This is a genomic window from Aeromonas ichthyocola (genome assembly GCF_046087985.1).
Classification (GTDB): domain Bacteria; phylum Pseudomonadota; class Gammaproteobacteria; order Enterobacterales; family Aeromonadaceae; genus Aeromonas; species Aeromonas rivipollensis.
In genome coordinates this window covers 320,172-376,329 of sequence record NZ_JBJSWH010000005.1, presented here as the reverse complement: position 1 = coordinate 376,329, position 56,158 = coordinate 320,172, and the positions used below count along the sequence as shown (strand labels likewise).

General features: G+C 62.1%; 44 protein-coding genes, 14 tRNA genes and 13 pseudogenes (2 of these 71 only partly in view). 21 read left to right on the top strand and 50 right to left on the bottom strand.

Annotation, left to right across the window (positions count from 1 at the left end):
* The 3 genes from prfC to ACF2JD_RS16935 all read right to left on the bottom strand — a co-directional run.
* A protein-coding gene (prfC, locus tag ACF2JD_RS16945; protein WP_106887777.1) for a peptide chain release factor 3 crosses the window boundary here: on the bottom strand, window positions 1–453 show its 5' end (the start). It extends 1,137 nt beyond the left edge of the window; the window shows 453 of its 1,590 coding nt (coding positions 1–453); its start codon is at window positions 451–453; its stop codon lies off the left edge, out of view.
* Window positions 454–764: 311 nt separating this feature from the next.
* Entirely contained in the window at window positions 765–1,283 is a 519-nt protein-coding gene (locus ACF2JD_RS16940; RefSeq protein ID WP_440987828.1) for a diguanylate cyclase, read from the bottom strand.
* Window positions 1,284–1,715: 432 nt separating this feature from the next.
* Window positions 1,716–1,898, bottom strand: coding sequence for a hypothetical protein (locus ACF2JD_RS16935; RefSeq protein ID WP_440987827.1), 183 nt, complete (start codon window positions 1,896–1,898; stop codon window positions 1,716–1,718).
* A 310-nt stretch (window positions 1,899–2,208) separates the two neighbouring features.
* On the opposite strand from ACF2JD_RS16935, the gene ACF2JD_RS16930 reads away from it, so the two are divergent.
* Window positions 2,209–2,613 (top strand): hypothetical protein, encoded by a 405-nt coding sequence (locus tag ACF2JD_RS16930; RefSeq protein ID WP_440987826.1) that lies wholly within the window; start codon window positions 2,209–2,211, stop codon window positions 2,611–2,613.
* Window positions 2,614–2,731: 118 nt separating this feature from the next.
* Window positions 2,732–3,680 (top strand): annotated as a pseudogene (locus tag ACF2JD_RS16925) (diguanylate cyclase domain-containing protein).
* A 13-nt stretch (window positions 3,681–3,693) separates the two neighbouring features.
* Here the strand turns inward: ACF2JD_RS16925 and viaA are convergent.
* A pseudogene (viaA, locus tag ACF2JD_RS16920) lies at window positions 3,694–5,146 on the bottom strand (ATPase RavA stimulator ViaA).
* Between the two features lie 12 nt (window positions 5,147–5,158).
* A pseudogene (locus tag ACF2JD_RS16915) lies at window positions 5,159–6,769 on the bottom strand (ATPase RavA domain-containing protein).
* A gap of 312 nt (window positions 6,770–7,081) precedes the next feature.
* Between ACF2JD_RS16915 and ACF2JD_RS16910 the strand changes: the two are divergent.
* Window positions 7,082–7,516 (top strand): annotated as a pseudogene (locus ACF2JD_RS16910) (DNA polymerase III subunit psi).
* 110 nt (window positions 7,517–7,626) lie between these two features.
* Window positions 7,627–8,075: pseudogene (rimI, locus tag ACF2JD_RS16905) on the top strand (ribosomal protein S18-alanine N-acetyltransferase).
* 37 nt (window positions 8,076–8,112) lie between these two features.
* Here the strand turns inward: rimI and ACF2JD_RS16900 are convergent.
* Window positions 8,113–8,661: pseudogene (locus ACF2JD_RS16900) on the bottom strand (thioredoxin family protein).
* Window positions 8,662–8,843: 182 nt separating this feature from the next.
* Here ACF2JD_RS16900 and ACF2JD_RS16895 point away from each other — a divergent pair.
* Complete coding sequence (locus tag ACF2JD_RS16895; protein ID WP_440987825.1) at window positions 8,844–10,634, top strand: AMP-binding protein; 1,791 nt, start codon at window positions 8,844–8,846, stop codon at window positions 10,632–10,634.
* Window positions 10,635–10,709: 75 nt separating this feature from the next.
* On the opposite strand, the gene ACF2JD_RS16890 is transcribed toward ACF2JD_RS16895, so the two are convergent.
* The 4 genes from ACF2JD_RS16890 to ACF2JD_RS16875 all read right to left on the bottom strand — a co-directional run bounded on the left by ACF2JD_RS16890 (window position 10,710) and on the right by ACF2JD_RS16875 (window position 14,267).
* A complete protein-coding gene (locus tag ACF2JD_RS16890) occupies window positions 10,710–11,924 on the bottom strand; it encodes an aldose 1-epimerase family protein (protein ID WP_440987824.1) in 1,215 nt (404 codons plus the stop codon).
* 248 nt (window positions 11,925–12,172) lie between these two features.
* Window positions 12,173–12,865, bottom strand: coding sequence for an amino acid racemase (locus ACF2JD_RS16885; protein WP_440987823.1), 693 nt, complete (start codon window positions 12,863–12,865; stop codon window positions 12,173–12,175).
* Window positions 12,866–12,977: 112 nt separating this feature from the next.
* On the bottom strand, window positions 12,978–13,568 hold the full coding sequence (locus ACF2JD_RS16880) for a LysE family translocator (RefSeq protein WP_139743762.1): 591 nt from the start codon (window positions 13,566–13,568) through the stop codon (window positions 12,978–12,980).
* 102 nt (window positions 13,569–13,670) lie between these two features.
* Complete coding sequence (locus ACF2JD_RS16875) at window positions 13,671–14,267, bottom strand: LysE family translocator (RefSeq protein WP_106884898.1); 597 nt, start codon at window positions 14,265–14,267, stop codon at window positions 13,671–13,673.
* Between the two features lie 116 nt (window positions 14,268–14,383).
* Here ACF2JD_RS16875 and ACF2JD_RS16870 point away from each other — a divergent pair, with 116 nt between their 5' ends.
* Both ACF2JD_RS16870 and ACF2JD_RS16865 read left to right on the top strand, forming a co-directional pair.
* Complete coding sequence (locus ACF2JD_RS16870; protein ID WP_106884899.1) at window positions 14,384–15,757, top strand: aminotransferase-like domain-containing protein; 1,374 nt, start codon at window positions 14,384–14,386, stop codon at window positions 15,755–15,757.
* Window positions 15,758–15,790: 33 nt separating this feature from the next.
* Window positions 15,791–16,255, top strand: coding sequence for a hypothetical protein (locus tag ACF2JD_RS16865; protein ID WP_440987822.1), 465 nt, complete (start codon window positions 15,791–15,793; stop codon window positions 16,253–16,255).
* A gap of 98 nt (window positions 16,256–16,353) precedes the next feature.
* On the opposite strand, the gene ACF2JD_RS16860 is transcribed toward ACF2JD_RS16865, so the two are convergent.
* The 3 genes from ACF2JD_RS16860 to ACF2JD_RS16850 all read right to left on the bottom strand — a co-directional run bounded on the left by ACF2JD_RS16860 (window position 16,354) and on the right by ACF2JD_RS16850 (window position 20,453).
* A complete protein-coding gene (locus ACF2JD_RS16860) occupies window positions 16,354–17,667 on the bottom strand; it encodes a sodium-dependent transporter (RefSeq protein ID WP_106884901.1) in 1,314 nt (437 codons plus the stop codon).
* 420 nt (window positions 17,668–18,087) lie between these two features.
* Window positions 18,088–19,401: a sodium-dependent transporter gene (locus ACF2JD_RS16855; RefSeq protein ID WP_303810168.1), complete on the bottom strand. Its 1,314-nt coding sequence runs from the start codon at window positions 19,399–19,401 to the stop codon at window positions 18,088–18,090.
* A gap of 212 nt (window positions 19,402–19,613) precedes the next feature.
* The gene (locus tag ACF2JD_RS16850) at window positions 19,614–20,453 is read right to left on the bottom strand and encodes an isopenicillin N synthase family dioxygenase (protein ID WP_005324617.1); all 840 of its coding nucleotides are present in this window, start codon (window positions 20,451–20,453) and stop codon (window positions 19,614–19,616) included.
* A gap of 198 nt (window positions 20,454–20,651) precedes the next feature.
* Between ACF2JD_RS16850 and ACF2JD_RS16845 the strand changes: the two genes are divergently transcribed.
* Complete coding sequence (locus ACF2JD_RS16845) at window positions 20,652–21,215, top strand: DUF2799 domain-containing protein (RefSeq protein ID WP_440987821.1); 564 nt, start codon at window positions 20,652–20,654, stop codon at window positions 21,213–21,215.
* Window positions 21,216–21,252: 37 nt separating this feature from the next.
* Here ACF2JD_RS16845 and ACF2JD_RS16840 read toward each other — a convergent pair whose 3' ends face one another.
* Window positions 21,253–22,074: a Cof-type HAD-IIB family hydrolase gene (locus tag ACF2JD_RS16840; RefSeq protein ID WP_106884904.1), complete on the bottom strand. Its 822-nt coding sequence runs from the start codon at window positions 22,072–22,074 to the stop codon at window positions 21,253–21,255.
* A 166-nt stretch (window positions 22,075–22,240) separates the two neighbouring features.
* A complete protein-coding gene (locus ACF2JD_RS16835) occupies window positions 22,241–23,479 on the bottom strand; it encodes an MFS transporter (protein WP_213345234.1) in 1,239 nt (412 codons plus the stop codon).
* Between the two features lie 167 nt (window positions 23,480–23,646).
* Between ACF2JD_RS16835 and ACF2JD_RS16830 the strand changes: the two genes are divergently transcribed.
* Both ACF2JD_RS16830 and ACF2JD_RS16825 read left to right on the top strand, forming a co-directional pair.
* Entirely contained in the window at window positions 23,647–24,270 is a 624-nt protein-coding gene (locus tag ACF2JD_RS16830) for a helix-turn-helix transcriptional regulator (protein ID WP_440987820.1), read from the top strand.
* Between the two features lie 310 nt (window positions 24,271–24,580).
* A complete protein-coding gene (locus ACF2JD_RS16825) occupies window positions 24,581–25,057 on the top strand; it encodes an Lrp/AsnC family transcriptional regulator (RefSeq protein ID WP_025325819.1) in 477 nt (158 codons plus the stop codon).
* Between the two features lie 74 nt (window positions 25,058–25,131).
* Here ACF2JD_RS16825 and ACF2JD_RS16820 read toward each other — a convergent pair whose 3' ends face one another.
* The 3 genes and pseudogenes from ACF2JD_RS16820 to ACF2JD_RS16810 form a co-directional block, all read right to left on the bottom strand.
* On the bottom strand, window positions 25,132–25,449 hold the full coding sequence (locus tag ACF2JD_RS16820) for a single stranded DNA-binding domain-containing protein (protein ID WP_005324594.1): 318 nt from the start codon (window positions 25,447–25,449) through the stop codon (window positions 25,132–25,134).
* 144 nt (window positions 25,450–25,593) lie between these two features.
* Window positions 25,594–25,820, bottom strand: a pseudogene (locus ACF2JD_RS16815) (hypothetical protein).
* A gap of 12 nt (window positions 25,821–25,832) precedes the next feature.
* Window positions 25,833–26,255: pseudogene (locus ACF2JD_RS16810) on the bottom strand (MarR family winged helix-turn-helix transcriptional regulator); the annotation flags it as partial.
* Window positions 26,256–26,397: 142 nt separating this feature from the next.
* On the opposite strand from ACF2JD_RS16810, the gene ACF2JD_RS16805 reads away from it, so the two are divergent.
* From ACF2JD_RS16805 to chrA, 7 genes and pseudogenes are all read left to right on the top strand, one after another.
* The gene (locus ACF2JD_RS16805) at window positions 26,398–26,718 is read left to right on the top strand and encodes an Ohr family peroxiredoxin (RefSeq protein WP_440987819.1); all 321 of its coding nucleotides are present in this window, start codon (window positions 26,398–26,400) and stop codon (window positions 26,716–26,718) included.
* Complete coding sequence (locus ACF2JD_RS16800) at window positions 26,660–26,845, top strand: hypothetical protein (RefSeq protein ID WP_440987849.1); 186 nt, start codon at window positions 26,660–26,662, stop codon at window positions 26,843–26,845. Before ACF2JD_RS16805 ends, ACF2JD_RS16800 begins: the two co-directional genes overlap by 59 nt.
* Window positions 26,846–26,926: 81 nt before the next feature.
* On the top strand, window positions 26,927–27,091 hold the full coding sequence (locus ACF2JD_RS16795) for a hypothetical protein (RefSeq protein WP_440987818.1): 165 nt from the start codon (window positions 26,927–26,929) through the stop codon (window positions 27,089–27,091).
* Window positions 27,076–27,507 (top strand): hypothetical protein, encoded by a 432-nt coding sequence (locus ACF2JD_RS16790; protein ID WP_440987817.1) that lies wholly within the window; start codon window positions 27,076–27,078, stop codon window positions 27,505–27,507. The genes ACF2JD_RS16795 and ACF2JD_RS16790 overlap by 16 nt, the downstream gene beginning before the upstream one ends.
* Complete coding sequence (locus ACF2JD_RS16785) at window positions 27,470–27,919, top strand: zinc-binding dehydrogenase (RefSeq protein WP_440987816.1); 450 nt, start codon at window positions 27,470–27,472, stop codon at window positions 27,917–27,919. Before ACF2JD_RS16790 ends, ACF2JD_RS16785 begins: the two co-directional genes overlap by 38 nt.
* Before the next feature lie 140 nt (window positions 27,920–28,059).
* Window positions 28,060–28,480, top strand: a pseudogene (locus tag ACF2JD_RS16780) (nucleotide triphosphate diphosphatase NUDT15); the annotation flags it as partial.
* A gap of 142 nt (window positions 28,481–28,622) precedes the next feature.
* Window positions 28,623–29,763 (top strand): annotated as a pseudogene (gene chrA, locus ACF2JD_RS16775) (chromate efflux transporter).
* A 71-nt stretch (window positions 29,764–29,834) separates the two neighbouring features.
* Here chrA and msrB read toward each other — a convergent pair.
* The 4 genes from msrB to malQ all read right to left on the bottom strand — a co-directional run bounded on the left by msrB (window position 29,835) and on the right by malQ (window position 36,874).
* Window positions 29,835–30,227 (bottom strand): peptide-methionine (R)-S-oxide reductase MsrB, encoded by a 393-nt coding sequence (msrB, locus tag ACF2JD_RS16770; protein ID WP_111913281.1) that lies wholly within the window; start codon window positions 30,225–30,227, stop codon window positions 29,835–29,837.
* 56 nt (window positions 30,228–30,283) lie between these two features.
* Window positions 30,284–32,425 carry a glycogen debranching protein GlgX gene (gene glgX / locus ACF2JD_RS16765; RefSeq protein WP_440987815.1) on the bottom strand — a complete coding sequence of 714 codons (2,142 nt, stop codon included), beginning with the start codon at window positions 32,423–32,425 and terminating at the stop codon, window positions 30,284–30,286.
* Entirely contained in the window at window positions 32,425–34,602 is a 2,178-nt protein-coding gene (gene glgB, locus ACF2JD_RS16760) for a 1,4-alpha-glucan branching protein GlgB (RefSeq protein ID WP_440987814.1), read from the bottom strand. Before glgB ends, glgX begins: the two co-directional genes overlap by 1 nt.
* Window positions 34,603–34,684: 82 nt before the next feature.
* A complete protein-coding gene (gene malQ, locus ACF2JD_RS16755; RefSeq protein ID WP_440987813.1) occupies window positions 34,685–36,874 on the bottom strand; it encodes a 4-alpha-glucanotransferase in 2,190 nt (729 codons plus the stop codon).
* Between the two features lie 345 nt (window positions 36,875–37,219).
* Here malQ and gap point away from each other — a divergent pair, with 345 nt between their 5' ends.
* The gene (gene gap, locus ACF2JD_RS16750) at window positions 37,220–38,215 is read left to right on the top strand and encodes a type I glyceraldehyde-3-phosphate dehydrogenase (RefSeq protein ID WP_033129683.1); all 996 of its coding nucleotides are present in this window, start codon (window positions 37,220–37,222) and stop codon (window positions 38,213–38,215) included.
* Between the two features lie 84 nt (window positions 38,216–38,299).
* Window positions 38,300–39,190: pseudogene (locus tag ACF2JD_RS16745) on the top strand (D-hexose-6-phosphate mutarotase).
* Between the two features lie 88 nt (window positions 39,191–39,278).
* On the opposite strand, the gene nadA reads toward ACF2JD_RS16745, so the two are convergent.
* Window positions 39,279–40,352, bottom strand: a complete 1,074-nt coding sequence (gene nadA / locus ACF2JD_RS16740; RefSeq protein ID WP_440987812.1) for a quinolinate synthase NadA — start codon at window positions 40,350–40,352, stop codon at window positions 39,279–39,281.
* 140 nt (window positions 40,353–40,492) lie between these two features.
* Here nadA and ACF2JD_RS16735 point away from each other — a divergent pair.
* Window positions 40,493–42,586 (top strand): annotated as a pseudogene (locus tag ACF2JD_RS16735) (methyl-accepting chemotaxis protein).
* A 47-nt stretch (window positions 42,587–42,633) separates the two neighbouring features.
* Here the strand turns inward: ACF2JD_RS16735 and ACF2JD_RS16730 are convergent.
* The 27 genes and pseudogenes from ACF2JD_RS16730 to ruvA form a co-directional block, all read right to left on the bottom strand.
* Window positions 42,634–42,710, bottom strand: a tRNA-Val gene (locus ACF2JD_RS16730).
* Between the two features lie 17 nt (window positions 42,711–42,727).
* A tRNA-Lys gene (locus tag ACF2JD_RS16725) sits at window positions 42,728–42,803 on the bottom strand.
* A gap of 22 nt (window positions 42,804–42,825) precedes the next feature.
* Window positions 42,826–42,901: transfer RNA gene (locus tag ACF2JD_RS16720), tRNA-Val, on the bottom strand.
* An 18-nt stretch (window positions 42,902–42,919) separates the two neighbouring features.
* A tRNA-Lys gene (locus tag ACF2JD_RS16715) sits at window positions 42,920–42,995 on the bottom strand.
* 34 nt (window positions 42,996–43,029) lie between these two features.
* Window positions 43,030–43,105 (bottom strand) — tRNA-Val (locus ACF2JD_RS16710).
* A gap of 18 nt (window positions 43,106–43,123) precedes the next feature.
* Window positions 43,124–43,199 (bottom strand) — tRNA-Lys (locus ACF2JD_RS16705).
* 22 nt (window positions 43,200–43,221) lie between these two features.
* A tRNA-Val gene (locus ACF2JD_RS16700) sits at window positions 43,222–43,297 on the bottom strand.
* 18 nt (window positions 43,298–43,315) lie between these two features.
* A tRNA-Lys gene (locus tag ACF2JD_RS16695) sits at window positions 43,316–43,391 on the bottom strand.
* Window positions 43,392–43,414: 23 nt separating this feature from the next.
* Window positions 43,415–43,490: transfer RNA gene (locus ACF2JD_RS16690), tRNA-Val, on the bottom strand.
* 18 nt (window positions 43,491–43,508) lie between these two features.
* Window positions 43,509–43,584: transfer RNA gene (locus ACF2JD_RS16685), tRNA-Lys, on the bottom strand.
* A gap of 22 nt (window positions 43,585–43,606) precedes the next feature.
* Window positions 43,607–43,682, bottom strand: a tRNA-Val gene (locus ACF2JD_RS16680).
* Between the two features lie 23 nt (window positions 43,683–43,705).
* Window positions 43,706–43,781 (bottom strand) — tRNA-Lys (locus tag ACF2JD_RS16675).
* 58 nt (window positions 43,782–43,839) lie between these two features.
* A tRNA-Val gene (locus tag ACF2JD_RS16670) sits at window positions 43,840–43,915 on the bottom strand.
* Window positions 43,916–43,947: 32 nt separating this feature from the next.
* Window positions 43,948–44,023, bottom strand: a tRNA-Lys gene (locus ACF2JD_RS16665).
* Window positions 44,024–44,197: 174 nt separating this feature from the next.
* Window positions 44,198–45,004, bottom strand: a complete 807-nt coding sequence (gene ybgF, locus ACF2JD_RS16660) for a tol-pal system protein YbgF (RefSeq protein ID WP_162520034.1) — start codon at window positions 45,002–45,004, stop codon at window positions 44,198–44,200.
* Window positions 45,005–45,162: 158 nt separating this feature from the next.
* Window positions 45,163–45,687 carry a peptidoglycan-associated lipoprotein Pal gene (gene pal / locus ACF2JD_RS16655; protein ID WP_005331552.1) on the bottom strand — a complete coding sequence of 175 codons (525 nt, stop codon included), beginning with the start codon at window positions 45,685–45,687 and terminating at the stop codon, window positions 45,163–45,165.
* 50 nt (window positions 45,688–45,737) lie between these two features.
* Window positions 45,738–47,063 (bottom strand): Tol-Pal system beta propeller repeat protein TolB, encoded by a 1,326-nt coding sequence (gene tolB / locus ACF2JD_RS16650; protein ID WP_041206742.1) that lies wholly within the window; start codon window positions 47,061–47,063, stop codon window positions 45,738–45,740.
* A 93-nt stretch (window positions 47,064–47,156) separates the two neighbouring features.
* Window positions 47,157–48,290 carry a cell envelope integrity protein TolA gene (gene tolA, locus ACF2JD_RS16645; RefSeq protein ID WP_163157922.1) on the bottom strand — a complete coding sequence of 378 codons (1,134 nt, stop codon included), beginning with the start codon at window positions 48,288–48,290 and terminating at the stop codon, window positions 47,157–47,159.
* A 5-nt stretch (window positions 48,291–48,295) separates the two neighbouring features.
* A complete protein-coding gene (tolR, locus tag ACF2JD_RS16640) occupies window positions 48,296–48,742 on the bottom strand; it encodes a protein TolR (protein ID WP_042064656.1) in 447 nt (148 codons plus the stop codon).
* Window positions 48,743–49,432: a protein TolQ gene (tolQ, locus tag ACF2JD_RS16635; protein WP_025325802.1), complete on the bottom strand. Its 690-nt coding sequence runs from the start codon at window positions 49,430–49,432 to the stop codon at window positions 48,743–48,745.
* Window positions 49,422–49,829 (bottom strand): tol-pal system-associated acyl-CoA thioesterase, encoded by a 408-nt coding sequence (gene ybgC / locus ACF2JD_RS16630; RefSeq protein WP_005331541.1) that lies wholly within the window; start codon window positions 49,827–49,829, stop codon window positions 49,422–49,424. Before ybgC ends, tolQ begins: the two co-directional genes overlap by 11 nt.
* 208 nt (window positions 49,830–50,037) lie before the next feature.
* Window positions 50,038–50,349, bottom strand: a complete 312-nt coding sequence (locus ACF2JD_RS16625; protein ID WP_111913291.1) for a cyd operon YbgE family protein — start codon at window positions 50,347–50,349, stop codon at window positions 50,038–50,040.
* On the bottom strand, window positions 50,336–50,452 hold the full coding sequence (gene cydX, locus ACF2JD_RS16620) for a cytochrome bd-I oxidase subunit CydX (protein ID WP_005331536.1): 117 nt from the start codon (window positions 50,450–50,452) through the stop codon (window positions 50,336–50,338). The genes ACF2JD_RS16625 and cydX overlap by 14 nt, the downstream gene beginning before the upstream one ends.
* 14 nt (window positions 50,453–50,466) lie before the next feature.
* Window positions 50,467–51,604: pseudogene (cydB, locus tag ACF2JD_RS16615) on the bottom strand (cytochrome d ubiquinol oxidase subunit II).
* Between the two features lie 12 nt (window positions 51,605–51,616).
* Entirely contained in the window at window positions 51,617–53,173 is a 1,557-nt protein-coding gene (cydA, locus tag ACF2JD_RS16610) for a cytochrome ubiquinol oxidase subunit I (RefSeq protein WP_111913293.1), read from the bottom strand.
* Between the two features lie 938 nt (window positions 53,174–54,111).
* Entirely contained in the window at window positions 54,112–55,122 is a 1,011-nt protein-coding gene (gene ruvB / locus ACF2JD_RS16605) for a Holliday junction branch migration DNA helicase RuvB (protein WP_043128861.1), read from the bottom strand.
* Window positions 55,123–55,197: 75 nt separating this feature from the next.
* Window positions 55,198–55,812 carry a Holliday junction branch migration protein RuvA gene (gene ruvA / locus ACF2JD_RS16600; protein WP_043128860.1) on the bottom strand — a complete coding sequence of 205 codons (615 nt, stop codon included), beginning with the start codon at window positions 55,810–55,812 and terminating at the stop codon, window positions 55,198–55,200.
* A 258-nt stretch (window positions 55,813–56,070) separates the two neighbouring features.
* Here ruvA and ACF2JD_RS16595 point away from each other — a divergent pair, with 258 nt between their 5' ends.
* Window positions 56,071–56,158, top strand: the beginning of a protein-coding gene (locus ACF2JD_RS16595) for a proline--tRNA ligase (RefSeq protein WP_440987811.1). It continues 1,637 nt past the right edge of the window; the window shows 88 of its 1,725 coding nt (coding positions 1–88); the start codon lies at window positions 56,071–56,073; its stop codon lies off the right edge, out of view.

Below are 56,158 nucleotides of genomic sequence, written 5' to 3'. Positions count from 1 at the left end.
GGGATCGCGCACTTCGCGGTCCAGCTTGTTCATGAAGGTGAGGATGGGGGTGTCCCGCAGCCGGGTGACTTCCATCAGCTTGCGGGTCCGATCTTCGACACCCTTGGCGGCATCGATGACCATCAGGCAGCAGTCGACCGCGGTCAGGGTACGGTAGGTATCTTCGGAGAAGTCCTCGTGACCCGGGGTGTCGAGCAGGTTGACCAGACAGTCCGCATAAGGGAACTGCATCACCGAGGTGGTGATGGAGATACCACGCTGCTTCTCCATCTCCATCCAGTCGGATTTGGCGTGCTGGCCCGAGCCACGGCCCTTGACGGTACCGGCGCGCTGTATGGCCTGTCCGAACAGCAGGACTTTTTCGGTGATGGTGGTTTTACCCGCATCCGGGTGCGAGATGATCGCAAAAGTGCGTCTCTTGGAGACTTCACTCAGAAATTCAGCTGACATAATTCGACGTTCTTCTATTGAGCGGCGGCCTTGGCCCCCGTGGGAATAAATGCGGGACAGCACCTTGGCATCAGGGCCGGCATGTATACGCAACGAAAGCCACGCCAGCTGGCATCAGACCAACCTGGTGGAGAGAGGGAGGAGGGTTGCGTTACATGGGTCTTCTCGCCTGAGTCAAAGCAAAATTGCGCGACATTATACCCGCGCGGGTGAAAAATACCCAGTCCGGCTTTGCAGGGGGCAGGGGTCTGCGCCCACCCGGTCAGGCCCGCATCACCTGGCGGCCCGCCTGCTTGGCCCGGTACATGGCCTCGTCACGCCCGGCACCAGCTCCCCGAAGCTCTCGTCGAGGGGGCTGTACTGGGCACAGCCGATGCTGACGTGCACCGGCTGCCCCTCTGGCATCCCGTCGATGCGCAGCTGAGCGACCCGATGGCGGGATCCGCTCCGCCACCTCGACCGCCTCGTCGAGGCTCGGTGTCGGGCAGCAGCACCAGAAACTCCTCGCCACCGTTGCGTCCCACCCGATCGAGGGAGCGCAGCTGGGCGGCGACGCAGCTGGCCACCTCGGCCAGCACCTTGTCCCCCATGTGGTGGCCGAGGGTGTCGTTGACCTGCTTGAAGTGATCGATGTCCAGCAGCAGCACCGACAAGGTCTTGCCATGCTCTCGCGTGCCTGCTTGAACCAGGCGCCCCTTGGCCTGGATCTGGCGGCGGTTGTGCAGCCCGGTCAGCTCGTCCGTCATGGCGAGGTGCTGCATCTTGCGGGAACGGTTGAACTGATGCAGCGCCAGCATGCCCATCACCAGCAGCAACAGAACCACCACCAGCATATTGCCAGTAGCGCCGCTCCTGCAGCTGCTTGAGCTTGGCCTCCTGCAGCAACTGCTTGGTCTTGAGGGCCTGGTTCTCCAGCTCCTTGCGCGCCAGATCGAACTCGAAGCGCATCTGCAACGAGCCCGCTGCTCCCGCAGCCGCTGCTCCAGTGCATGACGGGTCTGCACGAAGGCCTTTTTTAAGGCTGGCCAGCTCCCGATCGTCCCTGCTGCTCCAGGATCCGGGCTCGCACCTCGTAGACCCGCGCCAGGAAGCGCTGGTTCTTCTCCCGGACGAAGATGGGCTCGGCCTGGGCCAGGTGCCGAGCGCCTTGGTCGGTTTGCCCATGGCCGCTTCCGCCATGCCCATCACCAGTTGCCAGTGGCCCAGGGTCACGCTGTCGGAGCTCTCGCCACTGCGCAGGATGGCATCCGCCTGCTCCAGCTTGCTCACCGCCTCGGCACCTTGTTCTGGTTGAGCAGGATGGTGGCCAGCTCGATCTGGATCCAGGCCAGCAACCCCTCCTTCTGCTGGGAGCGGTAGAGCTGCTCGGCCTGGACCATCAGGGGCAGGGCCTTGTCGTACTCCCCCATCTCGGCATAGAGCAGCCCCTGCTGGGAGCGGATGTCCACCAGCCGCTCCTGATCCCCCAGGGTGCCGTAGTCGTGTCCAGCTCCTTGAAGTAGCCCTCGGCCCGCTCGAGTAGACCCATCCGCCGGTAGGCGTTGGCGATCTGGGCCAGCACCTCCCGCGCCTTGCCGTCCTGCCAGCGTCTCGCAAAGAGGCACGCTCAAGCTGAAAGACCATAGGGCAGCTCCCCCGGGTAATACATGTCGCCCGAAAGCTGACAATGTCGGCCTCCTGCAGCCTATCACCGAGCCGGCGGGCCAGCACCAGCGCCTGCTGGTAGTCGGCCTTGGCCTGGTCCATGTTGCCGAGCAGTTGCTGGTGAAAGCCGCGACAGGTGAGCAGGCCGGTCTCGGTGATCCTGCCCTTGCGGGCCCGGGCGATGGCCAGCTGCTGATTGGCAAAGGCCACCACGGCGCGATACTCGCTGTCCCACTCAGCGGGCATGGCCCAGCACTGCAGACGCACGATGCGCCCCTGCACGTCGAGGGGATACTCATCCTTGCTCGCCACCAGCGCGGCGATGCGCAGCCGGAATATGCGGTCTGGCTGGAAGCCCTCTTCCAGCAGCTGCAGCTCGCGGGAGAGCTGGGGTTCGGTCAGCGGCGCCCTGGCCGCCCAGGCGAGGGGCGTGCACAATCCCGTCAGCAGGATCAGGGTCATGATCTTCATGCAGATTCAGTCTCCCGTTCGATGGCCCGGACGGTGTGTTCACTATGACCAATCATATCCCTGCCTTGTCAAGCACACAGCCACCAGGGATGCATTGCCGTGTCAGCGCTCACTCACACTGACCTCATTCTTTACAGAAGGAAAGTCTGCATCGACTATAAGCGAACTGAATGACAGCTGCAGGAGGCCTACACAGGTGTTACTGGAGAACGATCTCATCGCGCCGGATGACGGGATAAAGCTGGAAGCCGCCATGGACGCACAGGCCTGTGCATCTGGCAGAACCATGTTCCCACCGGCAAGCTCATCATCTTCAACCGCGAGAGCCCCCGGCCCACTTCGACGTCTGGCGCGAGCATCTGCATCCGGAAGACAGGGAGCGGGTGCTGCAGGCCTTCTTCGATCACCTAAGCGGCAAGAGCCCGTTTTATCAGGTGATGCACCGGATGATCGCCAAGGACGGCAAGACCACCTGGGTACTGGACCGGGGCCGGGTGGTGGAGCGGGACGCACAGGGCAATCCCATCCGGGTGATGGATCCACATCGACATCACCCATGAAAATTGAGTGCGAGAGCCCCCAGCCCCCACCGGGATCCCCTCACCGGCCTGCTCAACCGCACCGCGCTGCAGCGCCAGTTCCCCGGGGAGCACAGGGCCATCTGCTTCATCGATCTCGATGACTTCAAGCAGGTGAACGACAACCTGGGCCACCGCGCCGGGGACGAGCTGCTGGTGGCCCTCAGCCAGCGGCTGCGTCACTGCTGCGGTGAGGAGGTCAGGCTGGGTCGGCTCGGGGGGGATGAGTTCGTGCTGCTGCTGCCCTGGCCCAGCGAGGATCCCAGGACCAGCCACCTGGCCCGTCAATGCGTCGACACCATAGCCACCCCGTTCGAGCTGCCCAATGGGGAGGCGGCCGTGGGCATGAGCATGGGGATAGCGGCCATCCGGCCCCAGGATGATTTCAGCACGGCGCTGGCCCGGGCCGATCAGGCCATGTACAGGGTCAAGCGCAGCGGCAAACGGGGATTCTATATCGCCAGGCCGAGCGGCCAGCCGCTGCTGGATCAGGATCAGGTCAGCGAACGGGGCCTCTACCACAGGCAAGGCGGCTGACGCCGACCTGCCCCTAGCTGCGCTGCCAGCGCCGCAGTAGCCGACCGCGTAGGCCGCAATCGAGCAGCCAGCTGTTGTCGAACACCCGCAGCAGTGCCTGCTTGGCGTGACGGGACATGGCGACGGCGTGGAAGCGGGTCTGCTGCGCTCGCCGCCGGTTCATCCGATCGAGCAGGGCATGGGGCAGGCTCTGGGCGATGAAGTCGGAGATCACCAGCACGTCCGCCTTGGCAAAGTCCGGTTGCTCCAGCTGCACCAGCGCCTGCTCCAGGCAGGGCACCAGATCGGTGCCACCGTGGAAACTCATGGAGAGGAAGCGCTCAGCCTTGTCCAGCCCCGTGTCTGCGGTGATCTCCAGGGTCGCCACCTCGGTGGAAAACAGCATCAGATAGCAGCCCCGCTTCTCGTCCATCGCCAGCTTGAGCAGGGCGAGGAAGAGCGCCTTGGCGCACTCCTCCGGATAACCCCCCATGGAGCCCGAGGTATCGACGCAGACGATGAAGGGGCCCCGCGGTTGCACCTCCTGCCCGCCCTGCTCCGGGGATCGCAGCATCAGCCGCTGGCGCGGCAATGTGCCGCGAGACTGATAGCTCAGCAGGCGCCGCTCCAGATAGCGGCGATAGAACTCCAGCTCCAGCTCCGGCAGGGCCAGCATCACGGCCTCGCTCGGCAAGAGCCGCATCAGATCGCTGGCCGGGTGCACCCCCACCAGATCGTCAGGCACGTCGTCGGTCTGCACCTCTTCCAGCTCGTGCATGGGCCCAGGGGGCAGGGTCCGGGTGTCGGTCCGCCGATCTCGCTCGCTGCGTCCCAGCAGGGCCGCTATCTCCCCCAGCAGGGGCTCGCGCTGCAGCATGCGGGCATATTGCTGCACCAGCACCAGGCTGCGCTTGTGCCAGCTGCCCTGGGCCAGATCCCAGAGCCCTCCCGCCGAGATCTGGTGCGGGTCCAGGGCGTCGGCCAGGGTCCGGTTCGCCAGCAACTGATCCTCTATCTCCTGGCGCTGCTTCTCCCGCTCCGCTTCGGCGATCTGCTGCTGCAACTGCAGCAGGCTGCCCACCAGGCTGGCGCGCCACTTGTCGATAAAGAGCTGGCGCAGCCCCTCGGTGGGGTGGGCCGTCAGTTGGCGCACCAAGGATCGCGCCTCACCGGCGAAGGGGCTGTACTGCTCCAGCGATTCCAGCAGGCCGGGCAAGCGACCAATCAGCTCGGTCATCGCCAGTTGCCGTGCGCCTGATAGAGCAGGTACTCCTGCTCCAGCGCCACCGGCACCGGCTTGTGACGGATCTCCTCGCCAGCTGCTCACCCCAGCTCTGCAGGCGCTTTTTCAGCAGCTTGCCCTGCAGCGGGGAGCGTTTGATAAATTCGGAAATCTTGGGCGAGGCCGCCAGCAGCGCAGCCACCTCTCCCGCCAGCTCCCCCTCTCCCATGAGAAGGCCCAGATCCAGCATGCCGATTTCAAGCATGAGCGTGCCTCCTTACTCGTCCAGCCTTGGCAACCGCTCGCGCCATCGTGGGTCAGCTCGCTGCGCAGCAGTTCGAGATCCCGGTTCAGCACGAAGAAGCTGTCCTCCACCTGCTGCAGCCAGCGGCGACCGATAAAGAGGTGCTGCTGATGACGCTCGAACAGGCTGCGCTGCTGCTTGAGCTCCTGCATCACCCGGCCGACCTGCCAGCAGCTCATCAGCGGCCTGCCCAGGGCTCCAGCACCACCTCGGGGATGGCGTTGCGCTCCATCAGCACCAGGGGATCTGCTGGCGCTGGATATCCAGCACCTGCAGCCGCAGCTCATCGTCCAGCACCAGCTCGTAGTGCCCCTCCTTGGGGTTGCCGAACTGCCATAGCCCACCAGCGCCTCGCCGGTGGGGTGCCAGTGGGAGAGCAGGGTGCGATCGAACACCAGCGTGCTGGTGAGCCGCTCGGGATCGCTGCCATCCAGCGGCGCCGGGGTGAGCAGATGGAAGTGCACCTGTTTGCCAAAGGGCGGGCATTGGCCAGCGGGATTCGGATGCCCCGGGCCCGGCGGCCAAACCACTGCTTGCGTTGGCGGGCCTTTGTGCAGAGCCGTTGGGCCACGCTCTGTTTCAGCTGCTTGAAGCGCTCACGCAGGGCCAGCAGCTCGCGGGTCAGCACCAGCTGCTGGTAGCCGTAGAGGCGGGAGAACTCGCCGATCATCTCCAGCAAGGCGGTGCGGGAGGCCTCGTCGTGCCAGAGGCAATCCTTGAACAGCAGCAGATCCAGCGGGGCCACTTCGTCGCGTCCGTTGAAGAAGGCGCTCGCCTTGATGAGCCTGACCGCCTTCTTCCAGCGCCGATCCGACACATAGCAGCCGTGACCCAGCTGGCTGTCGAGCTGCTGGCGCAGCTGGTAGATGAGCTCGAAGCAGGCGTCGGGCAGGCGCACCTGCTCGATCTCCTCCTGCCAGGCGTCGTACTCCTCCCCCCGGATCTGCACCGAGGGGGGCAGGTTCTGGTGGGATTGACCATCGCTCGCCAGCATGGCCTGGAAGTTGGATTTCTCCTGCACCCTGTCCATCCAGATCCGCACCAGCATGCGATCGTAGAGCGCCTCCAGCCCGCTGTCCGGGGCGGGCAATTCGTTGGAGGCGGTCACCAGCAACCGCATGGGAATGGGGTGCTGGCTGTCGCCGTTGCGGAACTGCCGCTCGTTGATGGCGGTGAGCAGGGTGTTGAGGATGGCCGGGCCCGCCTTCCAGATCTCGTCGAGGAAGACCACCTCGGCCTCCGGCAGGTAGCCATGAGTCAGCCTCAGGTACTTGCCATCCTCCTTGAGCGCCTGGATGGAGAGGGGGCCGAACACCTCCTCCGGCGTGCTGAAGCGGGTCATCAGGTATTCGAAGTGGCGGGCATCGTGAAAGGCGAGCTTGAGGCGCCGCGCGATCAGGCTCTTGGCGATGCCGGGTGGGCCCAGCAGGAAGACGCTCTCGCCACTCAAGGCCGCCAGCAGGCCGAGCCGCAGGGCGTCCTGGCGCTCGGCAGCCCCTCGCCAAGGGCCGCCAGCAGTCGGGGCAGTCGCTCTTGGATGGGAATAAGACGTGCAGGGTTCTGGGCTTGAGCTAAAGACGGCATAAAGAGTGTTCCGAAGCTGGGATGATGATAGACCCAAGGCGCGATATCCATTTGTTCGCCCTTGGGTTTTGTCTTGTTATGATGTTTATTCTGGTATCTCTTGCCGCACAATACCCGACTCAGGCGAAAAAACGCAAGGTCGGCGTGATACCGTATCGGCAGCGTGCAGCGCCCATGCATAGCCAGTGCCGTACTGAGTGCCATACCCGCCTGCGCCAGATGATGCATTGCAAAGAGTGCAGCAAAAGCGGTTCGAGTGTACCCTGCGCAACACGATTTTTCCCAATGCAGATCAAGAGTGAGCCGCCCCAGATGCAAGATCCCGTTCGTCAGAGGATGTTGGCCCGCATGGGCATTCAAAGCTGGCAGTGCGTCGTCCAGGAATTGCTGGGCGCAGACCCAGCCCCCGAGTTTGCGCAACATGCCCGCTCAGCCCGGCCAGATGACTCACCGCCACCAGCGCCCCGCTGCCCAGCGGCAAACTCTGGCTGCTGGCGCCAAGTCTGCCAGCCCACCCTGCTGGCGGATATCTGCCAACTGCTCGGCATAACCCCTGATGAGGTCACCCTGCTCAGCGAGCTGCCACCCGCCGAGGCGCACACCGAGGGACTATCCCCCCTGCTCTGGCTGACGGAGGCCAACCCCGCGCGGCCTGATGCACTGATCTGCCCGCTCACCCCCAGCGCCGCGCAAAAGCGCGCCCTGTGGCAACAGCTGCGCCAGCACCTTGCGGTCAGCGCGGCGTGATCCTCCATCATGCCTGCAACGCCCTCGCGGAAGCCGCTCTATTTACCTGATGTTACACAAGCGTATCTGCCAACCTCGACATCCCACCCAGCCACCCATCCGGAGTCAACATGCCTGAGTTTCGCCCCCTGCTCGAGAGCGATTTCGACCTTGTCTACCCCATCGAACAAGCCGCTCACAAAGAGCCCTGGAGTCAGGCTAACTTTCTCTCCTGCTTCGGTCCTCGCTATCTCAACGGCTTGATGCTGGTCGATGGTCGCCCGGCGGGCTTCTACATCTCGGATTCGGTGGCCGGTGACAGCTCGCTGATGAACATCTGCGTGCATCCGACGTTTCAGGGCAAGGGGTTGGGCCGGGCATGCTGAAGGAATACCTGGCTCGCAGCAAACAAGCCGGGGCCGAGGCCTGGTTTCTCGAGGTACGGGCCGGTAATCAGACCGCCATCAACCTCTACGAGAGCGCCGGCTTTGCCGAGTATTGCCGCCGCGCCGACTACTACGGCACCGGCAATGACCGGGAAGATGCGGTGCTGATGTCACGACTGTTCGATTTCGGCTGATCCAGCCTGCTCGTCGCGCCCAAGCCTTTTGTCCCCCTCAATCGAGGGGGGCGTTATCCATCGCGGGATCCTGCAAGGCCAGGGTGGTATGCACCACCGCCTCGAATCCGGCGGCGGAGAGCGGCATATAGAAGCCCCGCTGCCAGGTTTTCCCCGGCATCCAGATCTGCTGTATATCCACCACTATCTTGATGGGCCTGAGGGGCTGCCCCGGCTGCTGGATATAGATGCCGGGCGGTGTGGCCACCTTGCGGAAAGCGGCGCAGGATCTGCTCGCTGCCATCCCCCTCCCCGGGTTGAGCCGCACCTTCACCAGCCGGGCCAGGGCGGACTGCCATCTCCTTGCTCTGCCAGAATTTCTTCTCCAGGGCCTTGCAGCGGCGGCACTTGGGGCTCTCCAGTACATAGAGCAGCGGATAGCCCAACGCCAGCGCCTGTTGCTGCGCCTGCTCATAGCCCTCGGCCCCGCTCAGCCAGGGATTGGCGGGCCCCTGTGATGACGTTCCGGCAAAGAACCAAAACGCAGCCCACCCCCACCACCATGAGCCCGACCGCAACCAACATGCCCTTTCACCCACAGATTCATATCGTTAACCCTCATCTCGCCTCCTAGCAGTATCGGCCAGTCTGCGCAAAGGGAGAGCTATTTGCGACTTTGTGATCCAAGACAAATGGCGAACACTTGTAAGCTGTAATGTTAGAGTTTAAACTCCAGCCCCGATTTTAGTGCCCCTGCGGGCGCACAACTGTTACTTGAGGATGATTTAGATGTCGCAGCTTCATCTGGTTAGAGTGATGCGTGAGCGTATTGCCCGCCTTGGCAACAAGGCCGCCCTGCGCGTCCAGCAGGATGGCCAATGGCGCGCCATCGGCTGGCGTACCCTGGGCCAGGCCATGGACTACTGTGCCCAGGCGCTGATCCGCGCCGGCCACCAGCCCACCGAGATGGTCGGCATCTATGCCCGCAACATGCCGGAATGGACCCAGGCCGATCTCGGCATCCTGGCCGCTCGCGGCGTCAGCGTGCCCATCTACCCCACCAGCACCCTGGATCAGCTGCGCTACATAGTGAAGGACGCCGGCATCAAGCTGCTGTTCGTGGGGGAGCAGCCCCAGTTCGATCAGGCGCTCCTGCTGCTCGAGAGCGGCGAGATCAACCAGATAGTCACCCTGGACGGCACGGTCGATCTGCGCGGCTGCGAGCAGGCGAGCCACTTCCAGACCTTCCTCTCCTCCGGCAACCATCAGCCGAGCGAGCTGGCACTGCGGGTGCGTGAGCAGCACTACCGCATGGATGATCTGCTGACCCTGATCTACACCTCGGGCACCACGGGTGAACCCAAGGGGGTCATGCTCGATTTTGCCAACATCGCCGCCTGCTTCGAGATGCACGACCGCCGCCTGGATCTTGGCGAGCAGGACGTGTCCCTCTGCATGCTGCCGCTCAGCCACGTGTTCGAGCGCGCCTGGAGCTACTACGTGCTCTATTGCGGCGCCGAGAACGTCTATATCCGCGATCCGCAGAAGGTGATGGAAGTGATTGGCGAGGTGCAGCCGACCGTGATGTGCGCCGTACCACGTCTCTACGAGAAGGCTTACGCCATGATCCAGGCCAAAGTTGCCCAGGCACCGCGCCTGCGCCGTGCCCTGTTCGGCTGGGCCACCGGGGTCGGCAAGCGGATGGTCGCCACCCGCCAGGCTGGCAAGTCCGCCTCCCCCCTGCTCTACCTGCAGCTGGCCCTGGCCGAGCGGCTGGTGTTTCGCAAGCTGCGTGCGCGCTTCGGCGGCCGAACCCGCTTCCTGCCGGTGGCAGGTGCTCGCCTCGCGGACGACGTCAACCTCTTCTTCCAGGCCATGGGGCTCAACCTCAAGTACGGCTACGGCATGACAGAGACCACGGCCACCGTCTGCTGCTACGAGGAGAGCCAGTTCAAGCTGGGTTCCATCGGCACCGTCATGGACGGCATAGAGGTCAAACTCGGCGAGAACAACGAGCTACTGGTGCGCTCACCGACCGTGATGCGCGGTTACTACAACAAGCCGGACGCCACCGCCGAGGTGATGACGGCCGATGGCTTCCTGCGTACCGGCGATGCCGGCGAGCTCGACGACCAAGGCAACATCTACTTCACCGAGCGCCTCAAGGAGCTGATGAAGACCTCCAACGGAAAGTACGTGGCGCCGCAGCTGGTGGAGGGGACCCTGGGCAAGGATCGCTTCATCGAGCAGATCGCCATAGTCGCCGACGCCCGCCACTTCGTCTCGGCACTGATAGTCCCCTGCTTCGAGTCCCTGGAGGAGTACGCTCGCTCCATCAACCTGCAGTACCAGTGCAAGACGGAGCTGCTGCGCCACTCCAAGGTGGTGGAGTTCTTCGAGGCTCGGATCGCGGATCTGCAACAGGAGCTGGCCAAGTTCGAGCAGGTGAAGAAGTTCACCCTGCTGCCGAGCGCCTTCTCCATGGAGCTCGGGGAGATCACCCCCACCATGAAGCTGCGCCGCAAGATCATCGAATCCAAGTACCAGAGCGAGATCGAGGCCATGTATAGCCATGTCTGAGCCCAGCCACGGCTGATCCCTCATATGGCATGAAAAAGCCGCTCATGGAGCGGCTTTTTGCTGTCTGCCTGCCACTCAGGGCAGCTTGACCAGGGGCTGCTCCCGCAGCTCTGTGGGGCGGCCGGCCTGGATCTTCTCCACCTGGGCCAGGGCCTGCTTCACCTCTTCCCCATTGCGCAGCAGGCGATAGGTCAGATCGAAGGTCTTGGTCTCGCCGGGCTGGATCCTGGGCACCAGCCCCAGCGGACGCTGGTACTTGGTGCTGTAGGCATAGCTGGTGCCGGGCTCTATGCCGGTCACATAACCCTGAGCCCGGGTGTCTGTGTTCTTCCACAGGGTCAGCACAGGCAGCTGGTGCGTGTTGTAACCCACAGCCACCCCGACGCTGCCCGCTTTGTTGTTGAGCACCGCCAGGGTATTGCCCTCGGCATCGCTGTAGGGCACCAGGTTGAACACCATCTCGTCGAAGCCCTTGGTCGGCCCCAGGTAGGTTTGCCAGCCCTTGAGCCCCGCCTTGGCGTAGTCGTTGAACGGGGAGATCTGCTTCACCGGGGTGCTGACCCGCGCCCCCTCCTCCAGGATGGGCGCCCCGAAGTTGCCGTGATAGATGATCTGGTACTCGTTCTCGTAGTCCGCGTGGTTGGTCAGCTTGTCCTGCAGGGCAAACTCCGCCTGACCGGGCACTACGCTCAGCTGGGTCCAGGTGACCAGCTCGCTCATCTTGAAGGTGCGCTCATCCACCCGTCCCCGCACATGAATGGCGTAGGGAGGCGCCTCATCCACGGTCACACTGACCACGGAGGCGGGAGTGTTCTGCACCCGGCCGTGCAGGCTCTTGAGACGGCCGTCGTCATCCACCCCGGGGTGGCCGGTCCACTCATAGCCGCAACGTACCAGCATCTCGTTGAAGCCATCGAGCCAGCCGAGACCGGCGCGGCTCTCCAGATCGATGAAGGCCGGGTTGACCACCTCCTTGACCGGAGAATCCCAGCCGAGGCGCACATCGGCCCCCTTGACCTCCTTGATCCCCATACCACGGGTCGGCACCAGGGTGATCTTCATCACCCCGTTGTCGACGATGAGCAGATCCACCCCCTCCTGACGCCCGCCGTGCAGGCGCTTCTTCTCGATGGAGAAGGGTACCGGGCTCTTGATCCCCAGCTTGTCGCTGGTGATCTTCCAGTCCCCCACATCCAGCCCCTGCTGGGAATCGGTCAGCAGGAATTCGGCGGCCTGAGCAGAGCTCGCCCCCAGGGCGAGCAGCACGGCAATGGAGAGTCTCTTCAACATGGCTTTATCCTCGTGTCTCTTGTTCTTGTGAGTGGTTTTCGTGAAAGCTGAATCGTTTCAGTGATCGAAAACTAGGCCCCTGACGCACCAGACTCAAGGGACAAAAGGGGGAAATGTGAGCCGTTTGACAATAAAAGCGTCAATCGGCTTGCTGAAGTGAAGGCTGACTCACAGTCAGGGTCGGGGGGATGACGGGCAGGAAGGAAGAGGGAGGCGCCGGAGCACCTCCACGGGATTCTCTCTCTGCCCTACTCCAGCGCCCACGCCACGGCGGCGTCGGCGTGAATGGCGGTGGTGTCATAGAGCGGCACTGCGGCCTGGCACTCCCCCACCAGCAGGGCGATCTCGGTGCAGCCGAGGATCACGGCCTGAGCCCCGGCCCGTGCCAGTTCGGCGATGATGGCCAGGTATTCGGCCCGGGACGACTCGCGAATGTCGCCGAGGCAGAGCTCGTCATAGATGATGCTGTGCACCCGCTCCCGCGCGGCGTCGCCGGGCACCAGCACCTCCAGCCCGAACAGCTCTTGCAGCCGCCCCTTGTAGAAATCCTGCTCCATGGTGAAGCGGGTACCGAGCAAGCCCACCCGGGTCACCCCGTCGGCCTGCAGACGGCGGGCGGTGGCGTCGGCGATGTGCAGCAGCGGGATCTCGATGGCGGCGGCGATCTCGGGGGCCACCTTGTGCATGGTGTTGGTGCCTATCAGCAGGAAATCGGCGCCACCGGCCTGGAGTGCGCGGGCCTCGGCCGCCAGCAGACGGGCGGTGGCGGGCCAGTCACCGGCATGTTGCAGCCGCTCTATCTCGGCAAAATCGACGCTATTGAGCAACACCCGCGCCGAATGCAGGCCGCCGAGCCGCGCACGCACACCCCGGTTGAGCGCCTGGTAGTAGCTGACGGTGGACTCCCAGCTCATGCCACCCAGCAGACCGATACATTTCATGAAACCTCCTTGCCACCATGCTGGCACTGGACGGCGCGAGCGTCATGCCGCGCCGCCGGGGAAACAAAAAAGGCCCCGAAGGGCCAACAAGACAGAAGGTAAGGCCAAGGGCCTAAATCCAGATCATCAGCACGCAGGCCGCCGTGGCGATCCCCATGCCGAGGTTAAAGCGACGCCAGCCTCTGGCGGTGCGGATGAGGCGGCGCACCTGGGCACCAAACAGCACCCAGAAGGCCCCGGTATAGAGGCCGGTTACGAAGAAGATACCGAGCACCCAGCCGGCGGATGGCCAGTAAGCCTCCCCCGCCAGGGTGAAACCGCTGATGGCGGAGAGCGCCATCATCCAGGCCTTGGGGTTGAGCAACTGCAACATGGCCCCCTGATGGGCCGGGATGAGCGGCCTACTGCCATCCGCCGGGCCGCTGGCGGTGGCCACCTTCCAGGCCAGCCAGAGCAGGTAGGCCGAGCCCACCAGCTTGAGGCCATCGTGCAGCAGCGGCACCTTCTCGAACACCACCCCCAGCCCCAGGGCCGTGGCCAGGATCATCAGGTTGATGCCTCCTACCACACCCACCAGCAGGGGGATGGAGCGGCGAAATCCCTGAGCGGCCCCGGCGCTGGTGAGCAGCATGTTGTTGGGGCCAGGGGTGCCACAGGTGATCAGGGCAAAGCCCGCCAGGGGAAACAACCAGTTCAGATCCATCTCAACCTCATTCAGATACGGCAAGCCTCCTAATATGCAGAGCCTCTGCCCTGACGACAAGGTCAGCAATGCATTTTCTTTGCATGAATAATCAGGCGGTCATTAATACCAGAGCATCACCACGCACAGGGCGGTGAGCGCGCCCAGGCTGCCATTGAGACGGCGCCAGCCTCTGTCCGAGTTGATCCAGCGGCTGAGCTGATGACCGAACAACACCCAGGCAAAGCAGACCGGCAGCCCCGCCATGGGGAAGACGGACATGATGCCCCACATACTCGCCCAGTAGTCGCTCCCCGGCAGGCTGAACAGACTGATGGCGGAGATCCCCATCATCCAGGCCTTGGGGTTGAGGAACTGAAAGCCCAGGCCTTCCAGCAGGGTCAGCGGGCGGGCGCGCCTCGCCGGATCGCCGGGGGCACCGGCCACGGCGATGCGCCAGGCCAGCCACAGCAGATAGAGGCTGCCCAGCACCTGCAGGCTCAGCTTGAGCAGGGGCCAGCGCTCGAACAGCGGATAGAAGCCGAGCGCCAGCACCAGTTGCAGCACCGGCTGGCCCACCACCACACCTATCAGGTGCGGCAGGGTGCGGCGCACCCCGAAGTTGGCGCCGGATGCCGTCAGCATCAGATTGTTGGGCCCCGGGGTGCCGCAGGTGAGCAGGGCGAAGCCAAACAGGGTGGCATACCATTCGATGGTCATGAGGTGACTCCTTTCTTGCCACATTGTATCGGTACAATGTGAGCTATCGGGTTGTTAACAGGCTGAATATCACGCTATATTGGGGACAATATTGGATCAATGGATTTATTGTCACCATGACAATCTGGACACCCGACCTCACCCCCTTCGAGGGCCCCCTCTACCTGAAACTGGTCAAGGCCATAGAGCAGGCCATTGCCGATGGCGCCCTGCCTCCCCAGACCCGGCTGCCCACCCACAGGGCGCTGGCGGACCGGCTGGGAGTGACTGTGGGTACCATCACCCGCGCCTACACCGAAGCCGAGCGGCGGGGTCTGCTGGCGGCCAGGGTGGGTCATGGCACCTGGGTCAGGGCCGCGGCGGATCCCGCCAACGAATGGGTGATCCGCAACGAGGACAACCAGCGCATCGAGCTGTGGCAGAACTTGCCGGTGCAGCTGGACAGGGCCGCCATCATCAAACCCATGCTGACCGAGCTGGCGGACGGGGATCTCAACGGCCTGCTCGGCTATGACAAGGAGGCCGGGCGTGCCCCGCAGCGCCAGCTATTCGTCGACTGGCTCGCCGAGCAGGGCATCCGGGGGAGCGAGGAGAGGCTGCTGTTCAGCCATGGCGCCCAGCACGGCATCATGCTGGCCCTGCTGGCCACCGGCTGCGTGGGGGAGACTCTCTTCTGCGAGGGGCTCAGCTACCCCGGCATGCTGGGCAATGCGCGCCAGCTGAAGAATCAGGTGATGGGGCTGGCGATGGACGAGGAGGGGCTGATCCCCGCCGCCCTGGAGGCCGCCTGCCGCCAGCGGCGAGCCAAGCTGCTCTACCTGACCCCCACCCTGCAGAACCCCACCACGGCCACCATGAGCCTGGCGCGGCGAGAGGAGATAGTCGCCATCGCACGCCGCCATGATCTGCTGATCGTCGAGGATGACGTCAACGGCCTGCTGCCCGAGGTCTCGCTCCCGCCCCTGGTCAACCTGGCGCCGGAGCGGGTCATCTACCTCGGCAGCCTGGCCAAGATCGCCTGCGGCGGCCTGCGGGTCGGCTTCGTGCTGGCTCCCCCCGCCCTTCGCAACGGCTTCGCCCAGGCGATGCGGCTGTCGAGCTGGATGGTGAGCCCCCTGCTCATCGAGCTGGCCTGCAAGCTGGTGAGCCAGCACCAGATCATGCCGCTCATCGAGCAGCAGAGACGGGTCCTGGCGCGTCGGGGAGAGCTGCTGCGCCACCTGCTGCCGGGGGCCCGCTGGCAGCCGGGCTCCATGCACGCCTGGCTGCCGCTGCCCGAGCCCTGGCGCAGTCAGGAGTTCGCCGAGGCGGCCAACGCCCTTGACGTCGGGGTCGCGAGCGGAGAACACTTTGCCGCCGGCCAGTTTGCCGCCCCGCAAGGGGTGCGCCTGAGCCTGAGCCAGCCCGCCACCGACGCCCGGGTCGCCGAGGGGCTGGAGCGCCTCGCCGGGCTGCTGCGCGCGGCGCCGCCCACCAATCCCCTGCTATAGTCAGTGGCCCTGATTGATCCCGAAGGAGTGACCATGCTGCCCGTCCGCCCCGCCCTGCTGCTCATCACCCTGTTGCTGGGAGGCTGCGCCTCCCCCGCACATCAGCAGCTGGGCCAGGCCCTGAGTGGACTGGAAGGGGAGTTGCAGCGGCTGGAGGAAGAGCTGGCCGCCATGAACGGGCTCCACTACCAGAAGGCCATAGACGCCCCCCTGGCCCTGCGCCGCCACCTGAGCGCCCCCTCCCCCACGGCGGAGGGCCTGGTGCCCGCCCAGAGCCAGCTGCAGGACGGCCCCCTGCTGCGCTACGACTACCGCCTGCCTGCGTCCATGACCCGGCTGCCCACGGACAACCCCTGCCTGCGCTACGAGTTCGAGCTGCGCCACCTGGGTCTCCTCGGCCAGCTCGAGCTCGCCTGGCAGGGAAAAACGGGGGCCGGGGAGCTGCTGATCCAGCAGCGCGACTGCCCCTTCTCCGCCAAAGGGCCCGGCCTGCAGTGATCCCGCCCCAGATGTGATCAGGGGTTGGCCTGTGGCCAACCCCTGTGTTCATCTACGACTCGATCCGCGCGACTCCGGCATCCGCCACGGGGCGACGGCTAGATCAGACCCCGCACCAGGATACCGGCGATCAAGAGCGGCGCCACCAGCCGCCAGCACCAGAGCAGGCACAGACGCAGGGCCGGGGAGAGCCCCTCGGGCAGTATGCTCTCCCCCAGTCGCCAGCCCAGCAGCAGGGTCAGCACCAGGCCGAACAGCGGCATCATCAGGTTGGAGGTGAGGTAGTCCAGCAAGTCGAAAATCGTCTTGCCAAACAGGGTGTAGTCGGCCCAGGGACCGAACGACAGGCTGACCGGAATGCCGGAGGCCATGATCAGCAGGGTCAGCACCCGGCAGGCGCCACGGCGCGACCAGCCCCACTCCTCGCAGGTGAAGCGCACCAGGTGCTCCAGCATGGAGATGGAAGAGGAGAGCGCCGCCACCAGCAGCAGCAGGAAGAAGACCACCCCCAGCCCCTGACCGAACGGCAGGTGGCTGAACACGGCGGGCATGGTCATGAAGGTGAGCCCTGGCCCGGCAGTGGGGTCTATGCCAGTGGAGGCCAGCGCCGGGAATATCATCAGCCCCGCCAGCACAGAGATGAGGCTCGCCAGGGTCACGACCCAGACGCCGGAGCGCAGCACACCCTCGCTATTGGGCAGATAGGCGCCGTAGGTGGTGTGTACCCCAAGGCCGATGGAGAGGGAGAAGAAGGCCAGCCCCAGGGCATCCAGCACGCTCTGGCCGGTCAGCATGGAGAAGTCAGGCAGCAGCAGCTGACGCACCCCGGCCATGGCCCCCGGCATGGAGAGACCCACCCCCACCAGCAGCAGCATCATGACGAAGAGCGCCGGCATCATCCAGCGCAGCGCCCGCTCCACCCCCTTCTGGATGCCCCCCTGCACGAACCACCAGGTGAGCCCGGCGAACACCAGATGGGTCAGCACAGGCCACCAGGGATGGCTGACATAGCCGTTGAACAGGGCGGTCAGCGCCGAACCCTCGCCGAGGTTGAGCTTGCCCATCACCGCCAGCGCCGCATAGCCCACGGTCCAGCCCCCCACCACGCTGTAGAAGCTGTAGATGAAGAAGCCGCAGAGGATCCCCATGTAACCCATCCAGCGCCAGTTCGGCCCCACCAGCCGGTGGAAAGCACCGAGCACCCCGCGCTGGCTGCGGCTGCCGAGCAAGGTCTCCCCCACCAGCACAGCCACCCCCAGGGTGAAGCTGAACAGCAGGAACACCAGCAGGAAGGCGCCGCCGCCATTGGTGGCGGTCACATAGGGAAACTTCCAGATGGCGCCGAGGCCGATGGCCGTGCCGGCCGCCGCCAGCACATGACCGAGACGGGAAGACCACTGAACCTGGCTCATACAACCTCCGGGGAAGACAACATCGAATCGATACTCCATGGATAAGTGCAACCTGGGTCGCAACAAAAAGGCCGCCCGGGGGCGACCTTTGCAATGAACATTCAGACTGAGTGCGCGTGCAGGGTCACCTCTCTTGCGAGCTGAAAAATCGGCCGAACCGGGCGATGAGGGATGACATGCTATGGGTAACCTGGGCGCAAAAAAGGAGCCACAGCCTAAACCACGGCAAGAGAAGTTGACAGCCAATAGTCCATTTTCGCCCGCAATACAGAATATTTACCAACCCACATGTCGATTGGCGAATCAATATTTTGACAAGCCTCTATTTCATGGATTTTTCGAGGCAGTCAATCCTGCCAGCGAGGATGCTCTGTGTGCCCGGGTAACGGGCGGGCCCGAGGCCCGCCCGCGCGGTAGGGGTTACAGCAGACCCCGCACCAGGATGCCGCCGATGAGCAGGGGCGCCAGCCAGCGCCAGCAGCCCATCAGCAGGGCGCGCCAGTGCGGCGCCAGCCCCTGGGGCAAGGCCCGCAGGCCCAACTGCCAGCCCAACAGCAGGGTGAGCGCCAGCCCGAACAGCGGCATCATCAGGTTGGAAGTGATGAAGTCCAGCAGCTCGAAGATATTCTTGCCAAACAAGGTGATACTCGCCCAGGGGCCGAACGACAGGCTGACCGGGATGCCCCCCGCCATCACCAGGGCTGTGATCAGACTGCAGGCAGCACGGCGCGACCAGCCCAGGCTCTCGGCGAGGAAGCACTGCAGGTGCTCAAGCAGGGAGATGGAAGACGAGAGCGCCGCCACCACCAGCAGGGCGAAGAAGACCACCGCCAGCCCCTGGCCGAAGGGCAGTTGCTGGAACACCGCCGGCATTGTCATGAAGGTGAGGCCGGGGCCTGAGGCGGGATCTATGCCGGTCGCCGCCAGCACGGGGAAGATCATCAAGCCCGCCAGCACGGCGATCAGGCTCGCCAGCAGCACCACCCAGAGACTGGAGCGGCCCACCCCTTCGCTGGAGGGCAGGTAGGCGCCATAGGTGGTGTGGATGCCAAGCCCGATGGAGAGGGAGAAGAAGGCCAACCCCATGGCGTCAAGCACACCTGACATGCCGAGCTTGCTGAAGTCCGGCATCAGGAAGTGGCGTACCCCGGCCATGGCATTGGGCAGGGTGAGACCGAAGGCCACCAGCAGCAGGATCATGATGAAGAGGGCCGGCATCATCCAGCGCAGGGTGCGCTCCACCCCCTTCTGCACCCCGCCCTGCACGAACCACCAGGTGAGGGCGGCAAACAGCAGGTGGGTCAGCACGGGCCAGAGCGGATCCCCCACATAGTCGTTGAAGCGAGCGGTCAGTGCAGCGCCATCCCCCTGTTGCAGGCTACCCGCCAGCGCCATGCCGGTGTAGCCCAGGGTCCAGCCCCCCACCACGCTGTAGAAGCTGAAGATGAGCAGGCTGCACAAGAGCCCCATGGCGCCGACCCAGCGCCAGCGCTTGCCCATCAACTCATCGAAGGCCCCCACCACCCCGCGCCGGGTCAGGCTGCCGAGCAGAGTCTCCCCCATCAGCACCGCCACCCCCAGGGTGAAGCTGAACAGCAGGAACACCAGCAAAAAGGCGCCGCCACCGTTGGCGGCAGTCACATAGGGGAACTTCCAGATGGCGCCGAGACCGACCGCCGAACCTGCGGCGGCCAGGATATAACCGAGCCGGGATGACCATTGGGACTGCTTCATGGGAACTCCAATCGAGGGGCCCGCCAGCGGGGCCCGGAATGGCGCTCAGAGTACGCCCGGGGGCGCGCAATCACTCGGCGAATATCCGCCTTAAAACTGCCTTATTGGCATAAGTTGCCAATAAAATTCGGATAACCAACCAATCGTGCCACAAAATAAAAACCGGAGCGTTTTTGCTCCGGTTCTTGCTGTCATGAGTGTGCGTTTTGGGGCTAGATGACCCCCAGCTCCCGCAGCCGCTCCATCAGGTAGCTGTGGGCTGTGTGTCGTTCGGACAGCACCACGTCCGGGCGCGGGTGCAGGAAGAGCGGCAAGGAGATGCGGGATTTGCTGACGCTGCCGCCGGTCGGGTTGATGACGCGGTGGGTGGTGGAGGGGTAATAGCCGTGGGAGGCCTCCTGCAGCATGTCACCTATGTTGATGATGAGAGTGCCAAAGTCGCAGGGCACGTCCATCCACTCCCCGTCAGAGCCCTTCACCTGCAGGCCCGGCTCGCTCGCGGCGGGCAAAATGGTCAGCAGGTTGATGTCTTCATGGGCCGCGGCGCGGATGGCCCCCGGCGCCTCGGTGCCGTCGAACGGCGGATAGTGCAGCACCCGCAGCAGGGTCTTCTGGCTCTCTTCAATCATGGAGGAGAGCGGGCAGCTGTAGTGGGCGGCGATGTCCGCCGGGGTGTATTGCTCCACCCAGGAGAGCAGCTCGGCGGCCAGATCGTTGGCGAGGCGGTAGTACTCCATCGCCTGCGCCCTCAGCTCTTCCGGCATCTGGCCCCAGGGGTAGAGGTGGAAGTACTCCTTGATGTCCTTCTGGGTGTTGCCCTTGGCCACCTCGGACACCGAGGGCGGGAAATAGCCGTCCTGGGTCTCGCGGTTGAACAGGAAATCCTGCTTCTGCTCGCTCATGAAGAAGCGATACCAGTTGTCATAAATGGACTGCACCAGCTCCTTCGGGATGGGGTGGTGGGTCAGCACCCCGAAGCCGGTGGTGCGCAGGGATTCGGTGAAGCGCTCGGCCGCGTCGGGGGAGCGATAATCGACGGTCAGGACTTTCATTGTTTTTGTTACGTGCCAGTTAAAAGTAGGCGCAGTTTACCCTGCCTCCCCCGGCAAGAAAAGGTCGCCGGAAGCCCGTTCACAACGGCTTGAAAATAGTGATAAAAACATCATGATGCGGCGCCCTCGCCCGGTGCTTGTCCCGGGCGGGCTTCCTCTTCTAGAATGCCCCACCATCCTTGCTGTCGGAGCCCCTTCATGTCCCCCAAGATCCTGCTGTTGACCCTCCCCCTGATGCTCGCCGGGTGCAGCTCCCTGTCGGAGGAGGAGTGCCGCGCCATGAGCTGGTACAACCAGGGCTATCAGGACGGGGAGCAGGGCAAGACCCGGACGGCCACCCGTGACTACAAGCAGACCTGCGGGGAGTACGGCCTCAGGGTGGACGAAGACGAGTGGCAGCGCGGCTACGCCAAGGGGCTCGAGCTCTATTGCATACCCGAGCTCGCCTACAGCAAGGGGCGGGAGGGGAACGAATACCTGGGGGTCTGCCCCAACGACACCAGCTTCCTCACCCAGTTCGAGCGCGGCCGCAAGGAGTTCCTGCTGGAGCAGCGCCTCGGCGAGCTGCAACAGGAGCTGGAGCGCACCGAGCGGACCATCTATCAGCTGGATCAGCAGATCCGGGGCGAGAGCGACAGCAAGCAGCGAGACTACTACCGGGCCCAGCGCGAGCGCGCCATCCGCCACTACGAGGGGGTACGCCGTGACTACAACCGGATCCGCTTCCCGGATCGGGTGATCCAGTTCTCCTTCGGGAGCTGACAAACAAGGGGCCGCGCTGGCCCCTTTCTGTTGCCCCTCAGGCGGGCAGGACCCAGCGCTGCAGCGCCAGCGCTATACCGTCTTCGTTGTGATCGGCGGTGACCCTGTCCGCATGGGCCTGGATCTGGGGCGCCGCATTGCCCATGGCCACCGCCAGCCCCACCTGCTCGAACATGCTGATGTCGTTGTTGTTGTCCCCAAAGGCCACCACTTTCTCCATCGCTATCCCCTCGCTCGCCGCCCACTGGGCCAGCCGGTTGCCCTTGCTGCACCCGGGCTGCACCAGCTCCACCGCATAGGGCGCAGCCCAGTCCTGGGTGAAGGGCAGTTTCTGCACCACCTCCCCCACGAAGCGGTGCAGCAGGCCGGGATCCTGATTGAACAGCTCCAGTTTCCAGATGGGCTTTTGCAGCCAGCTGTCGATATCCTCGGCGGGCAGCAGGGAGACCTTGAGGTGATCCGGCTGGTTCGCCGACCAGCGCCGCATCCGGCCCACATGCTCCTCGCAGCCGAGATAGCCTATGCCTCCGTCCAGGTGGAACAGGGCACCCATCTGCTGCGCCTGCACCTCGGCCAGCAGGGCGGTGAGCGGCGCCACCGCCAGGGGATCCCCGGCCAGGATCCTGCCTTGCGCCGGATCATAGAGGTAGGCGCCGTTGCTGCAGATGAGGGGGGTGTCGAGGGCCAGCTCATGATGGAAGGGACGGGCCGTCATGAAGTGGCGGCCCGTCACCAGCAGCACCTTGATGCCGTGGGCGCGGGCCTGGGCCAGGGCGGCCCGGGTCGCGGACGAGATCTTGTGATCCCGGGTCAGCAGGGTACCGTCCATATCCAGTGCAATGGCCTGAAACTCGCTCATATCACCTCCAAAGACTGTGTATCGCGGGGCGCATGATGAAGGCCTGTGCTGGCCAGGTTCGCCGGGCGACGGGGTAAAAGGGGACAAAGAGCCATACCGTCCCAAACTCGGCGCCGGGATGCAAGCCCCGCCTGCCACCCCGGCGCCGATCTGTGATCCAGCCGCCTCAGCCCGGCTCGGCGCAGGCGGCCACAGCACTTCGTCTGTCCGCCCGTCTGCGCAACCCGTAGAAACCGAGGGCGCAGATCACGCCGCAAAGCGCCGCCAGATAGAAGGGCCACTCGGTGCCCGCCAGCAACGCCAGGCTGCCCAGCACCACAGCTAGGATCTCGCTGCCCACCGCCAGGCCGCGGTAGATCCCCATCGCCTGCCCCTGCTGGCTGGCATGGCTGCGGTTGGAGATGGCCACCGAGGTGGCAAGCTCCCCCAGGCTCATGCCGATGCCGGCCGGGATAAAGGTGAGCGCCAGCCCCCACCACTGGGTCGGCAGAATGAACATCAGCATGCCCGCCGCCATCACCAGATGCCCGACTATGCCAAGGGAGCTGCCGCGCCAGTGGCGGGCAAGCTGCTCCCCCAGCCAGGAACCCAGCATCATGGGCACGCTCACCAGCACGGCGGCCTGCGCCAGCTGCACCGGATCCCAGGCCAGCCGCTCCACCAACCAGACATTGAAGTAGGTGAAGTAGAGCTGCACGGCCCCGTAGCTGAGCAGGGTCAGCACAAAGTAGGGCAGCAGGCGAGGTTGCAGCAGCAGTTGGCGGGTCGAGAGAGAGGCCAGCTCCTGCTCGGCGGGCACCGGCGGCCGGTTGGGCAGCAGCCAGAGCACCAGCAGCAGGTTGCCCACCGTCATGGCCACCGCCAGCCAGGCCGCCAGGCTGTAATCCCCGGACACCACGGCCGCATAGCCCCCTATCATGGGGCCCAGCACCCAGCCCAGGTTCATGCCGATGTTGATGCGGGCGAAGTTGCGCGCCTTGGTCCTGGTGGTGCTCATGTCCGCCGCCATCGCCTGCACTATGGCGATGTCGCCGTTGAAGAAGCCCTCCACCACCCGGCTCAGCAGCAAGAGCGGCAGGGAGCGCCAGGCGATCCCCAAGGCCATCAGCACATAACCCGCCAACACCCCGACCAGGCAGAGAGTCAGCACCGGCTTGCGGCCATGGCGATCCGACAGCTTGCCCAGCCAGGGGGCCCCCAGCAGTTGAAACAGCGGATAGAGCCCCATGATGACCCCGAGCCACAGCTTGCGACTCCAGTCAGACGCTTGTGGCGTCAGCATGCCCTGGGCCGGATCCAGCATCAGCGGCGCCAGCACCGGCGAGGGCAGACTGAAGCCCGCCACCGCCAGGGTCACCGTCATCACCAATACCCAGAGGGTCGCCTGTCCCTTGATCCCTTCCATCTTCGCCTCATTAAATAAAGTTATTTGTTTATTTATACTGCGAAGGGAACGGCATTAAGTAAAGTGAATTATTGATTTAAATGAGACCGCTGCCCATAATGACCCTATCAACGCCAGTGTCACCCTGGCTTTCCCGCAGCGAACGCCTGTCGATAACGAGATCCCCCATGAATGCCAGCACCGACAAGATCCTCTACCTGCTGAAGACTCACGGCCCCCAAAGCGCCGCCGCGCTGGGGGAGCAGTTGCAGATGACCTCCATGGGCGCCCGCCAGCATCTGACGGCGCTGGAGGCAGACGGCTGGGTCGGCTTTAGCGACGAGGCGCGGGGCCGTGGTCGCCCGATACGGCTCTGGCACCTGACAGATCAGGCCTGGCAGCGCTTCCCCGACACTCACAGCGAGCTGACACTGCAGCTTATCGACGATGTGCAGCAGCTGTTTGGCGAGAGCGGCCTGGATCAACTGATAGCGCGGCGGGAGCAGCAGATGCTGAGCCGTTATCAGGCCAGACTGACCCAGCCGGCGCTGGCGGATCGGCTGGCCGCGCTCAAGGAGCTGCGCAGCCGGGAAGGCTATATGGCGGACATGAGCCAGGAGGAGGATGGCAGCTGGCTACTATGGGAGAGTCACTGCCCCATCTGCGCCGCGGCGCGGGCCTGCCGGGGCTTTTGCAGGAGCGAGCTGGCGCTGTTTCGCCAGTTGCTGGCTCCGGCAGAGGTGGAGCGGGAGCAGTACCTGCTGGACGGGGACAGGCGCTGCCTCTATCGCATCCGGCCGCCGCAGGCCTGAGGATGCCGGCGCGCAAAAACAACAAAGCAGGCGCCGGGATGCCTGCTTTGTTGCCTTCGGGGAGGGGATGATCTCGTTCCAGTCCGTCGTTTCCCGATAAGGTCGGACGGCTGATGGGGTTGTTGACCCGGTAAGGTCCTTCACCACAGAGGCCTGGTTGGGCATCTGTCTTGCCACCGGAAGATGAAACCATGGTACTCCTGCCGGTGCGGTGAGTGGTTGTGAAGTAGTAGGTATTTTCAGTTGTTTTTGCAATAGTTCACCCTTAATCTAGGAAAAGTGAATCAGTAATTGCAACGAGGAACGGAGAATGCTGAAACTTGATCGCATAGACAGGCATATTCTGGAGTTGATGCAGGAGAATGGCCGCATCAGCAACCTGGAGCTGGCCGAACTGGTCGGGCTCTCCCCCTCTCCCTGCTCGCGCCGGGTCAAGGCGCTGGAGGATGCCGGTCTCATCGATACCCACGTCACCCTGCTCAACGCCCGCCAGCTGGGGCTCACCCTCACCGCCTACATTCACATCTCCATGGACAGGCACACCCCGGAGCGGTTCGAAAACTTCGATCGGGCCATTCAGGATCTGCCAGAGGTGCTGGAATGTGACCTCATCACCGGCAACGACGCCGACTACCAGCTCAAGGTGGTGGTGCGGGACATGGAGCACTACCAGCACTTCCTGCTGGACAAGCTGACCCACATCTCCGGCGTGACCGGGGTGCGCTCCAGCTTCGTGCTGCGCCGCATCAAGCACAAGACAGCCCTGCCCCTCAACCACCTGGGCTGAGGGCCAGAGGCGCAAAAAGCAAGAGGAGGCCCAGGCCTCCTCTTTGTCGTCTCTGATGTCAGGGAGTGACAGGGTCAGACGCCGACCTGGCTGACGTCCTGCACCTGCAACAGCCAACCGGCCTGCTCCTGCTGGGGTTCACCGCTCAGTCGCAACCGCTCGCCCTCTGACACCCACTGCCCCTCGGGCAGGGAGACCAGCAGACTCTCGCTGCCGTTGTCGAACACCCAGCGATCTTCGCCAAGCGACTCAATCAGATAACCTTCCATCTCCACTCTGGACTCGGCTTGCCAGGACGGCGCAACGGAATCACGGCTCTCGATGAAATCCCCCTGAACACCAAAACTGGCCAGCCCCCACAGAATGGAGAGCCCGACGATGGATGACTGCATCTCTCTCTCCTCTCATGAAACTGTGGGGCCAGTATGGAAAGGGAAGCATGAGTGCACCATGAACAAGGCCGCAAAGTGCAGGCGAGATCGCGAAAAAAACCGGCCAAGGGGCCGGTTGTGTCATTTTATGGCGTCTGGATCACACTATTTGGCGGCTTCCTCTGCCATTCGAACCGCCCTTGGCTTATTCATCCACATGGCCAGGCCGCGGTGATCCGCGCAGATCCCCTCGTCAGTGACGGCCCGAACCCGGACCCCGTCCTTGCAGAGGGCCTGCCAGGCATCCGCATCGTCGATCTGTATCTCGGAGCGGGGAGAACCGGTGGCGCAGGCGTCAGCAACAGGGCAAACAGGGCGTAACATGGGGTGATCCTCAGGCTGGATCGGGCCGCGCTCGCAGCTGGGCCTCCGCAGAGCTGCTTGAGCACGGCCAGCTCGGCATCGGCCAGATCCACCTGATTGCGCAAGTTGTCCGCCAGACAACACTCCCTGACCCCCTGCTGCAATTGGCGTCCCGCCTCGGTCAGGCGGATGCATTTTTGCCGCTCGTCTTCGCTGGAGACGGTGCGGGTCAGCCAGCCCTTGCTCTCCAGCCGCTTGACGATGGGGGTCAGGGTGCCCGCATCCAGGCCGGTCTCCTGGCCAATCTCCTTGAGACTGACCTCGTCCCGCGCCCAGAGCGACAGCATCACCAGGTACTGGGTGTAGGTCAGATCCAGCTTGTCCAAGAGCGGCCTATAGGCACGCATCACCGCATTGGAGGCGCTGTAGAGGGCAAAACAGACCTGCTTTTTCAATTCACTCATGGGGCACCTCGCTGACGACTGGGGCCAGTATACCCCAGGACAACTGAGGTCTGAATAATTTGCACACAAAACAGTTGTAACCCCGTCTTTTCGGGATTAACCTGATTTTAGTTTGCACACAAACAAAATAAGAGACCCCGACATGAAGACGCTCTATCGCACTCAAGCCATCGCCCAGGCCGGCCGCAACGGTGAGGTTCACACCCTGGACAACAGCCTGCAGCTGGCACTGGCCCTGCCGACCGCCCTCGGCGGCAACGGCAAGGGCAACAACCCGGAGCAGCTGCTGGCCGCCGGTTATGCCGCCTGCTTCTCCAATGCGCTGATCCACGTGGCCCACAAGCTAAGCGCCCCTCTCTCCAGTGCTCCCGTCACCGCCGAGGTCGAGTTGCTGGCGCTGGACGATGGCCGCTTCAACTTCGCCATCACGCTGGACGTCGCGCTCGCCACAGACCCAACCTGAACAGGCGGCGCAGGCCGAGCAGATAGTGCGGCTGGCCCACCAGACCTGCCCCTTCTCCAACGCCATGCGGGGCGATGTGGTCACCCGGTTGCTGCTCAACGGCGCCCCGCTGGATGAGACCGTATGACCCGTTCAGCCTCAACCCCTTGGAAATAGCCATGCTGGCGACTCGCAGGTTGCCAACCCCCCTCACACTGGAGAAAAAACCATGAATCAGTCCAGCCATCAGATCCAGCTGCTGCGTCGCCCGGTCGGCCTGCCCAGCCTGGCCGATTTCACCCTGACCGAGGTGGCTCTGCCCGAGCTGCAAGAAGGAGAGGTGCGGTCGCCAACCAGTGGCTGTCGGTGGATCCCTACATGCGCGGTCGCATGAGCGAAGCCAGGAGCTATGTGCCGCCCTTCCCCCTCAACGGCCCCCTCGATGGCGGCGCCATCGGCGTGGTGAAGCCTCCCGTCACCCGGACTTTGCCAGTGGGCGACCGGGTGAGCAGCATTCTGGGCTGGCGCGATCGCTTCGTCGCCAACGGCGCCCAGCTGACCCGCCTGCCCGACACCCGCCTGCCACCCCAGCTCTTTCTCGGCGCCCTCGGCATGCCGGGCATGACCGCCTGGACCGGGCTCAACCGCATCGCCAAACTGCAGGCCGGTGAAACCGTGCTGGTGTCGGCCGCCTCCGGCGCAGGCTCCATGGTGGTGCAGTGCCAAACGGGCCGGGGCCCGCGTCATCGGCTCCACCGGGTCGGCCGACAAGGTGGCCTACCCTCGAGAGCCTGGGGACCGACGAGGTGATCGACTACCGGACAACCCGGATCTTGCCGAGCTGGCCCGGCTGGCCCCCGAGGGGATCCATGTCTACTTCGAGAACGTGGGGGGCGCCATGCTGGACGCCGCCCTCAACCACATGGTGGTGCACGGCCGCATCGTGATGTGCGGCCTCATCGAGCAGTACAACGGCCAGAGCGAGGCGAGCGGCCCGCGCAACCTCTCCCAGGTGATCCGCAAGCGCCTCACCATGCAGGGGCTGATCGTATTTGATCACTGGCAGCACTACGGCGAGTTTCTGGCCGAGGTGACCCCGGCCTTCGACGCCGGCACCCTGCAGGCCGAAGAGACCGTCTATCAGGGGGCTCGCCAGCATGCCGCAGGCCTTCATCGGGCTGTTCGACGCAATACCGGCAAGATGCTGGTCAAGCTGGACTGATGTCATCGGACTGAGCGTTGCATGACGGGCCCCATCCGACCTAAGGTGGGCCCGTTTTTTATGGTCAGTCTCGTTGCCCTGTGTCGGTCGTGCCCCTAAGGTAGGCCGTTTTCATTGCGCCATCGAGGAAGGAGCCCTTCATGTCCACTCCCTATCCTCGCGTCGGGGTCGGTGTCATCCTCGTCAACCATCAGGGCCAGGTGCTGCTTGGCAAGCGCAAGGGGAGCCACGCCCCCTACTGGTCCATCGCCGGCGGCCACCTGGAGCTTGGCGAGAGCTTCGAGTCGGCGGCCATCCGGGAGGTGGCAGAGGAGACAGGTTTTCTCATCACCAACCCCAGCGTCATCGCCGTCACCAACAACCTGGAGACCTGGCGCGAGAGCGGGCTGCACTACATCTCTGTCACCCTGCTGGCCGAGGTGGAGGGCGAGCCGCAACTGCTGGAGCCGGACAAGTGCGAGGGCTGGGTCTGGTGCGATCCGGATCAATCTGCCAGAGCCCCACTTCCCCAGCCCCATTTCGACTGCCAGCCGCCAGTCCATCGCCTGCTGGCCTGCTGGCGGGACGCTACCTGCTATCTGCCGGGTGATGTGCCAATGCCAGTGGCTCGGCCGTGCTAATCAGCCTGATTGTCATAAAACGATCATCGCTGTCATATCATCTCCACCATCGATGGATGCGAAAGAGGGATGAGGAGAAGAGCGTGGGACAGGTATTCCTTCAATTTCTGTGGCTGGGCTGCATCAGCTTCGGCGGGCCGGCCGCCCATATCGGCTACTTCCAGCGCACTTTTGTCCAGCGCCTGGGCTGGCTCAGCCAGGCCGAGTTTGCCCAGCTGCTGGCCCTGTGCCAGCTGTTGCCCGGCCCCGCCTCCAGCCAGCTCGGTTTTGCCATCGGCCGCCACCGGGCGGGCCTTGGGGGAGCGCTCGCCGCCTTCATCGGCTTCACCCTGCCCTCCTTCCTGCTGTTGCTGGTTGCCGCCATCGGCGTGGGCCAGCTAGGCAATAACCTCTGGCTGGATGCCGCCCTGCACGGCCTCAAGCTGCTGGCACTGGTGGTGGTGGCGGATGCCGTGCTCACCATGAGCCGCCAGTTCTGCAAGACGGTGTTGCAACAGGGAGTCATGGTGGCGACCGCCGCCGCCCTCTGGTGGCAGCCCGGTCTGCTGACCCAGCTGGGTATGCTTTTGGGGGGCCCTGCTCTGCGCCCAGCGGGAGGCGGTCGGCGCCTCTCCTGCCCTCACTCTGCCAGCCCGTCGCGCCCCCCACTGGCCGACCCTGCTGCTGTTTGCCCTGCTGTTTGTCGGCCTGCCGCTGCTGGCCCAAGGCCCCGCCAGCCAGCTGGTCGCCGACTTCTATCGGGCGGGCAGCCTGGTGTTTGGCGGCGGCCACGTGGTGCTGCCCCTGTTGCAGGAGAGCGTCGGCCACAGCCTCAGCCAGCAGCAATTCCTGACCGGCTACGGCCTGGCTCAGCTGGTGCCCGGCCCCATGTTCACCCTGGCCAGCTACCTCGGCGCCCAGCTGTTGCCCGCCACGCCGCTGGCGGGCGCCCTGCTGGCAACCCTCGCACTATTTTTGCCGGGCTTTTTGCTGCTGTGGGCCCTGGGCCCCTGCTGGCAGAGCTGGCTGGCCCACCCCAGGCTGGCGGGGGCCGTGGCCGGCATCAACGCCGCCGTGGTGGGGCTGCTGCTGGCCGCCCTCTATCAGCCTGTGTGGCAGAGCGCCGTGCTGGCACCGGCCGATCTGGCGCTGGCCGCCATCGCCTTCTATCTGCTGCGCGTCATCAGGCTGCCCATACTGGCGCTCGCCGCCCTGCTGGTGGGGGCCAGCCTGCTGCTGATCTGAGGGCCAACCAGGACCCCATAAAAAAATGGCGCCTCCGCAAGCGGAGGCGCCATTTTTCATTTCTGACGCTTTCAGGCGTCGGTATCGGGCTCGAAGTCCAGGCTCAGGCTGTTGACGCAGTAGCGCTGGCCTGTCTCGGTCGGCCCGTCCGGGAAGACATGACCCAGGTGGGAGCCGCACTGGCTGCAGGTGATCTCCACCCTTGCCATGCCGTGGCTGCGATCCTCTGTGTAGGTCACTGTCCCCTCGATGGCCCGATCGAAGGAGGGCCAGCCGCAGCCGGAGTCAAACTTGGCATCCGCATGGAACAGTACGCTCTTGCAGCAGACGCAGAGGTAGTCACCGCTCTTGCGATTGTGCAGCAGGGCGCCGCTGTAAGGGCGCTCTGTGCCCTTCTCCCAGCAGACGTGAAACTGCTCTGCACTCAACTTGCTGCGCCATTGCTCGGGATTGTTGCCCTTCATACTGACTCCTTGCCTTTTATCACGGCGCCCAGCATACCCACTCACACGCCCCGACTCTACCCCGCCAGCGGGAACTGTGATCCCGTTGGCAACACGGCGGCAACATCCGGCGTGGCGACCACCCCTTCCTTGGCCAGCGCCACCCCAGGCAGCGAAACCCGCTCCAGCAATTTGAGGGAGTGGGCACGCCCCACCGCCACCTGCCGCTTGATGTCGTCCGGCAGGAAAGGCAGGCCGTCGTTGGTGGCGGTGTCTATGGTCTGGATCCACTCCAGCCCCTCTCCCGGCGGCGGCAGGCGGAACTGGATGTCGTAGTCGCTGGCGTTGAACAGCACGTACCAGCGCTCCCCGCCGCACGCCAGCATGCCGATGTCCATGGCGAACGCCTGCCCCATGGGGGCGTGCCAGTCCTGATCGGTGAGCTGATGGCCATCGGGGTGATACCAGTTGACGCTGTGGCAGCTGGTCGAGGCGCCGTTCCAGCTGTCGTCGCTCAGTTGCAGGTTGGCGAAGACCCCCGACTCGGCCCGCAGCGCCATCATCTGGCGGGTGAAGGCGAGCAGCCGTTCATCCTCGGGGCGCAACTGCCAGTTGACCCAGCTTATCTGGTTGTCCTGGCAGTAGGCGTTGTTGTTGCCAAGCTGGCTGCGGCCCATCTCGTCCCCGGCCAGAAAGTGCGGCGTGCCCTGGGAGAGCAGCAGGGTGGCGATGAGGTTGCGCTTCTGCTGCTGGCGCAGGTTGTTGACCCTGGGGTCCAGGGTCGGTCCCTCCACCCCGTGGTTGTAGGAGAGGTTGTTGCCGTGGCCATCTCTGTTGTCTTCGCCGTTGGCCTGGTTGTGGCGCTGGTTGTAGGAGACCAGGTCCTCCAGGGTGAAGCCGTCGTGATAGCAGAGGTAGTTGACGCTGGTATGAGGGGAGCGCCAGTTCTTCGGGAAGAGATCCCGCGACCCCGCCAGCCGGGTGGCGAAGTCCCCCATCTTGCCCGCGTCGCCGCGCCAGAAGGCGCGCACAGTGTCGCGATAGCGGTCGTTTATCTCCAGCCACTGGCTCGGGAACTGGCCGAGGCGATAGCCGAAGGGGCCTATGTCCCAGGGCTCGGCAATCAGCCTCACCCGCGCCAGCACGGGATCCGCCAGCAGGGCCTTGAAGAAGGCGCTCATGGGGTCGAACTCCCCCGCCTCCCGCGCCAGGGTGACCGCCAGATCGAAGCGGAAACCGTCCACCTGCATCTCGGTGACCCAGTAGCGCAGGGCATCGAGCACCAGTCGCAGGCTGTTAGGGTGATCCAGGTTGACGCTGTTGCCGCAGCCGGTGACGTTGGCATGGCGGTGGTAGTCAGGGCCGTGGGCCCCGGTCTCGAAGGCGTAGTAACCCGCGTTGTCGAACCCCTTGAGGGACAGCATGGGGCCGTCGACACCGGATTCGGCGGTGTGGTTGTAGACCACGTCCAGTATCACCTCGAGCCCGACCCGGTGCAGCTCTCGCACCATGGTCTTGAACTCGGTCACCGCCTCCCCCGCGCCATAGCGCGGCTCGGGGGCGAAGAAGGCGATGGGGTTGTAGCCCCAGTAGTTGGTGAGGCCAAGCTGCTCCAGGCGGGGCTCCGACATGAAGGCGGCCACCGGCATCAGCTGCACCGAGGTGACCCCGAGAGAGAGCAGGTGCTCTATCATCAGCGGATGGCTAACGCCGAAGTAGGTGCCCCGCAGCGCCTCGGGCACCCCGGGATGCTGGCGGGTGAAGCCCTTGACGTGGGTCTCGTAGAGCACCACCCGCTCGGGCGGGATCCCGGGCTTGCCGACCCCCTGCCAGTCGAAGGCATCGTCCACCACCACGGACTTGGCCACCATGGCCGCGCTGTCCCCCTGATAGAGGTCGTCATTCCAGCGGGTCGCCCGGCTGAGTGCCCTGGCATAGGGGTCGATCAGCAGCTTGTCCGGGTCGAACAGCATGCCCTCCTGGGGCATGCCATGAACCCGGTAGCCGTAACGCTGACCGGCCTTCACCCCGCGCACATAGCCGAATCTGTATTGGCCGCGCCGACCGGGCAGGGCCAGCCGGACCAGCTCCTGCTCCTGCTCGTCGAACAGACAGAGCTCCACCTTGTCCGATTGGGGGGCCCAGACGCAGAAGTGGCAGCCTGCCTCGTCGAGCCGGGCCCCCAGCGGGTAGTCCACCCCATTTTCCATTACAAACATCAGGACTCCTGTTTGATGAACAAGGTCGCGAGCGGCGGCAAGTCCAGCACTATGCTGTGCGCCATCCCCTGCCAGGGGGTCGGCTCGGCGATTAAGGTCAGACCCACATCATAGTTGCTGCCCCAGTAATGCTCGCTATCTGTGTTGAGCACCACGGCATAGCGGCCCGCCTCCGGCACCCCGAGGCGATAGGCGAGGCGCGGCACAGGGGTGAAGTTGGAGGCGATCACCACAGGATTGGCCCCCTGCTTGTCGGCGCGCAGCCAGGCGAAGATGCTGTTGTCGGCATCGTTATGATCCAGCCAGCGGAAGCCGCTCTGCTCATAATCCGCCTGATACAAGGCAGCTTCATGACGATAGAGCCGGTTGAGATCGCGGATCAGCCGTTGCTGGCCGCCGTGCTTGGGGAATTGCAGCAGGTGCCAGGGCAGCTGGGCATCGTGATTCCACTCGTTGCTCTGGGCGATTTCAGTGCCCATGAAGTTGAGCTTCTTGCCCGGATGGCCATACATGAAGCCCATGTAGGCCCGCAGGTTCGCGGCCTGCTGCCACTCGTCACCTGGCATCTTGTAAAGCAGGGAGTGCTTGCCGTGCACCACCTCGTCGTGGGACAGGGCCAGGATGAAGTTCTCGTCATAGTGATAGACCATGGAGAAGGTCATCTCGTTGTGGTGATAACGGCGGTGGATAGGCTCCTTCTGCATGTAGCTCAGAGTGTCGTGCATCCAGCCCATATTCCACTTGAAGCCAAACCCGAGGCCACCCAGGAAGGTGGGTTTGGAGACACCGGCAAAGGCGGTGGACTCCTCGGCTATGGTCATGGTGTGGGGATACTTGCCGTACACCTCCTCGTTGGTCCACTTCAAGAGGCTGATGGCCTCGTAGTTGTGGTTGCCCCCGTCGACGTTCGGCACCCACTCACCGGCGTTGCGGGAATAATCCAGATAGAGCATGGAGGCCACCGCATCCACCCGCAGACCGTCGATGTGGAACTTGTCGAGCCAGAACAGGGCGCTCGCCACCAGGAACTGGCGCACGTTGTTGCGACCGAAATCGTAGATGTAGGAGTTCCAGTCCGGGTGCCAGCCACGGCGCGGATCCTCGTACTCGTAGAGCGGGGTGCCGTCGAAGCGGGCGAGACCATGGGCATCGGCCGGGAAGTGGGCAGGCACCCAGTCGAGGATGACGCCTATGCCGACCTGGTGGCAGGCGTCGACGAAATGCTTGAAGTCATCGGCACTGCCGTAGCGACTGGTGGGGGAGAACATGCCCACCGGCTGATAGCCCCAGGAGCCGCTGAAGGGGTGCTCGGAAACCGGCATCAGTTCGATGTGGGTGTAGCCCATCTCGGTGACGTAGTTGACCAGCTCCACCGCCAGCTCGCGCCAGTTCAGGCTGTCCCCGTTGGGGTGACGCTTCCAGGAGCCCACGTGCAGCTCGTAGATGGAGAGCGGCTGCTCCCGCTTGTCGTTGCGCTGGCTCTCGCGCCAGGCGGCATCCTGCCACTGGTACTGCTCGTGGTCGTGGATGACGGAGGCGAACGACGGGTACTGCTCGCAGTAGAAGCCGACCGGATCGCTCTTGTGGGGCAGGCGATGGCCGGCCGGATCTTTCAGTTCGAACTTGTAACGGTCTCCGGCCTTGAGGCCCGGCACAAACAGTACCCAGTGACCGCACTGGCTGCGCTGCATGGGGTGGCGACGGCCATCCCAGAAGTTGAAATCGCCGATCAGGCTCACCGCCGTGGCGCTCGGCGCATAGACGGCGAAGCGCACCCCCGCCACCTGCTGACCGAGATGCTCCACGGTGCGCAGCTGCGCGCCCAGGGTGTGGTAGAGGTTTTCCGGCTGGAAGCTCAGTTCAGCCAATCCTTCCCAGGCGGCAGCCTGGAATTGGTAAGGGTCGATGGATTCGGCACTGGCATCGGGGTAGCTGGCGATCAGCTGATAGGGGAAGGGATTCTTGCGGCGAGTGAAAACAGTTTCAAAAAGGCCCGCTTCGTCGGCGGCGGTCAGGGTGGCAACTATCTTGCCTGACTTGAGGTCCCTGACCCGGACCTCGAGGGCATCCGGCAACCAGGCCGTCAGTTTCAGGCCTGGCCCATCCGGATTGGCCAGCAGGCCTAGATGGGAGAAGGGATCGGCACAGCGGGCGGCAACCAAACGTTCAACGGGCATCGACATTTCCTTTCATGGCTGAACATCCGCTCCGGCCTGGGCCGAAGCGGATGAAAGTGAGTCACATGTTGACAGCAAGGGCTCAACGACTGGCCTCGTCACGGGCCTGGCTCATCTTGCCCGCCAGCGCCTTGAGCGCCTCATCGGCAAAAATATCTTCCAGATCCTTTGAAAGCTTGCGACGCCAGTTCGGGTATTCGTAACTGGTGCCCGGCACGTTGACCGGCTTGTCCATCTCCAGCCAGTCTTCCAGCTGGGTACTGAACAGGGCACAGCTGCCGCGGGACATGTGCAGTTGCAGGCCATGGTTGAGTTCGGTGTTCATCCCGACCCAGTTCACGTCATGGCTGATGTTGCCAGAGATGACCCCATGGGCATGCAGGCTGTCAAGGATCCGCTGCTTGGCCTGGTGGCGATCAGCATACAGGGTCTTGAGTACCTCTTCATCCGGGTACAGGCCCAGCTCGCGGCCCAGCGCCAGATCGTCGCAATGCCAGAAGCCCTTCAGGGTCGGCATGTCGTGGGTGGTCAGGGCAGACATCGCCTGCTCGGTGTAGTGCGCCGGGGAGATGAAACCGCCGTCCCCCTTGGAGCGCTCGAAGAAGAACACCTTGTAGGAGTGAACGCCGTTCTCTTTGAGGGTCACGTCTATGCCTTCCGGCACTGTGCCGAGATCTTCACCGATCAGCAGGCACTGGTTACGGTGGGACTCGAGGGCAAGTATCCCCAGCAGGTCGTTGACCGGATAGTAGATGTAGGCGCCCTTGGCGGCGGACGCTCCGGGCGGAACCCACCACAGGCGCAGCAAGGCCATCACATGGTCGATGCGCAGCGCGCCGCAGGCGCGCATGTTGGCGCGGAACAGATCCACCATGGGCTGATAGGCTGCCTCGAACAGCTGGTTCGGGTTCATGGGGGGCAGGCCCCAGTTCTGACCGAGGGGGCCCAGGATGTCGGGCGGCGCACCGACCGAGGCTTTCGGGCAGTAGAGATCCCGGTTGGCCCAGATCTCGGTGGAGCCTTCGGAGACGCCCACCGCCAGATCCCGGTAGATCCCCATCACCATGCCGGCGGCCTTGGCGCGGGCATCGGCCTGGGCCAGCTGCTCATCGGCCAGGAACTGCAGATAGAGATAGAAATTCACATCCTGGCTGTGCTCCTGCATCCAGGCAGCCACTTCCGGGTTGTGGTAATCGCGGAAGGCATCCGGCCAGACCGGCCAGCCCCAGGCGTTCTCACCCTTGCTATAGAAATGGGCCTGCAGGGCATCAAAGGCGGCCTGCTGTTGCAGGCTGTCGCCACCGGCGGCCACGAAGGCATCGAAGGCGGCCTGACGCTCGGCGCTGAGCCTGGCCTCATCGAACACCTGGCGCAGCATGCCGATCTTGGTCTCGATGACGCCGGTGTAATCCACGTTCTCCTTGGCCCGCAGGGAGGCCAGATGCTGCTGGAAGGCCGGGCTCGCCACATCGGCCTTGAGCCGCTCGTTGGCCAGAAACTCGGGCACGGCTTCCACATTGATGTAGGCCACGTTGAGCCAGCGGCGGGAAGAGGGGCTGTAGGGGCTGGCACTCTCGGGATTCGCAGGATAGAGGGCATGGATGGGGTTCAGCCCCACGAAATGGGCTCCCCAGGCGGCGGCCTGCTCGACCAGCTGGCCAAGGTCGCTGAAATCACCTATGCCCCAGTTGTGGCGGCTGCGCAGGCAGTAGAGCTGCACGCTCGGGCCCCACACCTTGCGGCCGTTGGCGATGGGCGCCTGCTTGTAGCAGGACTTGGGCGCGACTATGAGGCGCATGATGGCTAGCGGCTCGTCGTTGCCCTCTTCCAGCAGCACCAGCTGGTGATAGCCGAGCTCCGGCTGCACATCCAGCGCGACTCTATAGGCCTGGCACTCAATCTCCTCGAATTCGGCGACGCCGACCAGTTCCCCTTCGATGGGGGTCAGCTGGCCGGACAACAGGGCTCCCTGCTCCAGCACTATCTGCCAGTGGAGGGCGTCGTTGACGAACTCTATGGGCAGACGAACCTCGAGGCTGATGGGGTCGCCACTGCGCACTACCATCACGGGATCCAGAGGCCGCAACCAGTGCTGACGGTGCTCCTGCTCCAGCTGCTCGGTCAGGGCGGCCTCGTCGTCGACGCGGTAGCCCATGGCGCCCAGCATGGCGGCCTTGCTCTCTTCGGATACCTGGGCCGGGTGGCCCCAGGCATCAACATACTCACTGGCGATACCTTTTGCGGCAGCCAGCTGTTCAATCAGGGTGGTCATAGTTTGAGAATTCCCGCTGTGGATTCTATCTACACTATTTGTGATTAATTTTTATGGGTGGTACTTGAACAGTGGCTCTTTGGCCATGCTAAACCGCGCACATTTTTACATATCTCCCCGGCTGGTTGTGTGACCGAACAGGCACTATTGTTGATCTCTGCGACCGGATCCGCTGATGATGCATTCGACAAAAGTTGGTAGCCAGTTACATAAAACGAAAATAAATTTCACAGTTTTTCATGATATAGCGCAATTTCGCGCAGATTGTTGGTTGACTCACCGGTGAGTTCTAGTAAATTTACAAACGGAATTTTCTTTGACTACTGAACAGTTAGGTAACCAAATATGACTATCAAAGTAGGTATTAACGGTTTTGGCCGCATCGGTCGTTTCGTGTTCCGTCTGGCCGCTGAGCGTGCTGACATCGAAGTGGTTGGTATCAACGACCTGATCGACGTTGACTACATGGCTTACATGCTGAAGTACGATTCAACTCACGGTCGTTTCAACGGTACCGTTGAAGTTAAAGACGGCAACCTGGTTGTTAACGGCAAAACCGTACGTGTTACCGCTGAGCGTGACCCGGCAAACCTGAAATGGGATGCTATCGGTGTTGACGTTGTTGCCGAAGCTACCGGTCTGTTCCTGGACGACGCCACTGCTCGCAAGCACATCGCTGCCGGTGCCAAGAAAGTCGTACTGACCGGCCCGTCCAAAGACGCTACCCCTATGTTCGTCATGGGTGTTAACGACTCTACCTACGCTGGCCAGGACATCGTTTCCAACGCTTCCTGCACCACCAACTGCCTGGCCCCGATCGCCAAGGTTCTGAACGATACCTTCGGTATCGAATCCGGCCTTATGACCACTGTCCACGCTACCACTGCTACCCAGAAGACCGTTGATGGTCCGTCTGCCAAAGACTGGCGCGGTGGCCGCGGTGCGGCTCAGAACATCATCCCGTCCTCTACCGGTGCTGCCAAGGCTGTTGGCGTTGTTATCCCGGAACTGAACGGCAAACTGACCGGCATGGCTTTCCGCGTACCGACTCCGGACGTGTCCGTTGTTGACCTGACCGTCAACCTGAAGAAAGCTGCCACCTACGCAGAAATCTGCGCAGCCATGAAAGCAGCCTCCGAAGGCTCCATGAAGGGCGTGCTGGGCTACACCGAAGATCAAGTGGTTTCCACCGACTTCCTGGGTGAGCGTCAGACTTCTGTGTTCGATGCCAAGGCTGGTATCGCACTGAACGACAAATTCGTTAAAGTTGTATCCTGGTACGACAACGAAATGGGCTACTCCAGCAAGGTTCTGGATCTGATCGCTCACATCTCCAAGTAATTTGGGATGCGCAATCGCGTAGCTTGAAAAAAGGCGGCCATTGGCCGCCTTTTTGTATTCTGGATCTGCCGACCTCTTCCTTGAATGTGCGCGAGCACAGGAGTCTCCATGCAACCGGACACGCACTCTGACAGCCCACTGTACCCTCAGCCACCCCGCGGATGGCCAGCCTCTGCTGACCATCAACAACGAGCATGCCAGGGCGGAGATCAGCCTGTTTGGCGCCCATGTACTGCGCTATCAGCGCCACGGCGAACCCGCCTCGCTCTGGCTCAGCGACAAGGCCGTGCTGGATGGCAGCAAGCCGATCCGGGGCGGCATCCCCCTGTGCTGGCCCTGGTTCGGCCCCTCCCCCGCTCGCGTCGGCAGCGGCAAGCCATCCCACGGCTTCGCCCGCACCAGCCTGTGGACCCTGGATGGCGTCTCCGATCACGGGGATGGCACCCTGGTCCATCTGTCTCTGCGCGACACCGACGCCACCGTGCCCTCTGGCCCCACGCCTTCGAGCTGGAGCTGGATGTGCTGGTGGGCAAGGAGCTCTCCCTGGTGTTGACCACCCGCAACACCGGCAAGACGCCCCTCACCTACAATGCGGCCCTGCACACCTATCTGCAGATAAGTGCCCCAGAGGCTGTCAGCGTGACCGGGCTGGGTGAGCCTTATGCCGACAAGCTGACGGGGCAGGATGGGCAGCAGCAGGGCGCTCTGACGCTCACAGCTGCCATTGATCGGGTCTACCACCAAGCCGAGACCATGGTGATGGTCAAGGATGGCGATCGCACCACTAAAGTGGTGAGCGGCAACAACGACAGCGTCGTGGTCTGGACCCCCTGGCTGGAAGGGGCCACCGCCATGGCGGACATGAGCGACGATGGCTACCGCACCATGCTCTGCGTCGAGGCGGCCATCACGGCCGAGGCTGGCGTCGTTATCGCGCCGGATGAGGAGCACAGCTTCTCTACCGTGGTCATCTGATCTTCGTCTTCGCGAAACCCATAACGAAAGAGGGCACCCCAACGGGTGCCCTCTTCTATTCAGCCTTTCTATTCAACTCTTCGCACACTCAGGCGTTGCCCTGGGTCTTGAGCTTGAGCTCGGCAGCGAAGTTCAGCATGCGATCCAGCGGGATCAGTGCCTTCACCCGCAACTCCTGGTCCACCAGGATCTCGTGACGCTCCGCGCCATCGGTCAGAGCCTCCTTGATCGCCACCAGGCCGTTCATCGCCATCCAGGGACAGTGGGCGCAGCTGCGGCAGGTGGCGCCATCGCCACCGGTCGGTGCTTCCACCATCTCCTTGTCCGGGCAGGCCTGCTGCATCTTGTAGAAGATGCCGCGATCGGTCGCCACTATCAGCTTCTGCTGGGGCAGCTCACGGGCCGCCTTGATGAGCTGGCTGGTCGAACCCACCGCATCAGCCAGTTCGATGACGGAAGCCGGGGACTCCGGGTGCACCAGCACGGCCGCGTCCGGGTTCTGGGCCTTGAGCTCGCGCAGGGCCTTGGCCTTGAACTCGTCATGGACTATGCAGTGACCCTGCCAGCGCAGCATCTCGGCGCCCGTCTTCTTCTCGATGTAGGCACCCAGGTGTCTGTCCGGACCCCAGATGATCTTGTGGCCCTGGCTGTCCAGGTGCTCGACTATCTCGAGCGCAATGCTGGAGGTGACCACCCAGTCGGCCCGCGCCTTCACCGCCGCCGAGGTATTGGCATAGACCACGACTATATGGTCGGGATGGGCATCGCAGAAGGCGGAGAACTGGTCGATGGGGCAGCCCAGATCCAGGGAGCACTCAGCCTCCAGGGTCGGCATCAGCACCCGCTTGTGCGGGCTCAGGATCTTGGAGGTCTCCCCCATGAAGCGCACACCGGCCACGATCAGGGTCTGGGCGGCGTGATCACGACCGAAGCGAGCCATCTCGAGGGAGTCGCCGACGAAACCGCCGGTGGCCTCGGCCAGCGCCTGGATCTCGGGATCCGTGTAATAGTGGGCAACCAGCACGGCCTGACGCGCCTCGAGCAGCGCCTTGATCTCGATGATCAGGGCCGCCTTCTGTTCGGCAGTCAGGGGAGCCGGTTTGACCGGAAAGGGATAGTCCATCTCGATGACCGGAGGGACACTGATCAGTGCATTGCTCATTGCGACTGTTCCATCAACGCTTGGAAAGGCCAAAATTATAACCAGAAGCCGCGCACAAACCCATCAACAAATCGCGGTGCAGCGCAAGTGTCCGAATATACTCAAGTAATTCGTTGTCATTCTGCCAAAGGAGTTGTCGAATGAAACAACGTTCCCTCAAAACCAAGCTGCTGTTGCTCACCATGGGGCTGTTTCTCTGACCAGCGGTCTCGCCATGACCCTGTTGCAGTCGGCCTCCTTCAGCACCCTGCGCAGCATGGTGATGCCCAGACCCGCGAGGCGCTGGAAGAGGAGGTCTCCCGCACCCTGCAGTTCCAGGCCGAACGCTATGCCATCCAGATCGCCTCGCTGATGCAGAACTCTATCAGGTGCCGCTGGGCATGGCCGCCCAGCTTGAAGCCAGGATGGCCAAGCCGGAACTGCGGTTGTCGCGGCCCCAGGTCGAGACGCTGCTCCACAGCAGCCTGCAGCAGGCGAGCGGGATCAGCTCCATCTACGCCCAGTTTGAACCGGATGGGTATGACGGCCAGGATGCCAACTGGCAGGCGGGGCCTCCCACTCGGTGGCAGGCAAGGGCAGTCTGGAGATCTACTTCACCAAGGGCCAGGGGGGCGGTCAGCCAGCAGCAGGTGGATGCCGCCACCAGCGAGGCCAAGTTCGACACCTCCCTCAACGAGTTCGGCATTCGCAACAGCGAGTGGTATCTCTGTGGCCGTGAGACCCGCCAACCCTGCCTGATGGAGCCCTACCTCTACGAGATAAGCCCGGGCAACAAGATGCTGATGACCAGCCTGACGGTGCCCGTGCTGCAAAGACGGCAAGTTTGTCGGCATCACCGGCGTCGACATGAACCTGCCCATCTTCCAGCAACTGGCTGAAAACCTTGGCAAGAGCCTGTATGACAACCAGGCCGAGGTCACCCTGGTCAGCAAGATGGGGCTCATCGTCGGCAGCAACCGTCATGCCGACAAGCTGGGGCGTCCGCTGACGGAGGTGGGCCTGACCGCCCCCACAGGAGCAGGGTCAGTAGCGACACCGACTTCATCCTGCAACAGCCGGTCGTATCGAGGCAGCCACATACCCAGTGGTGGCTGATGCTCAAGGTGCCCAAGGCGCTGGCACTGAGCCAGGCCAACACCATCAGCAACCAGCTGGGCGACTTGCTGGAGGCCACCCAGCAGCAACAGCTGATCCATCGTCGTCATCACCCTGCTGGCGCTGGCGCTGCTCATCTGGTTCATCCAGACCATCACAGCCCCCCTCTCCCTCATCAGCCGCCATGTATCCCACCTCTCCAGCAACGAGGGGGACCTGACCCAGCAGATGAGGATAGACACCCACCAGGAGCTGATCGAGCTGGGCGGCCACCTCAACGCCTTCCTCGGCAAGTTGCGCGGCATGGTGCAGGGCAGCAAGCAGATCGGCCAGCAGGTCACCAGCAGGCCCAGGGCATGAAGCAGACGGCCGACACCATGCGCAGCAGTCTGGACGAGCAGAGCTGGAGCTGGAGAGCGTGGTCAGCGCCATGCATCAGATGAGCACCACGGCGGTCAGCGTGGCGGGTTATGCCGAGCAGGCAGCCCAGGAGTCGGAAACGGCCACCCATCACATCAATACCGCCCAGCAGACCCTCAGCAATGCCCGCAACGAGATCCATACCCTGGTTGAAGACATGCATCGCCGACAAGGCGGTGGCGCTGGTGGCCCAGCGCAGCACCAATATCAGCCGTATTCTCGATGTGATCCGAGCCATTGCCGAGCAGACCAACCTGCTGGCGCTCAACGCAGCCATAGAGGCAGGCGCGGGCGGGAGACATGGGCGAGGCTTTGCGGTGGTGGCGGACGAAGTACGGGCGCTGGCCAACAAGACCCGGGAGTCCACCGACGAGATAGGCCAGCTCATCGGCAGCCTGCAGACCGAGGTGAGCAGCAGCCAGCAACTGATGAGCACCGGCATCACCCGCTCGGCCAGTACGGTGAGGGCACGGAACAGGCGTTCGAGGCCCTCAATCGGGTGGTCGCCCAGATCCAGCAGATCCACGATCACATCAGCCAGGTGGCCACCGCTGCCGAGCAGCAGAGTGCGGTCAGCGACACCATCAACCAGAACCTGATGCGGATCGGCGATACCGCCACCACCATTGGCAGGAGGCCAGTGCCAGCCATCACTGAGCGAGCAGCTGGAGCAGGCAGCCACGGCACTGGCCACCCAGCTCGACCGGCTGAGAACCTGATGACAACGGCCATAAAAAAAGCCCGCATCGTTGCGGGCTTTTCAATCTGGTGGTCGTTACTGGGATTTGAACCAGTGACCCCCTCCTTGTAAGGGAGGTGCTCTCCCAGCTGAGCTAAACGACCTGGGATTCTTTAAATGATGGTGGGTCGTGCTGGATTCGAACCAGCGACCAATTGATTAAAAGTCAACTGCTCTACCGACTGAGCTAACGACCCATCTAAATCATTTTTTACAAACTGGTGGTCGTTACTGGGCTCGAACCAGTGACCCCCTCCTTGTAAGGGAGGTGCTCTCCCAGCTGAGCTAAACGACCTGGGATAAGGCTAAATGATGGTGGGTCGTGCTGGATTCGAACCAGCGACCAATTGATTAAAAGTCAACTGCTCTACCGACTGAGCTAACGACCCATCTGTATCATTTTTTCTTTCTATTTCAAGAAAGTGGTGGTCGTTACTGGGCTCGAACCAGTGACCCCCTCCTTGTAAGGGAGGTGCTCTCCCAGCTGAGCTAAACGACCTGGGATATGGCTAAATGATGGTGGGTCGTGCTGGATTCGAACCAGCGACCAATTGATTAAAAGTCAACTGCTCTACCGACTGAGCTAACGACCCATCTAAATCATTTTTTACAAACTGGTGGTCGTTACTGGGCTCGAACCAGTGACCCCCTCCTTGTAAGGGAGGTGCTCTCCCAGCTGAGCTAAACGACCTGGGATAAGGCTAAATGATGGTGGGTCGTGCTGGATTCGAACCAGCGACCAATTGATTAAAAGTCAACTGCTCTACCGACTGAGCTAACGACCCATCTGTATCATTTTTTCAAAGCATGGTGGTCGTTACTGGGCTCGAACCAGTGACCCCCTCCTTGTAAGGGAGGTGCTCTCCCAGCTGAGCTAAACGACCTGGGATAAGGCTAAATGATGGTGGGTCGTGCTGGATTCGAACCAGCGACCAATTGATTAAAAGTCAACTGCTCTACCGACTGAGCTAACGACCCATCTAAATCATTTTTTACAAACTGGTGGTCGTTACTGGGCTCGAACCAGTGACCCCCTCCTTGTAAGGGAGGTGCTCTCCCAGCTGAGCTAAACGACCTGGGGGTATTCTGTGGTCAAGATTGGTGGGTCGTGCTGGGTTCGAACCAGCGACCAATTGATTAAGAGTCAACTGCTCTACCAACTGAGCTAACGACCCACACCTTTGCCTGGCACTGTTCACCTTCGGCAAACAGTTTCAACTCTACTCACAAATCTGGTGGTCGTTACTGGGCTCGAACCAGTGACCCCCTCCTTGTAAGGGAGGTGCTCTCCCAGCTGAGCTAAACGACCTGGGAATTCTGTCTTCACCCATTGTGAAGAAATGGTGGGTCGTGCTGGATTCGAACCAGCGACCAATTGATTAAAAGTCAACTGCTCTACCGACTGAGCTAACGACCCTCACCACGACCAGCTCCGAGCGCACTGCTGCACCGGCTCTGACGGCGGCCTATATTACGGATTTATCATCCTGGCGCAATAGAAAAATCTTAAATTAAATCTGTTTGCTCACTGCGCATACAAAGCAGAGCCGCATTTACAAGACTGTTACGAAAACAGTGACATGCAGCAATGTTACAGCTTGCCGAGGCTCTGCTTGGCCAACTGGGCTGGCGAGGTATTGGGGTAACCCTTGATCACCTGCTCATAGAAGGTCTTGGCTTCTGCTTTCTTACCATCGAGCTGCGCCAGCATGCCGAGTTTCAGCAGGGCATCGGCCCGCTTGGGCGACTTGCTGTACTTGTTCGCCACAGTGGAGAACTGGCTGGCTGCACCGGCTCTGTCACCCTTGTTGAACATCAGCTGGCCGAGCCAGTAATGCGCATTGGGAACATAGCTGGAGCTCGGGAACTGTTTGATGAACCCTTCGAAGGCAGGAATGGCCTTGTCGTAGTTCTTCTCCTTGAGCACCATGTTCACGGCTGCGTCATAGGCCTGGTTCTCGTCCTGATTGGTCGAGTAGTTGGCCGCGGCGGCAGGCGTCGTGGCGCCGGCTGCAGGAGTCGCGGGCGCTGCGGCGGCAGGCTGGCTGTTGGCCACCTTGTCGAGCTCCTGATAGAGCTGGCGCTGACGCTCTTGCGACTGCTCCATCTGGTAAGTCTGCTGCTCCAGCTGACCACGCAGTTCGGAGACTTCCCCTTGCAGGGAGTCGACCTGTTGTTGCAGCTCGGCCTGCAGGCGCAGACGGGCGTTCAGGGTGCGCTCCAGCAGGGCGACCCTGTCTTCCAGGCTGCCCGTGGGCACTATGGCACCGTTGTTGCCGCTAAGGACAACCCCACCACCCGAGTCACCGCCCAGATCGCTGACAGGAGCCGCCGCATGCGCATTCAGAGCAACCAATACGGCCAGCGCAACAACAGCTTGCTTGTACACAGATTTCATTCGGATCAAACCTTAGCGTTTAGTGCAAATAAAACGGCCAGCGCCATAGTCGCTCGCTTATACAGATTTCATTCGGATCAAACCTTGGCGTTTAGTGCAAATAAAACGGCCATCGAAATGGCCGCTTGCATATAAACGAACTTCGTTCGATTCAAACCTTAGTAAACCAGAACCGCACGGCGGTTTTTGGCAAAGGCATCCTCGGTGTGGGACAGATCCAGCGGCTTCTCTTCGCCATAGCTGACGATGGAGAGCTGCTCGGCCTGCACACCCAGGGTTTGCAGATACTTGGCAACGGCCTTGGCACGACGCTCGCCCAGGGCGATGTTGTATTCCGGAGTACCGCGCTCATCGGCGTGGCCTTCGATCAACACCTTGACGCTCGGACGCTCACGCAGGTAGCTGGCATGGGCATCCAGCAGGTCGGCGTACTGACCCTGAATGTCGTAACCATCGTACGGGAAGTAGATCACGTTATCGCGCTGCAGAGCTTCGAACTTCTGACGCATCTGCTCTTCCGGGGACAACATGCCGTTGGCGCCACCGGTTTGTACACCGCCCATGCCGTCGGTCATGCCAGACTCGGCGCCAGCGGCGTCGGAGTCGGAAGAAGAACTACAGGCAGCCAGGGTGAACAGTGGCAGTGCGATGGCCAGACCCTTGAGCAGTTTATTGAGTTGCATGCTATTTCCTTAAACCTTTATAACAAAACAAAAAACAATCGATTTTTTTATCAATTCAAGAAGGGCGACCAAGCTGGTGCACGAATTTCACCGCTACTGGTCGGAAGCACTGCCTTGAAGCGACCATCGGTCGACACCAACGCAAGACTCTTACGACCCTGATAGATGGTGGCATAAATGATCATGCTGCCATTGGGAGCCACACTTGGCGACTCATCGAGAGCACTCTGGGTCAGTACCAACATGGCTCCGTTTTCCATATCCTGGCGAGCGATGCGATATTGTCCCTGAACCCGGGTCACCACCACCATGGACTTGCCGTCCGGCGTGATGGATGCACCCTGGTTGGAATCCCCTTCCCAGGTCATCCGGCGAGTGACGCCAGTCGCCAAATTTACGCTATAAATCTGGGGTTTGCCACCACGTTCAGAGGTGAACAGCAAAGTTTGACCGTCCGGCATCCAGGAGGGTTCGGTGTCTATGGTACGGTTATTTGTGACTCGAGTGAGTTGCTTGCTAGCAACATCAACAACATAGAGATCAGGCTGCCCATCTTTGGACAAAACAATAGCCAAACGGCGACCATCTGGTGACCACTCTGGGGCACCGTTGATGCCGCGGAAACTGGTGATCAAACTGCGTTGCTGGGTATAGATGTCCTGCACATAGATTTCGGACTTCTGGTTCTCGAAGCTCACATAGGCCAGCTTGCTGCCATCCGGCGACCAGGCCGGTGACATCAGCGGCTCGCGGGAGCGCAGCAGGGTCTTCTCGTTGTAGCCATCGTAATCGGAGATACGCAGCTGGTACGGGAACTGGGTGCCCTGCTGGACGGAGACATAGGCCAGTCGGGTCAGGAAGGCACCACGCTCACCGGTCAGGCGCTCGTAGACAATGTCGGAGATGCGGTGGGCGAACTGGCGCATCTGGGCACCCGGTATGGTCGCCATGCGGCTGTCGAGGATGTAACCATTCGCTTCGCCGCCCTGGGTCTTGGCCAGCTGGCCCTTCAGCACGTCGACAAGCTCGAAGTTGATCTTGTAGGTGCCATCACCGACCGCCGCGATGGAACCGACCACCACGGCCTCCACACCCTGGGACGCCCAGGGGGCGAAGTTGATCTCGCCACTGCTACTCGGGGTCTGCGGCATCTGGCCACGGGCCAGCGGCTTGAACTTGCCGCTGCGCATCAGGTCGTTGGAGACCACCTCGGCGATGTCCTGTGGCAGTTGACCATTGCCCTCCCACTTGAAGGGGGCTATGGCGATGGGGCGCGCACTGTCAATACCGCCTGTGATGACGATGTCCAAGGCCGCCTGAGCGCTCTGGCCTAGCAGAAGGCAGCCAACCAAAGCAAAAAACACTTTTCTTATCATGGCTTAAATACTCTGTTCCAATAAAAATGATAGGTGAAATTCCTTTATCAGCAGATGCTGCCAACCACGGTCAATGACCCCGTTTTATCACGTCTAGATGCTAGGTTCTAACTTGAGGTTAAGTTCCTTCAACTGCTCGAATACCGCAGGATCCTTCGGCACCGGCAACTGATTCGCCTTCAGCACAGCCGCCTTGCCGGAGCGGCAGACCGCCGGGTCACCCTGACCGTTGTCCACCGAGATGACGAAGCCGGTACTGGCCAATTTGACACCGATAGTACAGGTTTTGCCCCGCATGGTGGGATCCAAAATCATATAGCGCTCCACCGTGGCGGCGATGAGGGCGGCATATTTCTGGGCTTCCCCCTGAGCCGCAGCCGATGCGGCCTGGCTGCGGGAATTGGCCTCGGCCTCCAGCTGCTGCTGCATCATGGCTTCCATCTCTTTCTGCAACTTGGCCTCCTCGGCCGCCTTGCGCTTGCGCTCAGCCTCTATCTTGGCCTTCTTGTCAGCCTCGGCCTTCGCCTTCTTGTCTGCGTCAGCTTTTGCCTTCTTGGCGGCTTCATCTGCAGCCTTTTTCTCTGCCTCAGCCTTGGCCTTCTTCTCGGCTTCCGCCTTGGCTTTCTTCTCAGCCTCGGCCTTGGCCTTCTTGTCGGCTTCAGCCTTCTTGGCCGCATCCGCCTTCGCCTTGGCTTTCTCTTCGGCCTGCTTCTTCTCCAGCTCTTCTTTCTTTTTCTTGAGCGCCAGCGCCTTGGCGAGTTCCTCTTCCTGGCGCTTGGCTTCGGCCTGCTTGGTCTTCTGCGCCTCCAGCTTGCGGGCTTCCTCGGCCTTCTGGGCCTGCTCTTCCGCCTGCTTCTGCTCGGCTACCTTCTTCTGCTTCTCGGTCTCGGCCTTGCGGGTGGCCTCTTCGGCCTCCTTGCGCTTGGTCTCGGCGATGCGCAGACGCTCCTGCTCCTTCGCCAGCTCGCGCCGGGCCTGATCGGCGTCTTCCTTGTCCTTCTCTTTCTGCTGCTGGGCAGCCTTGGGCTGAGCTTTCTGCTGCTGGATCTGCTGTGCCTGTTGCTCCAGGAACTCGCTGTCCAGCATCACCGCATTGACGATCTGTCCCTTCGACTCGGGGCGCTTGGGCTTGCTGAAGTCGACACCGACCAGCAGTATGATGCCGATGATCAGATGCAGCAGCAGCGACGCGACGAGATAACCGGAAATACCACGCTTCACATCCATCTCCGTCAGTTCACCGGATCCGTCATCAGGCCAACCTGAGGCACACCGGCTTTCTTGAGGGCCACCATCAGCAGGATCACCTCTTCGTAACGCACGGACTTGTCACCCGCCACCACCACGGGAGCGTTCTGGTTGATGGCCAGATAACCCATGGCCTTCTCGGTGATGTATTGCTGCATCGCCTCGGGCGTGCCAGTTGGCACTGGCTCGTCATCCGCCTCACCGGCCTTGATGACGTACTCACCCTCGGTGTTGACGCTGACGATGAAGGGGGGCTTGGCGTCTTCGGGCAACTGCTCGGACTCGGCCTGGGGCAGGTCCACCTTGACCCCTTGCGTGATCACTGGCGTCACCGCCATGAAGATGATGAGCAGCACCAGCATGACGTCGATATAGGGCACCACGTTGATCTCGGCGACCTTCTTGCGCCGGATCCGCTGATAGGTTTGCATTTACTTGTCACCCTGCTGCTGTGCAATCTGACGGTTCAGTATGGTGGTGAACTCGTCCATGAAGTTGGCGTAGGCGTTCTCCAGCTTCTCTACCTTGTTGGTGAATCTGTTATAGAAAATAACCGCGGGAATGGCCGCGAACAGACCCATGGCGGTGGCGATCAGCGCCTCCGCGATGCCCGGTGCCACCATCTGCAGGGTCGCCTGCTGCACCTGGCCCAGTGCGATAAAGGCGTTCATGATGCCCCATACGGTACCAAACAGGCCGATATAGGGGCTGATGGAGCCGACGGTCGCCAGCACTGGCAGGTTGGATTCCAGCTCGTCCACCGCACGGGACAGCGAGACACGCATGGCGCGATAGGTACCGTCCATCACCGCATCCTGGCCACGGGCACCGGCCTTGAGCAGGCGGGCATACTCCTTGAAGCCGGAATAGAAGATATCTTCCATGCCTTCGATATCATCGCGGCGGGAAGAGGACTCCTGATAGAGACGGTTGAGGTCGACGCCGGACCAGAATCTGTCTTCAAACTGCTCCGAGGCGAGGTTGGCCGCCTTGATGACCTTGGAACGCTGGATGATCAGCGCCCAGGAGACGACCGACATGCCCATCAGGGTCATCATGACCAGTTTCACCAGCAGACTGGCTTGCCAGAACAGACCAATAAACGAAATTTCAGCGTGCACTTAACAGCACTCCCTTGATTTTTTCAGGTATTGCAACAGGTTTCATTTGCGGATGACTGACACAGGCAATCTGTACCATGGCCTGGGTGATCAGTCGTCCATCAGCCGCCAGGATCTGCTGTGAAAAGCGCATGGAAGCACGTTTCACTTCAGTCACTTGCGTCAATACGGTCAGCAGTTCATTGAAGCGGGCCGCGGAGCGGAAATCGATCTCGGTGCGACTCACCACGAAGGCGATCCCCGCCTGCAACAGGACATCTTGCTCGATGTCGCCGGCGCGCAGGAACTCGGTGCGAGCCCGTTCCATAAACTTGAGATAATTGGCGTTGTAGACGATGCCTCCGGCATCTGTGTCTTCGTAGTAGACACGTACCGGAAACTCAGAGACTTCCCCCATAAAAATCTGTGATCCATTCGACAGTCAGATGGGGGGCTATCATAGCGCAGGGCTGAATAGGAAAGAAGCAGGGGGAGACAGGGAAATCCCATCTCCCCCTGTTTTTTATGGCAGGCAATAACGGCCGATCCGCCGGGGGCAAAACCACGGCCGCACTGCGGGGTACAAAAGCAGAGGGAGGCAGAAAATGTCTGGCCTCCCTCGGTGTTTATGGCAGGTAATAACCGCTGGTCAGCCAGAGCCCGTACAACAGGCTTGGCAAGGCGAGCCAGGGGAAAAACAGCAGGCGGCCAACCAGGCTGCGGGGGTGGAACCCCAGTCCATGCATGACGCCGCAGCAGACCGCCCACATCAGCCAGGGGGCCAGCCAGAGACCGTGGTCACTGGTGTTGGCGGCCACCAGATTCGGTGCCTGCAAGATGGCGACGCCCAGCAGGGCCGCCGCCAGCAACATCAGACCTTGCCATGGCTGGCGCTCCAGGGGAGCGGCCAGCCGGGCAAGCCTGTCACTTGTCTTCATCGATCTGACGATCCAGGTTCTCGGTGTGCTCCAGCCAGAGCGCATTGATGATCCCAAACGCACAGGCCAGCAACAGCCCCAGGATCCAGGTGAAATACCACATATCAGGGCACCTTCTTAGTAGAGCGATTGTTGGTTGTCTTCGATGTGCTTGTTACTCACCCGGCCAAACATCTTGATGTAGGTCCAGATGGTGTAAGCCAGCACTGTCGGTACGAAGACGACTGCGACTACCGTCATCACCTTGAGGGTGTTGAAGGAGGCGGTGGCATCCCACATGGTCAGGCTCTGGGACGGCTCCAGGCTGGAGGGCATCACGAACGGGAACATGGAGAAGCCCGCGGTCAGTATGATGCCGGCAATGGCCAGGGAGGAGAACAGGAACGCCATCCAGCCCTTGCCCAGCTTGGCCGCAAGCGCGGTCAGCAGGCTCATCACCAGACCCAGCACGGGGGCGGCAATCATCCAGGGGTAGAGGTTGTAGTTCTGCATCCAAGCACCGGCCTGCACCACCACTTCCTTGTGAAGCGGGTTGGTGACGGCGTCGGTGGCGACGGTGCCCACGATCACATAGCCATCCATGCCGCTCACCCAGACTCCGGCCAGGGCAAACAGCACCAGGGTCAGCAGGGGAGAAGATCATGGCGGCGGTACGGGAGCGGGCCAGCACTTCACCTTCGGTCTTCATCATCAGCCAGGCAGCGCCCTGGGTCACTATCATGAACAGGCTCACCAGACCGGCCAGCAGGCCGAACGGGTTGAGCAGGCCGAAGAAGTTGCCGTGGTAGGTCAGCATCAGGAACTGGTTGAAGCTGAACGGTACCCCTTGCAGCAGGTTGCCGAAGGCCACCCCGAAGATGACGGGGGGAATGGCACTACCGGCGAACAGCGCCCAGTCCCAGCTGGTGCGCCACTGGGCGCCTTCCTGCAGGGAGCGGTACTTGAAGCCGACCGGACGGAAGAAGAGCGCCATCAGGGTCAGGATCATGGCGATGTAGAAGCCGGAGAAGGCCGCCGCATAGACCATGGGCCAGGCCGCGAACAGGGCACCGCCCGCGGTGACCAGCCAGACCTGGTTGCCTTCCCAGTGCGGCCCCATGGTGTTGAGCATCACCCGACGCTCCACATCCTTCTTGCCGACGAAGGGGAGCAGGGCACCGACCCCCATATCGAAACCGTCGGTGATGGCGAAGCCGATCAGCAGCACGCCGACCAAGACCCACCAGACCAGACGCAACATTTCGTAATCAAACATGGGTTACTCTCCTTATGCCTTGCTCTGTTCGAAGTGGTACTTGCCCGTCTTCAGGCTGCTTGGGCCCAGACGCGCATACTTGAACATCAGGTACATCTCGATGATCAGCAGTACGGTGTAGAACAGGCAGATCCCGATCAGGGAGAACCAGATCTCGGACGCAGGGATATTGGATGCGGAGACTGAGGTCGGCAGCATCTCGGCTATGGTCCAGGGTTGGCGACCGTACTCGGCGACAAACCAGCCCGCCTCGATGGCGATCCAGGGCAGCGGGATGCCGTACAGCAGCGCCTTGAGCAACCACTTGCGCTCACCGATCTTGTGGCGAGTGCTGTCATAGAAGGCCAGACCGATCAGCACCAGCATCAACATGCCGCAGGCAACCATGATGCGGAAGGCGAAGAACAGCGGCAGCACCTGCGGGATGGAGTCATCCACGGCGGCCTTGATCTGATCGTCGGTCGCGTCGGTCACGTTGGCGGTGTAACGCTTGAGCAGCAGACCGTAGCCCAGATCCTGCTTCACTTCGTCGAAGCGAGCGCGGGTCTCGTCTGACTTGTCGCCAGATTGCAGCTTGGTCAGCAGATCGTAGGCGGTCATGCCGCTGCGCACGCGCACTTCATGCTCGCTCTTCAGATCCTTGAGACCGGTCACCTGACCGTCCAGGGAACGGGTCGCTATGATGCCGAGGGCATAAGGGATCTTGATGGCGTAGTCGGTGCGCATCTCTTCCTGGTTCGGAATGCCGAACAGGGTGAAGGATGCGGGAGCCGGCTCTGTGTTCCACTCGGCCTCGATGGCCGCCAGTTTCACCTTCTGCACTTCCCCGGTCTCGTAGCCTGACTCGTCACCCAGCACCAGCACGGAGAGGATGGAGGCCATGCCGAACGCGGCCGCGATGGCGAAGGAGCGACGGGCGAAGGCCACATCACGATTCTTCAGCAGGTAGTAGGAGGAGATGCCCAGCACGAACATGGCGCCCGTGGTGTAGCCCGCCGCCACTGTGTGGACGAACTTGACCTGAGCAACCGGGTTGAACACCAGATCGGCGAAACTCACCATCTCCATCCGCATGGATTCGAAGTTGAATTCGGCACCGACCGGGTTCTGCATCCAGCCGTTGGCGACCAGGATCCAGAGGGCGGAGAGGTTGGTCCCAAGAGCCATCAGCCAGGTTGCCGCCAGATGCTGGCGCTTGGTGAGGCGATCCCAACCGAAGAAGAACATGCCGACGAAGGTGGACTCCAGGAAGAAGGCCATCAAGCCTTCGATGGCCAGCGGGGCCCCGAAGATATCGCCGACATAGTGGGAGTAGTAAGCCCAGTTGGTACCGAACTGAAACTCCATGGTGAGCCCGGTGGTAACCCCAAGGGCGAAGTTGATACCAAACAACTTGCCCCAGAACTTGGTCATGTCCCGGTACACTGTGTTGTTGGTCATCACATAGACAGACTCCATGATCGCCAGAATGAAGGCCATTCCCAGCGTCAGGGGTACAAACAGGAAGTGATAAAGGGCCGTCGCAGCGAATTGGAACCGCGATAGGTCTACCACATGCTCAGCAATCATGATGTTTCCTCACCGATTATTGGCACGGCTATTTTAAGTTTTAAGGACAAAGCTTCCATTGGAAGTCCCCGAATGGTCGATCACCCCTCGCGGACTGACCGGATTCGACTGCCACCACATTAACAACAAGGCAATATAGAGGAACAAAAAAAGCTAATGTTTAACATCTGGTAAACATTAACTGCAGTTCTATTCTCGCCTATAATGATGGCTGTTTTATATCATCTTTATTTGATTGAAATCAATGTAAACCCATCATCAATACATGCCTTTTCAAGGCAACTTACAAGCCGTTCCCCATTAATTTTGGGAGCTTGCTCACAAAAAACATTAAACCGTAAATACTTGATTTAAATCAATTTTAACTCTCGTAAAAATAGTTTCAATTCTGTTAATCAAATAGACGAGATGAGCAGGTTCGCCCTTATCCATCCGGTATTTCAAGAATGATGCAGGCCATCATGAAATCAATTTAAAACCAGCAAAAACACATGTTTATGCGGATTGGCCCGCCTCGCAAAATCATTAATTTATCTAATCCGAAACACATAGATTTTCTTGTTTGTCCGGCCCGGCAAGAGCTCCTACAATGCGCCTCGCAGTGAGGGCACACCTCTGGATACAGGCCGGTCATTCCGGGTTCCCGGTACGTATTCGATGAACATTTCGAACCTGTTTGTTGGGATTAATGATGAAAAAGTTTGTTGCCAAGACCATCCGTTACTACAAGCTTTCGTTCGTTCAACTCTATCAAATGAACCGACTCTGAGGCCTCGCGACGGCTCCTTTGTGTTTTCCCGACCGGTCTGCAGACGCACTCACTGTCTGTGAACATCCATCCTGAATTGTCTTTGCCCACCGCATCCGCCGTGGGCTTTTTTTTGCCCGGACAATAAAAAACCGCCCTTGGGGGCGGTTTATCGTTCAAAAGGCTGCTTTTACTGCTCATCTGGCCGTTGCAGGCCAAAGTGCGCATAAGCTCTCGGTGTCGCGATCCGCCCTCTGGGTGTACGTTGCAGATAGCCTTGCTGGATCAGATAAGGCTCCAGCACGTCTTCTATGGTGTCCTTCTCTTCCCCTATGGCGGCGGCCAGGTTGTCGAGACCCACGGGCCCCCCCATAAACTTGTCGATGACGGCCAACAATAGCTTGCGGTCCATGAAGTCGAACCCTTCGTTGTCCACATCCAGCATGTCCATGGCACGGGCCGCTATGGGTCCATCAATGCGGCCATCGGATTTCACCTGGGCGAAATCCCGCACCCGTCTTAACAGACGGTTAGCAATCCGCGGGGTCCCCCGGGAGCGGCGAGCCACCTCCAGCGCACCGTCTCCCGACATGTCGAGCCCGAGGCAGCGGGCGCTGCGGGAGACGATGTCGGTGAGATCCTTGACGTTGTAGAACTCGAGACGTTGGACTATCCCGAAACGGTCACGCAGGGGGCTGGTCAGGGAGCCGGCCCGGGTGGTGGCCCCGATCAGGGTGAAGGGAGGCAGATCGAGCTTGATGGAGCGGGCGGCAGGCCCCTCTCCTATCATGATGTCGAGCTGGTAATCCTCCATGGCCGGATAGAGCACCTCCTCCACCACAGGGCTGAGGCGGTGGATCTCGTCGATGAAGAGCACATCGTTCGGTTCGAGGTTGGTGAGCAGCGCGGCGAGATCCCCCGCCTTCTCCAGCACGGGGCCCGAGGTGGTCTTGATGTTGACCCCCATCTCGTTGGCCACTATGTTGGCCAGCGTGGTCTTGCCGAGCCCGGGCGGGCCGAAGATCAGCAGATGATCGAGGGCCTCCCCGCGCTGGCGGGCGGCCTCGATGAAGATCTCCATCTGGTCGCAGACATGATCCTGCCCGGTGTAATCCGCCAGCTTCCTGGGCCGGATGGCCCTGTCGATGACCTCGTCCTCGCGGGCGGCACCGGCCGAGATGAGACGATCAGCTTCAATCATGCACTACCTCACGCTCTGCATCCCCGCGGTCACAGTAGAGTGACCCGGGATGGTCCGCTTGCTTCATTGTCATCCTCACACCAGGCTGCGCAGGGATTCACGGATGATGGCTTCCACCGACATGCCCTCGCTGGCCACCTTGGCCACGATCTGGCTCGCCTGCTGCGGCTTGTAACCGAGCGCCACCAGGGCGCTGGCTGCCTCTTCACTGGCATCGGGGGCGCGCAGCTGGCTCTCCTGGGCGGGCAGGCTGATGGCGGCAGGGGAGAAGAGATCGTGGCTGACCCAACCCTTGAGGCGGTCCTTCATCTCCACCACCAACCGCTCGGCGGTCTTCTTGCCCACGCCGGGCAGCTTGACCAGAGAACTTATCTCCTCGCGCTCGACGCTCATCACGAACTGGGTGGCCGTCATGCCGGAGAGGATGGCCAACGCCAGTTTGGGGCCGACCCCGTTGGTCTTGATCAGCTCGCGAAACAGCGCCCGCTCCTGCTTGTGGTTGAAGCCATAGAGCAGCTGGGCATCTTCGCGCACCACGAAGTGGGTGTGAATGACAGCTTCCTTCCCAAGCTCGGGCAGATCATAGAAGCAGCTCATGGGCATGTGCACTTCATAACCCAGGCCCCCCACTTCGATCAGCACCTCAGGGGGTTGTTTCTCGATGATGACGCCTCTCAAGCGACCGATCATGTTCTCTTCCTCGCCACGCAGACTCTTGCAAATTGGGTCATAGCATAAAGAATAACTGGATAAGTATCCAGCATAGGGCTTGCCCCGCGATCTACCGCTCACCCTCCCCAGCCCGTGGGCCGAGGCCCGCGCCAACGCGGCTCCTTCCCCTCTGCCTGACTGAATTTAGCCCTTGGGCCACGGGGCTCGGCCTGTTAAAATTCCGCACTTGAAATTTTCCAGGGCCCAGCGGCCCGTCTCACGTTAAGGTTCATCGCGATGCGTACCAGCCAATATCTGCTTTCCACTCTCAAGGAAACCCCCTCCGACGCTGAAGTCATCAGCCACCAGCTGATGCTGCGCGCCG

Coding starts and splice junctions, on each gene's coding strand:
- pal (WP_005331552.1), bottom strand. CDS start 45,687: ATGCAACTCAATAAACTGCTCAAGGGTCTGGCCATCGCACTGCCACTG.
- ruvA (WP_043128860.1), bottom strand. CDS start 55,812: ATGATCGGTCGCTTGAGAGGCGTCATCATCGAGAAACAACCCCCTGAG.
- ACF2JD_RS16835 (WP_213345234.1), bottom strand. CDS start 23,479: ATGGAAGGGATCAAGGGACAGGCGACCCTCTGGGTATTGGTGATGACG.
- tolB (WP_041206742.1), bottom strand. CDS start 47,063: ATGATAAGAAAAGTGTTTTTTGCTTTGGTTGGCTGCCTTCTGCTAGGC.
- ACF2JD_RS16880 (WP_139743762.1), bottom strand. CDS start 13,568: ATGGATCTGAACTGGTTGTTTCCCCTGGCGGGCTTTGCCCTGATCACC.
- ACF2JD_RS16830 (WP_440987820.1), top strand. CDS start 23,647: ATGAATGCCAGCACCGACAAGATCCTCTACCTGCTGAAGACTCACGGC.
- msrB (WP_111913281.1), bottom strand. CDS start 30,227: ATGAAGGGCAACAATCCCGAGCAATGGCGCAGCAAGTTGAGTGCAGAG.
- ACF2JD_RS16865 (WP_440987822.1), top strand. CDS start 15,791: ATGCTGCCCGTCCGCCCCGCCCTGCTGCTCATCACCCTGTTGCTGGGA.
- ACF2JD_RS16795 (WP_440987818.1), top strand. CDS start 26,927: ATGAATCAGTCCAGCCATCAGATCCAGCTGCTGCGTCGCCCGGTCGGC.
- ACF2JD_RS16895 (WP_440987825.1), top strand. CDS start 8,844: ATGTCGCAGCTTCATCTGGTTAGAGTGATGCGTGAGCGTATTGCCCGC.
- ACF2JD_RS16825 (WP_025325819.1), top strand. CDS start 24,581: ATGCTGAAACTTGATCGCATAGACAGGCATATTCTGGAGTTGATGCAG.
- ACF2JD_RS16870 (WP_106884899.1), top strand. CDS start 14,384: ATGACAATCTGGACACCCGACCTCACCCCCTTCGAGGGCCCCCTCTAC.
- ACF2JD_RS16850 (WP_005324617.1), bottom strand. CDS start 20,453: ATGAAAGTCCTGACCGTCGATTATCGCTCCCCCGACGCGGCCGAGCGC.
- cydA (WP_111913293.1), bottom strand. CDS start 53,173: ATGATTGCTGAGCATGTGGTAGACCTATCGCGGTTCCAATTCGCTGCG.
- ACF2JD_RS16855 (WP_303810168.1), bottom strand. CDS start 19,401: ATGAAGCAGTCCCAATGGTCATCCCGGCTCGGTTATATCCTGGCCGCC.
- ybgC (WP_005331541.1), bottom strand. CDS start 49,829: ATGGGGGAAGTCTCTGAGTTTCCGGTACGTGTCTACTACGAAGACACA.
- ACF2JD_RS16790 (WP_440987817.1), top strand. CDS start 27,076: ATGCGCGGTCGCATGAGCGAAGCCAGGAGCTATGTGCCGCCCTTCCCC.
- ruvB (WP_043128861.1), bottom strand. CDS start 55,122: ATGATTGAAGCTGATCGTCTCATCTCGGCCGGTGCCGCCCGCGAGGAC.
- ACF2JD_RS16875 (WP_106884898.1), bottom strand. CDS start 14,267: ATGACCATCGAATGGTATGCCACCCTGTTTGGCTTCGCCCTGCTCACC.
- ACF2JD_RS16890 (WP_440987824.1), bottom strand. CDS start 11,924: ATGTTGAAGAGACTCTCCATTGCCGTGCTGCTCGCCCTGGGGGCGAGC.
- ACF2JD_RS16940 (WP_440987828.1), bottom strand. CDS start 1,283: ATGCTGGTGGTGGTTCTGTTGCTGCTGGTGATGGGCATGCTGGCGCTG.
- ACF2JD_RS16885 (WP_440987823.1), bottom strand. CDS start 12,865: ATGAAATGTATCGGTCTGCTGGGTGGCATGAGCTGGGAGTCCACCGTC.
- ACF2JD_RS16800 (WP_440987849.1), top strand. CDS start 26,660: ATGGCCGCTTCAACTTCGCCATCACGCTGGACGTCGCGCTCGCCACAG.
- ACF2JD_RS16820 (WP_005324594.1), bottom strand. CDS start 25,449: ATGCAGTCATCCATCGTCGGGCTCTCCATTCTGTGGGGGCTGGCCAGT.
- ACF2JD_RS16805 (WP_440987819.1), top strand. CDS start 26,398: ATGAAGACGCTCTATCGCACTCAAGCCATCGCCCAGGCCGGCCGCAAC.
- tolR (WP_042064656.1), bottom strand. CDS start 48,742: ATGCAAACCTATCAGCGGATCCGGCGCAAGAAGGTCGCCGAGATCAAC.
- gap (WP_033129683.1), top strand. CDS start 37,220: ATGACTATCAAAGTAGGTATTAACGGTTTTGGCCGCATCGGTCGTTTC.
- ACF2JD_RS16625 (WP_111913291.1), bottom strand. CDS start 50,349: ATGAAGACAAGTGACAGGCTTGCCCGGCTGGCCGCTCCCCTGGAGCGC.
- glgX (WP_440987815.1), bottom strand. CDS start 32,425: ATGTTTGTAATGGAAAATGGGGTGGACTACCCGCTGGGGGCCCGGCTC.
- ACF2JD_RS16860 (WP_106884901.1), bottom strand. CDS start 17,667: ATGAGCCAGGTTCAGTGGTCTTCCCGTCTCGGTCATGTGCTGGCGGCG.
- ybgF (WP_162520034.1), bottom strand. CDS start 45,004: ATGAAATCTGTGTACAAGCAAGCTGTTGTTGCGCTGGCCGTATTGGTT.
- cydX (WP_005331536.1), bottom strand. CDS start 50,452: ATGTGGTATTTCACCTGGATCCTGGGGCTGTTGCTGGCCTGTGCGTTT.
- nadA (WP_440987812.1), bottom strand. CDS start 40,352: ATGAGCAATGCACTGATCAGTGTCCCTCCGGTCATCGAGATGGACTAT.
- ACF2JD_RS16840 (WP_106884904.1), bottom strand. CDS start 22,074: ATGAGCGAGTTTCAGGCCATTGCACTGGATATGGACGGTACCCTGCTG.
- glgB (WP_440987814.1), bottom strand. CDS start 34,602: ATGCCCGTTGAACGTTTGGTTGCCGCCCGCTGTGCCGATCCCTTCTCC.
- ACF2JD_RS16845 (WP_440987821.1), top strand. CDS start 20,652: ATGTCCCCCAAGATCCTGCTGTTGACCCTCCCCCTGATGCTCGCCGGG.
- tolA (WP_163157922.1), bottom strand. CDS start 48,290: ATGGATGTGAAGCGTGGTATTTCCGGTTATCTCGTCGCGTCGCTGCTG.
- malQ (WP_440987813.1), bottom strand. CDS start 36,874: ATGACCACCCTGATTGAACAGCTGGCTGCCGCAAAAGGTATCGCCAGT.